The 56010-nt window shown below is 66.1% G+C and carries 53 protein-coding genes and 3 tRNA genes (1 of these 56 only partly in view); 26 read left to right on the top strand and 30 right to left on the bottom strand.

Annotation, left to right across the window (positions count from 1 at the left end; genetic code table 11):
• Window positions 1-570 carry the 5' portion of a hypothetical protein gene (locus tag L2D01_06655; protein ID WBQ11455.1) on the bottom strand. It extends 402 nt beyond the left edge of the window, so the window shows 570 of its 972 coding nt (coding positions 1-570); the start codon lies at window positions 568-570; its stop codon lies off the left edge, out of view.
• 227 nt (window positions 571-797) lie between these two features.
• Here L2D01_06655 and aqpZ point away from each other — a divergent pair, with 227 nt between their 5' ends.
• Window positions 798-1502, top strand: a complete 705-nt coding sequence (gene aqpZ, locus L2D01_06650; protein ID WBQ11454.1) for an aquaporin Z — start codon at window positions 798-800, stop codon at window positions 1500-1502.
• 30 nt (window positions 1503-1532) lie between these two features.
• Here aqpZ and L2D01_06645 read toward each other — a convergent pair whose 3' ends face one another.
• Window positions 1533-2384: a squalene/phytoene synthase family protein gene (locus L2D01_06645; protein ID WBQ11453.1), complete on the bottom strand. Its 852-nt coding sequence runs from the start codon at window positions 2382-2384 to the stop codon at window positions 1533-1535.
• A gap of 106 nt (window positions 2385-2490) precedes the next feature.
• Between L2D01_06645 and L2D01_06640 the strand changes: the two genes are divergently transcribed.
• Together L2D01_06640 and L2D01_06635 are read left to right on the top strand one after the other, a co-directional pair.
• A complete protein-coding gene (locus L2D01_06640) occupies window positions 2491-3090 on the top strand; it encodes a superoxide dismutase (GenBank protein WBQ11452.1) in 600 nt (199 codons plus the stop codon).
• A gap of 90 nt (window positions 3091-3180) precedes the next feature.
• Window positions 3181-4524 (top strand): beta-lactamase family protein, encoded by a 1344-nt coding sequence (locus tag L2D01_06635; protein WBQ11451.1) that lies wholly within the window; start codon window positions 3181-3183, stop codon window positions 4522-4524.
• 78 nt (window positions 4525-4602) lie between these two features.
• Here L2D01_06635 and L2D01_06630 read toward each other — a convergent pair whose 3' ends face one another.
• Both L2D01_06630 and L2D01_06625 read right to left on the bottom strand, forming a co-directional pair.
• Window positions 4603-5211: a urate hydroxylase PuuD gene (locus tag L2D01_06630; protein WBQ11450.1), complete on the bottom strand. Its 609-nt coding sequence runs from the start codon at window positions 5209-5211 to the stop codon at window positions 4603-4605.
• Between the two features lie 122 nt (window positions 5212-5333).
• Window positions 5334-5410: transfer RNA gene (locus L2D01_06625), tRNA-Asp, on the bottom strand.
• A 177-nt stretch (window positions 5411-5587) separates the two neighbouring features.
• On the opposite strand from L2D01_06625, the gene L2D01_06620 reads away from it, so the two are divergent.
• On the top strand, window positions 5588-6910 hold the full coding sequence (locus L2D01_06620; protein ID WBQ11449.1) for a hypothetical protein: 1323 nt from the start codon (window positions 5588-5590) through the stop codon (window positions 6908-6910).
• 72 nt (window positions 6911-6982) lie between these two features.
• Here L2D01_06620 and L2D01_06615 read toward each other — a convergent pair whose 3' ends face one another.
• From L2D01_06615 to L2D01_06605, 3 genes are read right to left on the bottom strand one after another with little or no spacing between them, the layout of a single operon-like run.
• Window positions 6983-8128: a succinylglutamate desuccinylase/aspartoacylase family protein gene (locus tag L2D01_06615; GenBank protein ID WBQ11448.1), complete on the bottom strand. Its 1146-nt coding sequence runs from the start codon at window positions 8126-8128 to the stop codon at window positions 6983-6985.
• Window positions 8125-9555: a hypothetical protein gene (locus L2D01_06610; GenBank protein ID WBQ11447.1), complete on the bottom strand. Its 1431-nt coding sequence runs from the start codon at window positions 9553-9555 to the stop codon at window positions 8125-8127. The genes L2D01_06615 and L2D01_06610 overlap by 4 nt, the downstream gene beginning before the upstream one ends.
• Complete coding sequence (locus L2D01_06605) at window positions 9552-10865, bottom strand: TetR/AcrR family transcriptional regulator (GenBank protein ID WBQ11446.1); 1314 nt, start codon at window positions 10863-10865, stop codon at window positions 9552-9554. Before L2D01_06605 ends, L2D01_06610 begins: the two co-directional genes overlap by 4 nt.
• A gap of 171 nt (window positions 10866-11036) precedes the next feature.
• Here L2D01_06605 and L2D01_06600 point away from each other — a divergent pair, with 171 nt between their 5' ends.
• The 9 genes from L2D01_06600 to L2D01_06560 all read left to right on the top strand — a co-directional run bounded on the left by L2D01_06600 (window position 11037) and on the right by L2D01_06560 (window position 21937).
• Window positions 11037-14144 (top strand): TonB-dependent receptor, encoded by a 3108-nt coding sequence (locus L2D01_06600; GenBank protein ID WBQ11445.1) that lies wholly within the window; start codon window positions 11037-11039, stop codon window positions 14142-14144.
• A gap of 51 nt (window positions 14145-14195) precedes the next feature.
• Window positions 14196-15062 carry a hypothetical protein gene (locus L2D01_06595; protein WBQ11444.1) on the top strand — a complete coding sequence of 289 codons (867 nt, stop codon included), beginning with the start codon at window positions 14196-14198 and terminating at the stop codon, window positions 15060-15062.
• 18 nt (window positions 15063-15080) lie between these two features.
• Complete coding sequence (locus tag L2D01_06590; GenBank protein WBQ11443.1) at window positions 15081-16544, top strand: DASS family sodium-coupled anion symporter; 1464 nt, start codon at window positions 15081-15083, stop codon at window positions 16542-16544.
• Between the two features lie 326 nt (window positions 16545-16870).
• Window positions 16871-18097 (top strand): site-specific integrase, encoded by a 1227-nt coding sequence (locus L2D01_06585; protein ID WBQ11624.1) that lies wholly within the window; start codon window positions 16871-16873, stop codon window positions 18095-18097.
• Complete coding sequence (locus L2D01_06580) at window positions 18094-18528, top strand: hypothetical protein (GenBank protein ID WBQ11442.1); 435 nt, start codon at window positions 18094-18096, stop codon at window positions 18526-18528. Before L2D01_06585 ends, L2D01_06580 begins: the two co-directional genes overlap by 4 nt.
• A gap of 86 nt (window positions 18529-18614) precedes the next feature.
• Window positions 18615-18821, top strand: coding sequence for an AlpA family phage regulatory protein (locus L2D01_06575; protein WBQ11441.1), 207 nt, complete (start codon window positions 18615-18617; stop codon window positions 18819-18821).
• Between the two features lie 429 nt (window positions 18822-19250).
• On the top strand, window positions 19251-19889 hold the full coding sequence (locus L2D01_06570; GenBank protein ID WBQ11440.1) for a hypothetical protein: 639 nt from the start codon (window positions 19251-19253) through the stop codon (window positions 19887-19889).
• Between the two features lie 76 nt (window positions 19890-19965).
• Complete coding sequence (locus L2D01_06565) at window positions 19966-20337, top strand: hypothetical protein (GenBank protein WBQ11439.1); 372 nt, start codon at window positions 19966-19968, stop codon at window positions 20335-20337.
• 82 nt (window positions 20338-20419) lie between these two features.
• Window positions 20420-21937 (top strand): terminase large subunit, encoded by a 1518-nt coding sequence (locus L2D01_06560; protein WBQ11438.1) that lies wholly within the window; start codon window positions 20420-20422, stop codon window positions 21935-21937.
• Here L2D01_06560 and L2D01_06555 read toward each other — a convergent pair.
• The gene (locus L2D01_06555; GenBank protein ID WBQ11437.1) at window positions 21934-22173 is read right to left on the bottom strand and encodes a hypothetical protein; all 240 of its coding nucleotides are present in this window, start codon (window positions 22171-22173) and stop codon (window positions 21934-21936) included. The two genes, L2D01_06560 and L2D01_06555, sit on opposite strands and share 4 nt — an antisense overlap.
• Window positions 22174-22232: 59 nt before the next feature.
• Here L2D01_06555 and L2D01_06550 point away from each other — a divergent pair, with 59 nt between their 5' ends.
• Genes L2D01_06550 through L2D01_06535 form a run of 4 tightly spaced genes read left to right on the top strand, consistent with a single transcriptional unit; the run spans window position 22233 to window position 25721 of the window.
• Complete coding sequence (locus L2D01_06550; GenBank protein ID WBQ11436.1) at window positions 22233-23501, top strand: phage major capsid protein; 1269 nt, start codon at window positions 22233-22235, stop codon at window positions 23499-23501.
• Window positions 23501-24106: an HK97 family phage prohead protease gene (locus tag L2D01_06545; GenBank protein WBQ11435.1), complete on the top strand. Its 606-nt coding sequence runs from the start codon at window positions 23501-23503 to the stop codon at window positions 24104-24106. Before L2D01_06550 ends, L2D01_06545 begins: the two co-directional genes overlap by 1 nt.
• Before the next feature lies 1 nt (window position 24107).
• Complete coding sequence (locus L2D01_06540; protein ID WBQ11434.1) at window positions 24108-24656, top strand: hypothetical protein; 549 nt, start codon at window positions 24108-24110, stop codon at window positions 24654-24656.
• A 3-nt stretch (window positions 24657-24659) separates the two neighbouring features.
• On the top strand, window positions 24660-25721 hold the full coding sequence (locus L2D01_06535) for a phage portal protein (GenBank protein WBQ11433.1): 1062 nt from the start codon (window positions 24660-24662) through the stop codon (window positions 25719-25721).
• Between the two features lie 636 nt (window positions 25722-26357).
• Here the strand turns inward: L2D01_06535 and L2D01_06530 are convergent.
• Together L2D01_06530 and L2D01_06525 are read right to left on the bottom strand one after the other, a co-directional pair.
• A tRNA-Val gene (locus tag L2D01_06530) sits at window positions 26358-26433 on the bottom strand.
• Between the two features lie 11 nt (window positions 26434-26444).
• The gene (locus L2D01_06525; GenBank protein ID WBQ11432.1) at window positions 26445-27611 is read right to left on the bottom strand and encodes a chorismate mutase; all 1167 of its coding nucleotides are present in this window, start codon (window positions 27609-27611) and stop codon (window positions 26445-26447) included.
• 261 nt (window positions 27612-27872) lie between these two features.
• On the opposite strand from L2D01_06525, the gene L2D01_06520 reads away from it, so the two are divergent.
• Window positions 27873-28526 carry a peptidylprolyl isomerase gene (locus L2D01_06520; protein WBQ11431.1) on the top strand — a complete coding sequence of 218 codons (654 nt, stop codon included), beginning with the start codon at window positions 27873-27875 and terminating at the stop codon, window positions 28524-28526.
• A 151-nt stretch (window positions 28527-28677) separates the two neighbouring features.
• Here the strand turns inward: L2D01_06520 and L2D01_06515 are convergent, their stop codons facing one another.
• The 7 genes from L2D01_06515 to fliN form a co-directional block, all read right to left on the bottom strand.
• Entirely contained in the window at window positions 28678-29475 is a 798-nt protein-coding gene (locus L2D01_06515) for a fumarylacetoacetate hydrolase family protein (protein WBQ11430.1), read from the bottom strand.
• Window positions 29476-29601: 126 nt separating this feature from the next.
• On the bottom strand, window positions 29602-30774 hold the full coding sequence (locus tag L2D01_06510; GenBank protein WBQ11429.1) for an isovaleryl-CoA dehydrogenase: 1173 nt from the start codon (window positions 30772-30774) through the stop codon (window positions 29602-29604).
• Window positions 30775-30827: 53 nt separating this feature from the next.
• On the bottom strand, window positions 30828-31514 hold the full coding sequence (locus L2D01_06505; GenBank protein WBQ11428.1) for a hypothetical protein: 687 nt from the start codon (window positions 31512-31514) through the stop codon (window positions 30828-30830).
• Between the two features lie 87 nt (window positions 31515-31601).
• The gene (locus L2D01_06500) at window positions 31602-33134 is read right to left on the bottom strand and encodes a glycoside hydrolase family protein (GenBank protein ID WBQ11427.1); all 1533 of its coding nucleotides are present in this window, start codon (window positions 33132-33134) and stop codon (window positions 31602-31604) included.
• A gap of 60 nt (window positions 33135-33194) precedes the next feature.
• Window positions 33195-34202 (bottom strand): hypothetical protein, encoded by a 1008-nt coding sequence (locus L2D01_06495; GenBank protein WBQ11426.1) that lies wholly within the window; start codon window positions 34200-34202, stop codon window positions 33195-33197.
• 173 nt (window positions 34203-34375) lie between these two features.
• Window positions 34376-34462 (bottom strand) — tRNA-Leu (locus L2D01_06490).
• A gap of 70 nt (window positions 34463-34532) precedes the next feature.
• Window positions 34533-34778, bottom strand: a complete 246-nt coding sequence (fliN, locus tag L2D01_06485; protein ID WBQ11425.1) for a flagellar motor switch protein FliN — start codon at window positions 34776-34778, stop codon at window positions 34533-34535.
• 115 nt (window positions 34779-34893) lie between these two features.
• Here fliN and lipB point away from each other — a divergent pair, with 115 nt between their 5' ends.
• On the top strand, window positions 34894-35565 hold the full coding sequence (gene lipB, locus L2D01_06480) for a lipoyl(octanoyl) transferase LipB (GenBank protein WBQ11424.1): 672 nt from the start codon (window positions 34894-34896) through the stop codon (window positions 35563-35565).
• On the opposite strand, the gene L2D01_06475 is transcribed toward lipB, so the two are convergent.
• From L2D01_06475 to L2D01_06460, 4 genes are all read right to left on the bottom strand, one after another.
• On the bottom strand, window positions 35540-36085 hold the full coding sequence (locus L2D01_06475; protein WBQ11423.1) for a hypothetical protein: 546 nt from the start codon (window positions 36083-36085) through the stop codon (window positions 35540-35542). The genes lipB and L2D01_06475 overlap by 26 nt on opposite strands.
• A gap of 149 nt (window positions 36086-36234) precedes the next feature.
• The gene (locus tag L2D01_06470; protein ID WBQ11422.1) at window positions 36235-36597 is read right to left on the bottom strand and encodes a TM2 domain-containing protein; all 363 of its coding nucleotides are present in this window, start codon (window positions 36595-36597) and stop codon (window positions 36235-36237) included.
• 166 nt (window positions 36598-36763) lie between these two features.
• Entirely contained in the window at window positions 36764-37264 is a 501-nt protein-coding gene (locus tag L2D01_06465) for a DUF805 domain-containing protein (GenBank protein ID WBQ11421.1), read from the bottom strand.
• A gap of 81 nt (window positions 37265-37345) precedes the next feature.
• Window positions 37346-39376 carry an acetyl/propionyl/methylcrotonyl-CoA carboxylase subunit alpha gene (locus L2D01_06460; protein WBQ11420.1) on the bottom strand — a complete coding sequence of 677 codons (2031 nt, stop codon included), beginning with the start codon at window positions 39374-39376 and terminating at the stop codon, window positions 37346-37348.
• A gap of 166 nt (window positions 39377-39542) precedes the next feature.
• Between L2D01_06460 and L2D01_06455 the strand changes: the two genes are divergently transcribed.
• Window positions 39543-40385: a TauD/TfdA family dioxygenase gene (locus L2D01_06455; GenBank protein WBQ11419.1), complete on the top strand. Its 843-nt coding sequence runs from the start codon at window positions 39543-39545 to the stop codon at window positions 40383-40385.
• Window positions 40386-40483: 98 nt separating this feature from the next.
• On the opposite strand, the gene L2D01_06450 is transcribed toward L2D01_06455, so the two are convergent.
• Together L2D01_06450 and L2D01_06445 are read right to left on the bottom strand one after the other, a co-directional pair.
• Complete coding sequence (locus L2D01_06450; protein ID WBQ11418.1) at window positions 40484-41152, bottom strand: hypothetical protein; 669 nt, start codon at window positions 41150-41152, stop codon at window positions 40484-40486.
• A 70-nt stretch (window positions 41153-41222) separates the two neighbouring features.
• Window positions 41223-42650, bottom strand: a complete 1428-nt coding sequence (locus tag L2D01_06445; GenBank protein WBQ11417.1) for an FAD-dependent oxidoreductase — start codon at window positions 42648-42650, stop codon at window positions 41223-41225.
• 141 nt (window positions 42651-42791) lie between these two features.
• Between L2D01_06445 and dctP the strand changes: the two genes are divergently transcribed.
• From dctP to L2D01_06430, 3 genes are read left to right on the top strand one after another with little or no spacing between them, the layout of a single operon-like run.
• On the top strand, window positions 42792-43892 hold the full coding sequence (dctP, locus tag L2D01_06440; GenBank protein ID WBQ11416.1) for a TRAP transporter substrate-binding protein DctP: 1101 nt from the start codon (window positions 42792-42794) through the stop codon (window positions 43890-43892).
• Window positions 43889-44428, top strand: a complete 540-nt coding sequence (locus L2D01_06435) for a TRAP transporter small permease (GenBank protein ID WBQ11415.1) — start codon at window positions 43889-43891, stop codon at window positions 44426-44428. Before dctP ends, L2D01_06435 begins: the two co-directional genes overlap by 4 nt.
• On the top strand, window positions 44428-45687 hold the full coding sequence (locus L2D01_06430; GenBank protein ID WBQ11414.1) for a TRAP transporter large permease: 1260 nt from the start codon (window positions 44428-44430) through the stop codon (window positions 45685-45687). The genes L2D01_06435 and L2D01_06430 overlap by 1 nt, the downstream gene beginning before the upstream one ends.
• A 15-nt stretch (window positions 45688-45702) precedes the next feature.
• On the opposite strand, the gene L2D01_06425 is transcribed toward L2D01_06430, so the two are convergent.
• Window positions 45703-46485, bottom strand: a complete 783-nt coding sequence (locus L2D01_06425) for an enoyl-CoA hydratase-related protein (GenBank protein ID WBQ11413.1) — start codon at window positions 46483-46485, stop codon at window positions 45703-45705.
• Window positions 46486-46606: 121 nt separating this feature from the next.
• Here L2D01_06425 and L2D01_06420 point away from each other — a divergent pair, with 121 nt between their 5' ends.
• The 3 genes from L2D01_06420 to L2D01_06410 all read left to right on the top strand — a co-directional run bounded on the left by L2D01_06420 (window position 46607) and on the right by L2D01_06410 (window position 48182).
• Window positions 46607-47053 (top strand): DUF3598 domain-containing protein, encoded by a 447-nt coding sequence (locus L2D01_06420; protein ID WBQ11412.1) that lies wholly within the window; start codon window positions 46607-46609, stop codon window positions 47051-47053.
• Between the two features lie 125 nt (window positions 47054-47178).
• A complete protein-coding gene (locus L2D01_06415; GenBank protein WBQ11411.1) occupies window positions 47179-47874 on the top strand; it encodes a pirin family protein in 696 nt (231 codons plus the stop codon).
• An 86-nt stretch (window positions 47875-47960) separates the two neighbouring features.
• Entirely contained in the window at window positions 47961-48182 is a 222-nt protein-coding gene (locus L2D01_06410; protein WBQ11410.1) for a hypothetical protein, read from the top strand.
• On the opposite strand, the gene queA is transcribed toward L2D01_06410, so the two are convergent.
• From queA to L2D01_06380, 6 genes are all read right to left on the bottom strand, one after another.
• A complete protein-coding gene (queA, locus tag L2D01_06405) occupies window positions 48179-49243 on the bottom strand; it encodes a tRNA preQ1(34) S-adenosylmethionine ribosyltransferase-isomerase QueA (GenBank protein WBQ11409.1) in 1065 nt (354 codons plus the stop codon). The genes L2D01_06410 and queA overlap by 4 nt on opposite strands.
• Before the next feature lie 169 nt (window positions 49244-49412).
• Window positions 49413-49862, bottom strand: coding sequence for a peptidylprolyl isomerase (locus tag L2D01_06400; protein WBQ11408.1), 450 nt, complete (start codon window positions 49860-49862; stop codon window positions 49413-49415).
• Window positions 49863-49877: 15 nt separating this feature from the next.
• Entirely contained in the window at window positions 49878-50918 is a 1041-nt protein-coding gene (locus L2D01_06395; GenBank protein WBQ11407.1) for a peptidylprolyl isomerase, read from the bottom strand.
• Window positions 50915-51409, bottom strand: a complete 495-nt coding sequence (gene coaD, locus L2D01_06390; GenBank protein ID WBQ11406.1) for a pantetheine-phosphate adenylyltransferase — start codon at window positions 51407-51409, stop codon at window positions 50915-50917. The genes L2D01_06395 and coaD overlap by 4 nt, the downstream gene beginning before the upstream one ends.
• Window positions 51409-54213, bottom strand: a complete 2805-nt coding sequence (gene gyrA / locus L2D01_06385) for a DNA gyrase subunit A (GenBank protein ID WBQ11405.1) — start codon at window positions 54211-54213, stop codon at window positions 51409-51411. The genes coaD and gyrA overlap by 1 nt, the downstream gene beginning before the upstream one ends.
• Window positions 54214-54404: 191 nt before the next feature.
• Window positions 54405-55937, bottom strand: coding sequence for a DegQ family serine endoprotease (locus L2D01_06380; GenBank protein ID WBQ11404.1), 1533 nt, complete (start codon window positions 55935-55937; stop codon window positions 54405-54407).
• Window positions 55938-56010 lie beyond the last annotated feature (73 nt).

Raw genomic sequence — 56010 nt, 5'->3', positions numbered from 1 at the left:
CGCGAAGCGCACGGCCAGGATCATGAGGCCAAGATAAATTACCAATATCAGGAGTGTGGTCACGTTGGCCCAGTCCGGCGTATCGCCCGCCGCAATACCGCCGCCCGTAGTTGCAGGCAGGATGAAGGCGAGCGGGATCATGGCGGCGAACATGATCACGAACAGCACCACATACATCAGCGCGAACAGCACCGCGTACACCACAAACACCCGACCCTCGTCAGCCCAAAGCCGATACGGCGGCAGGAAATGGGGCTTGCGATCAGTCATCAGCCTGTACCAGGCAGCCTCACTGGCGACTCCCCACGCGATCAAAACCGGGACAATGGCGAAGAAGGTGGCAGCGGCCTGAATCTCCGCCCGGATCGCCTCGGGCGAGCCTTGCTCTGCGGCGGCTGGGTCTTCAAGCCCGGCGAATACCGGGCCAAACACCAGACTGACCCCCGCAATCAGCGCCAGCTCGAACACGACAAGCGCCGTGAACGCCCCGGTCCGGCTGCGCGCAATGCGAAATGGCCGCGACAGCGCGGCGCGCACGCTGAAACGCTCCGGCGCGTAAAGATCAACCATGCCCCCTCCCCTTGCAAAGATGAAGATGCAAGCTTCAGGGGAACGCTCCAGCGCGTAAAGCGCAAAGTGGCGCCAGGCCTTCCCATCGGATTTGGTGCGCACGCTGAAGGATGCGCCCCACCCTCGCCTATACAATACACCCCCAAATCCAGATCGTTTTTCCATCTAGGCGCGCGCGTTAACCAGTGCCATAGTCCCGCCGGAACAAGGGCAGAGGGGGATACGCGATGCCGATTGCAAAACGTGGGCTTGCCGAGTTTTTGGGGACGTTCTGGCTGGTGTTCGGCGGGTGCGGCAGCGCGATCTACGCCGCCGCCTTTGGCGAAATCGGGATCGGGCTGCTGGGCGTGTCGCTCGCGTTCGGCCTGACGGTGCTGACCATGGCCTATGCCATCGGGCATATCTCCGGCTGCCATCTCAACCCGGCCGTGACGCTGGGCCTGTGGGCCGGCGGGCGGTTTGAGGCGCGCGACGTGCCGGCCTATGTCATCGCCCAAGTGCTGGGCGCGCTTGTGGCGGCCGCCGCCCTCCTGCTCATCGCGCAAGGCGCGCCAGGCGAGGTGACGGGGCTGGCCTCCAACGGGTTTGGCGAGCGCTCCCCGGGCGGCTTCTCCCTGATCTCCGGTTTCTCGATCGAGCTGATCCTGACCCTGGGCTTCCTGATGGTGATCATCGGCGCCACGGACAGCCGCGCCCCGGCCGGGTTCGCCCCCGTCGCCATCGGGCTGTGCCTCACCCTCATTCACCTGATCAGCATTCCGGTCACCAACACCTCGGTGAACCCGGCGCGCAGCACCGGTCCGGCGCTGCTGGAATGGCTGGCGCTGGGCGATGGCGGGGCGGTGGGGCAGCTCTGGCTGTTCTGGGCCGCGCCCATCGCCGGCGCGCTGATCGCGGGCTTCGCCTACCGGGCGGTCTTCAAGGCCGATTGACCAGCTGCTACAGCCCTGGCCTGATGAGGATTAGATCCGCCCCGTCAGCGAGGCCCAAATCAGGCGCAGCTGGCGGGCGATAAGCAGCGGGTCCACCTGTTCGCGGAACGGGTCAGCGACGCTGCGCGCGCGGCGCAGGTAGACGCGCGCCAGGCTGGCATAGCCCACGGCCGGGAACACGGCTGCAGGAAGGGCTTTGGACAGGCCTGACAGCGCCTGCGCCGACGTCTCGGCTTCAGTGATCAGGCCCGCCAGCGCTGCACGCGCCGCGTCCGGCTTGCGCCCGGCCAGCCAGTCGGATTCGGTCAGGCCCGCGCCAGCGGCTTCGTCGGCGGCGAGTGGCGGACGTCCTGCGGCGCACAAGGGCGCGAAGGCGCGGATCAGGCCGGTGAGCCCCCACAGCCGCCCCGCCTCGGTCAGCGCCGCCTGCGCCGCTTCATTCAAGACAGACTCCGGCGCGGCCAGGCGCGCGGCGGCGGTCATCAGCGCACCGGCGGTGCGGTCGACATAGTCGCGCCGGTCCTGCCGGGTCGGGAACGGCCCCTGGCCCAGATCGGCGGCGCGCGCCTCGATCAGCTGGTCGAGCATGTCCGCATCCGGCGCGCCGGGCGCGCTCGTGAGCCCGGCCAGCGCCTCGTACACGTCATGGCGGCGCACTTTGGGCGGGGAGGCGTAGAGATCGCGCACGGCGTCACGCGCCCAGCTCAGCCGCATCTCGCCGATCACCGGCTCGCTGACCGCGTCGGGCACCCGCGCGATCTCATGATAGAAGGCGTACAGCGTGATCAGGCGCGCGCGCGCGTCAGCGGGCGCGAACAGCGCCGCCATCCAGCGGTCAGGATCATCGCGCTGCAGCGCCGCCTCGAAACTTCTTTCAGTCAATGCGCGTTCCTCATGTGGACCTTAGCGTGACAGGCGCCATATGGCGCACGGGGGGCGCCGCTAAAGGCGCCGATTCGACCGTAGCGACCCAAAAGGATTACCAACCATGGCCTTCACCCTCCCCGACCTGCCCTATGCCCGCGACGCGCTGGCCCCTCATATCAGCGGTGAGACGCTGGATTTCCACCACGGCAAGCACCACAAGGCCTATGTGGACAAAGCCAATGATCTGGTGAAGGGGACCGATCTGGAGAGCGCGGACCTTGAAACCGCGATCCGCGCCGCCTGGAAGGACAAGAACACCGCCCTGTTCAACAACGCCGCCCAAATCTGGAACCACACATTTTACTGGAACTCCATGTCGCCCAAGGGCGGCGGAAAGCCGTCCGGCAAGCTGGCTGAAGCCATCGACCGGGATTTCGGCTCGTTTGAAAAATTCGCCGACGCCTTTAAGACGGCCGGCGCGGGCCAGTTCGGCTCTGGCTGGGCCTGGCTGGTGGTCAAGGACGGCAAGCTGGAAGTGCGCAAGACCCCCAACGCCGAAACCCCAATCACCGAGGCTGGCGTGACGCCGCTTCTGACCATGGATGTGTGGGAGCACGCCTATTATCTCGATTTCCAGAACCGGCGTCCCGATTATATGGGCGCTTTCCTCGGGCATCTGGTGAATTGGGACTTCGCGGCGGAGAATTTCGCGAACGCCTGAGCACCAGCGTCATCAATCCGCGATTGACGAACAGACCGGCCGCGGCGAGGCTCGCTGCGGTCGTTTTGTTTTGGCTGGAGAGGGGATTTCATGAGCCGGACTGATCACGCGCCCTGGCGCATATGGATAGGCGCTGGCGCGCTGGCGGCCCTGTTGGCGCTGGGCGCATGTGGTGATCGCAGTCAACGCTCAGCTGAACCCGCGCCCGCCGCCGCGCCAGCGGAGCAATCGGCAGATACCGTTCCGTCCGCGCGCGGGCTTGATGCATCGGCAGTTGCGCGGCTCGACGAGACGCTGGCCGCGCTGGCGGCAAGCCAGGACCGGTCAGGCTATGTCGCTGTCATCGCCCGCGACGGCGTGATCCAGCATGTCAGTGAGGCGGGCTATGCCGATGTCGGGGCCGGCGCGCCCATGCGCGCCGACACGGTCGTGCGCATCGCCTCCATGAGCAAGCCGGTGACGGCGGCCGCGATCCTGATCCTGGCCGAGGACGGGGTCTTGTCGGTGACCGATCCGGTGTCGGATTACATCCCCGCCTTCGCCAATGCCCGCGTCGCCACCCAGCTGATGCATGACGAGAATTTCGAGATTCCCACCGAGCCGCTGGCGCGCCCGATCACCATCGAGGATTTGCTCACCCACACCTCGGGCGTGGGGTATATCTTCGACTACCAGACCCATCTGGGCGCGCTCTATATCGACCGCGACATCTACCGCGCCGGTGAGCAATCGCTGGAAGAACGCATCAACACGCTGGCCGGCCTGCCGCTTTACTTTCAACCGGGCGAGCGCTGGTTCTACTCCTATTCCAACGACATTCTGGGCCAGGTCATCGCCGCAGCGTCCGGTCAGAGCGTGGAAGACTTCATGCAGGCGCGCCTGTTTCAGCCCTTGGGCATGAGCGACAGCAGCTTCTTCCCGGGCGAGGTCCAGCGAGAACGCCTGGCGGCGCTCTACACCCACGACGAAGACGGGACGCTGGTCCGGGTGGCGGGCGAGCGCGATGTCGCCGTATCGGCGCCGGTTGAAGCCGGCGGCGCGGGCCTGTTTTCGACTGCCAATGATTATCTTCGCTTCGCCCAGATGCTGGCCAATGGCGGCGAGCTCGACGGCGTGCGGGTGATGAGCGCGGACAGCGTCGCCGCCATGGTCACGCCCCATGTGGGCCTGGACCGTATGGGCGAAGGCCAGCGCCGCATCGGGCTGGCGTTCGGCTATTCAGTGGGCGTGTCGGTGAACGAAGATGGCGGGCGGCGCATCGGCGATTTCGGCTGGGGCGGCTATTTCGACACGGCCTTTGTAGTGAGCCCGGCCACAGGCGTGGTCGCCGTGATCATGGCCCAGGAAGAGCCCGGCCCCGGCACACGCGACACCACCAGCGCCGGCGAGGTGTTGCAAAGCCAGCTGGCCGGTCTGATCCCGGTCGAGAGCTGAGGCGTGCGATATCGGCAAACGAAACCGGCCCCCGGATCGCCTCCGGGGGCCGTTCTTCATCCAGGGAACGCCCGAGTATCAGCCCAGCGTCTGGAAGCCCGCCATCGCCACCAGCATGGGCAGGGACAGCAGTGTATTGGTGCGCGAGAACAGCATCGCCGTGCGCGCCGCCTTCGGCTTGGCCTCGGCTTCGGCCTCCACCAGTCCCAGCGCGATTTTCTGGTTCGGCCAGATCACGAACCAGACATTGAACGCCATGATCAGAGCGAGCCACATGCCGATGCCCATGAACACAAAGCCCGGCGCAAAGCCCGCCAGCGCGCCCAGGGTCAGCGTCTCGACCAGATAACCTTTCACCAGCGCCAACAGCACGCCGGTCAGCACGGTGAAGGCCGCGCCCCAGCGGAACCAGAACAGGGCGGCGGGGGCGATATGCTTGCCGATGGCGGGCTTGAGCGCATCCGGGATGGACGGCATGGTCGGGATCTGGACAAAGTTGAAATACCAGAGCAGGCCGATCCACATCACCCCAGCGACCACGTGGGTCCAGCGCAGCAGCGCCTCGAGCACTTGCGGCTCGCCCAGTCCCACGCCTTGTCCGACGATCACGTAGATGAAGAAGAAGGCCAGCGCCAACAGCACCGAAATCAGCACCGTCGTGCGCAGATTGGTCAGCACATTCGCCATGTCGAGCCCCTTTGTCTGCTGCGAATCACGAGTGCAAGCATAAGGCGATGAGCGGTGTGTGCGCCAGCGGGGACGGAGCGGCGGTCCGGCTGGTCGGCCACGATGGTCCATTATGAGGAAAATGGCGCGAGTGACGGGGCTCGAACCCGCGACCTCCGGCGTGACAGGCCGGCGCTCTAACCAACTGAGCTACACCCGCATTGCTGCGTACCCGGCGGTGTGTCTGGCCGGGAGGCGTTGTCCTAATAGGGCGCCGGGCGCCGGTCAAGCCGGTTTAGCCGCCATCTGCACAGGCGGCGGGGGCGCCCGCCGGGGCGCCCTCGCCAGATGCGCGCCGCTGATGGCTGCGCACGCGCCGCGGCGCTAATGTAAGCCGATGACGCCACGCCTGCGCCCCCTCATCCTGACCCTCGCCATCGTGTCGCTGGCGGCCGGTTTCGCCGCCTATCTCAGCGCCTGCACGCCCGTGCGCCACCTGGTGATGACCGTAGACATGACGGCGCGCGGGCCTGCCGCATCCCCGCCTTTGCTGGCGCCGGGTTTCGGGCACGACGCTGTGACCTCGCGCGACGACTGGCAAGCGCGTCGCCCGGCCCTGCTCGCGGCGCTGGATGAGCACGTATACGGCGCTGCCCCGCCGCCCGCCCAGGCGCGCCTCGTCGCCTCGACCCTGATCGATTCGGCCGCGTATGGCGGCGCCGGACGGATTGAACGCCACGCGCTGGAATTTGACTTCGAGAACGGGCGCGCGGTCACTCAGACGCTGGCCCTGGTCCTGCCGACAAACATGCCGGGGCCTTTTCCGGTTATCCTGATCGCAAGCGATTGCGGCATCGCATCCGCGCTTGAGGCTGAGGCTTTGGGCGAACCCGACGCTTTCCGACATAGCTATTGCGAGCCGGGCGGGTTCTTGAGCCCGGTGGCCGGCCTCATTTTCGGCGAGCATGTGCTCACCCCGCCGGTCGCGGACATTCTGGCGCGCGGCTACGCGCTGGCGGTCTGGCATGAAAGCGAGACCGGGCCAGACTCAGAATCACTGCACGCCGAGGCGCTGGCGCGCCTGGGGCTTGATCCCGACACGGACGACCGGCCCGGACTGATGTCCCTTTGGGCGTGGACCATGAGCCGCGTCGCGGACCACCTCGGCGCTGATGACCGCCTGTTGCCCAATGGCCTTATCCTGTACGGCCATTCGCGGCGCGCCAAGGCGGTGCTGCTGGCCGCCGCACGCGATTCGCGATTCGCCATGGTGCTGTCGCTGCAATCGGGCACCGGCGGCGCTTCGCTGCATGGCGATGGGGTGGGCGAGCCGGCCGCGTCCATCTCGCAGAGCTATCCACACTGGTTCGCCCGGCGCTACGCGGACTATGCCCACGACGAGAACGCGCTGCCGGTGGACGCCCATCACCTGCTGGCTTTGATCGCGCCGCGCCCGGTCCTGCTGGGCGGCGCCATGCGCGACACCTGGTCGGACCCGGCGGGCGCCTTCCGCGCGGCTCAGGCTGCACGGCCCGCCTGGCGGCTCCATGAGGCGGACGAGCCCTGGCAAACGGATTTGGACACATTTGAGCCCGGCTCACGCCTAGCCACCCACATGCGCGGCGGGCTGCATGGCGTGCGCGCCAGCGACTGGCGCGCGATGCTGGATTTCGCCGACGCCCATCGCGCGCTGTTAGAGGATGGTAATCGCCAGCCTTGACAGGCTGAGCTCACTCGCCCTCCCCGGCCCGCTGCGTCATTGCGGTGATGCCGGGCGCTTCAACGGCGAGCCTCAGGGCCCATTTCGGCTCAAAGCCCAATGATGCGCTGCCCGCCGCGCGTGATCGCGCACCAGGTCCGGCGCAGTTTCGTCGCCGGCCTCCCAGGTGACCGCGACCGTGCGCCAGTCATCGGTGAACACGGCCTTTGCGCTGACCCGCCGGCGCGGATTGGTGCGCATGGGCTCGAGCGTCTCGAACACGCCGTCCGCCTCCATGGCGGCCAGCCACGCGTCGAGCCGGGCATTGGCCTCGGCCGGCAATTCTTCTGGCTGGGGCAGGTAGAGCCGCTCGGCCACGGTGGCGTGGAAATCCACCATCAGCGCAAGATCGCTTTGGGCCAGGGACAGTGCGTCCAGCAGAGCGAACACCGCCAGGACTTCCGGCTGGGTGCGCGCGCGCCAGTCACGATTGAGGTCCACCCGGTTCTCGTTGAGCCGCCAATAGCCCGCTTCCACGCCGTCCGGGTTGAGAACCGGGATGACAATCAGCCCGGACCGCAACAGCCCGGCTTCCCGCAGGCGCAAGGCTTCATCGACGAACGCGTCCAGCGCCCAGGCGCCGGGAACTTCCGGGGGGTGCTGGCGGCCGAGCACGAGCACCCATCCGTCCACGTCTGCGAGCGGCTCGAGGATCAGCGCGCGCAGGTCGCGGCCTTCGACGCTGTGACCGATCGTGCGCCACGGGCCGGGCCAGCGTCGCTCAAGAGAGGCATAGTCAGCCAGAGTGTAGGGCGGCTGCGCGGCGACTTGCAGCGGGGCCGCGCCCAGGGTGACATCCAGAACGGCCCGGCGTCCTTCATCCGCCAAAACCACCCGGTCCTCACCCAGCCGGATCCAGTGCCCGTCCCCGCTACGGATCCACGGGGCGTAGCGATGGGCGGCGGCCGCATAGATCAGTTCGACCTGATAGCGCCCCGGGGCGCCGTCCAGCGTGAAGGCGTACCAGGGGCTGGGATTGATGGGTTCGGCCTCCGGCGCGATCACCAGGCTGAAATGCGCCGCGCCGGCGTCGCCCCGGCGGCACACACTGTCCGCAGCGCTGTCATACCCGGTGACCAGCCGTACGGCGCCGGCTCCACAATCAGCACCGGCCGGCGCGATTGCCAGGCCGGCGAGCAGGCTCAGGCTGAGGGCGAAAAGCGCAAGGGATGGCTTCATGGGCGCCGGTCGCTGGCACGCGCGCTCAAGGCGGCGGCGATCACGGCGTCGGTCTGCTCTGCGGCCAGGCCGATATAGCCCGCCGGGTCCAGCAAGGCGGCGCGGGCTTCGGCAGACAGCACAGCGGTGATCGCGTCGCTCTCAGCCATGGCCTCGGACAGGCTCGCCCCGCTTTCGCGCGCGCCGTCGGCCAGGGCGCGCATCAAGGCCTCGGCCTGCTCGCGGGGCATGTGATCGGACAGGGCGAACACCACACGCTGGGACAGGATCCAGCCCTGGCTGCGATCGAGATTGGCCCGCATGCGCGCGGGGAAAACATCAAGCCGGTCAATCAGACGGCTGGCGTCGCGCAATTGCAGTTCGATTTCCATGGACAGCTCTTCCACCTGGGTTATGGGGCGGGAGGTGTTGTCGCGCTCGAAAAAATTGATCACGTCGTCGGCCACGATTTCGGCCTGGCGGGGTATGACCCGGCCACGGTGGATCAGCGCTTCGGACAGGGAGGGGTTGGACTTGTGCGGCATGGCGCTGGAGCCCACCGCCTCGGCCGGGCGGCGCTCCACCAGCTCGCCGATATCGGTGGACTGCAGAAGGAAGATCTCCTGGCCAAACCGGCTCCAGGACCGGGAAATCAGACCACACACCATTGCGTACTCGGCGATGACGTCGCGCGCGCTGTGCCAGTCATCCTCATAAGGTGCCTCAAAACCGAGATGGCCGGCCAGGCGGGTCTCCACCGCCATGGCCCGGGGCCCGAGCCCCAGATAACTGCCCACCGCGCCCTTCATGATCGCCGAGCGCTCGATACGCGCCAGCAAGTCGTGGAGCCTCTCCACGTGGCGCCGGTTCTCCCCGATCCACACGCTCATCTTCTTTCCGAAGGTAATGGGCAGGGCGTGCTGGCCCAGCGTGCGCCCGATCATGGGCGTCGCGCGGTGTTCTTCGGCCGCGGCGATTAGCTGAAGCTCAATGGTGCGAAGGTCGCCGATCAGCGCCAGCACCGCGTCGCGCAGCTGCAGCATCAGCGCGGTGTCGTAAATGTCCACCGTGGTCGCCCCGTAATGCAGGTAGGAGGCGCTCTCCTCGTCGATCGACCGGCGCAGCACATTAAGCAAGGCCACCATGCGATGGCGCACGACAGCATTTTCCGCCTCGATCTCGGCCAGCGGGATGTTCCCGGGCACGGCGGCGCGGACGATGGCCTCCGCCGCGACCTGCGGGATCACGCCCTCCTCGGCCTGGGCGCGGGCCAGCGCCGCCTCCACGAGAAGCACCCGTGCATTCAGCTGGTCAGCCGAGAAGATCGCCGCGATCTCAAGTGTGGAGAGCGGGCGCGGGGCGTCCTGGGCGGCGGCAGGCGCGCTCAGCCCTGGCAGGAGCAGCGCAGCGGCGGCCGCTGCGGTGAGGGTGCGCAGGACGGTGATCATGCCGGTCCCTTAAGGCCATAAAGGATCAGGTGGAGGTAATCATTGCTCGCAGAGCGCGGATCTTCGGCCAGGCTCCAGCCGGAAATCCGGGTCGCAGCGGCCAGGGTGTAACCGCCGTTCAGGAAAACGGCGCCGGCCAGAATCTCCTCGATCAGCCCTGTGTCGAGGGCGCGAATCTCCCCGGTTTCCACACCCTCGGCCAACGCATCGCCCAGGCGCAGGGCGATGTTGCGCATGCGGCTCTGGTAGCGCCGCCGCCGCGGCGGCGGCAGCACAGCGGCCATGCCTGGCCGGATCAGCGGCTCCACCCCGGCGGCCTGGCGGTAGACCAGCTCCACCAGGACGCTGCGCACCCGGCCCAGCGCCGACAATTCGGCGGCCTCGGCCAGGCTCAGGGCGCGCTCCACGATGTGCAGCGAGCGGTCAAGGCACTGGTCCAGGAACTGCTCCTTGTCCTGGATATGATAATAGAACGCCCCTCTCGACACACCCAGCGCCGACGCGACCTCAGCCAGAGATGCGCCGCCAAAGCCCTTCTGATTGAACAGGCGCGAGCCGGCCTTGAGAAAAGCCTCGCGCTTCATCCGGTTGCGCGCGTCGCGGTCGAAGATCGCCAGGGTCTCATCGCTGGTCAGATCAAGTGGCGCAGCCGCACCGGCGGCGGCGGCGCCGGCGGCAGTGAGCCCATGGTCAAGCAAATCGGCCAGAGCCGTGCCAGCCGCGCTGATATCACCGCCCTTGCCCGCGCCGCCCTGACGTTCGGCCAGCCAGTCCAGCAGCTCCAGAATCAGTACGGTCACAGGCTCAGGCCGACGCACAGGAGCGCGCGCATGGCCGATCCAGTCGGTGACCAGCGCGTTGATCAGCGCCACCGCCTCGGACATGCGCCCGGCGATCTGGTCGCGCACGCCGTCGGGCAGAGCCTCGAGGTCGCGCAACGCGGCCAGATGCGCTCGCCGCCCGCGGGCGGCCTCTCCAAGCTGGGCGGCATAGGCTGAGACCAGCGCCTGTATGCGGTCGGCCGGATCGCCCGGCGCGGCGCGCGCGGAGTTGACAGCGTCATGCAGAAACTCGGCGGCGGCGCGGAACACCGCCTCGGCGAGGTCTTCCTTGCTGGCGAAATAATAGGAGATGCTGGTCTTGGTCAGGCCCAGATCCGCGGCCACATCCTCCAACCGGGTGTGGGCGAAGCCCTGCTCGTTGAAGCGCTGTGCAGCCGCGGACACGATCGCGTCGAGTTTCCGCCTCCGCTCCTGCTTGCGGGAGAAGGGCGAGCTATGGTCGGGAAATTCCGGCCGGAGAACCGACATGTCGGGCAACGCTCCCTTGCGATCTGGCGCCGATGCGCCCCTTACGACGTGGCCGGAATGACACAAAAAGGCAACCCCTGCCGCTTTAAATTTGAACCGTGTGTATATTTTTCGTTGACACTGTTCAGTCGCATTGCTCTCTTCCGCAAAACACATAACCGGGAGGAAGTCATGTCGGTTCGGGGAATTTTGAAATCGGGTGCGGCGCTCGGGGTGCTTGCGCTGTGTGGAACAGCGCTGGCGCAGGAGCCTGTGACAACGCCACAGCCTCAGCCTCAACCGCCTGCTGCGCGCCAGGCCAATGACGTAGTCGTCGTCACCGGCACCAATATCCGGGGTGCGCGCATCAATGAGGCGCTGCCGGTCACCATCCTGACCGAAGCCGACATCGCCGCCATCGGCGGGGTTGACGGCGAAGACCTGATCCGATCGCTGCCATCCCAGGGCAGCGTTCAGTTCCGCAACGACAACAACACGACCAACAACAACGCGCGCGGCGACATCGCCTCCATTAACCTGCGCTCCATCGGGTCCAGCGGCACTCTTGTGCTGCTCAACGGACGCCGGGTGGTCAATCGCCCGTCGACGCAGGCCGAATTGTCCACCCCGGTCACCACGGTGAACGTGAACGCATTGCCGGTATCGGGCATCTCGCGCGTGGAAGTGCTCAATGACGGCGCGTCAGCCATCTATGGCAGCGACGCGGTGGCGGGTGTTTTCAACACCATTCTCACGGACAACTTCACAGGATTTAATGTTCAGGGCCGCCATCTCTGGGCGACCGGCAACGGACTCAACGAACAGAGCCTGACCGTACGCGCGGGCGAGGATTTCAATGGCGGACGCACAAATGTGTCCTTCTCCGCCCAGTATTCGCGCCGCGAAGGCCTGTTCGCGAACGAAATCCCGGTGGCCTCGAGCGAGGACCGGCGTCCCTTCCTGATCGGCACCAGCTTTGAAGGCGACTTGTCCTTTGACAATCGCGCCACCCAGACCCCCTGGGGTCAGTGGACGCTGAGAACCACCACATCAACTCGCGTACGGCAGAACGGTCAAATCCTGACGACGCCATCGGGGGTCTTCCACTTTCAGCCGGATACCTTCGCGGGTTGCCGCGCAGACAGCCTGTCTACCGCGGGACTATGCATCGATGACAGCTCCCAGGATCGCAATCTGCGCTATGACGGGGCAACCGAGCGCTCGATCATTTCCGACCGCGACCGGTTCAACGCCTTCGCCTTCGTGAACCATGATCTCGATAATGGCATGGAGCTGTATGGTGAGTTCGGCTTCTACAGGGCTGAGACCCGTTCCACCAACGAGCCGCGCAATGGTATCGGCGCGACCAACATCTCGGTTCCGGCGCAGTATTACTATAACCCGTTCGGTCCGGTGACGTTCTCTGACGGTCGGCCGAACCCCAACCGCCTGTCGGGGCTGAGCAATGTGCCAGCCGGCGGCTTGCCGGTCTTCACCGACGCTGGCCGCTACCGCTTCGTCGATGTGGGCTTCCGCGACATCGTCGTGGTCAACTCCCAGTTCCGGGCCCTGGGCGGGGCGCGCGGCACGTTCGGCCAGTCCGGCTGGGACTGGGATTCGGCAGTGCTTTACAACCGGTCCCACGCCGAGGACACGGAGAACAACTCGATCTCGCGCACCCTGCTCCAGCGTGAGCTCATGAAGGAAACCCCGGACGTCTACAACCTGTTCAACGGGGGCGATCCGGCTAACCCGTCAGTGGGCGACGCCACGGCGAACCCGCGCAGTCTGATCGAACCTTTCCTGGTGGACGTGGTGCGCGACAGCACCGCCGAGCTGGCGCTGGCCGACTTCCGGGTCACCAATGGCGCGCTGTTTAATGTGCCTGGCGGATCGGTCGGCTTCGCCGCCGGCGTGGAGGCGCGATACGAGGCCTATGACGAGGACCGCGACGCGCGCGTGGACGGCACCATCACCTTCACCGACGCGGTGACGGGCGAATTCAGCGAAACCGATATCTACGGCACCAGCCCGACGCCGGACTCCAGCGGTTCGCGCGAGGTGCTGGCGGCGTTCGCCGAAGCCTCGATCCCGCTGGTCAGCCCGGACATGAACGTCCCGCTGGTGGATACGTTCGATATCCAGATCGCCGCGCGCTACGAGGAGTATTCCGACTTTGGCGGCAGCGGGATCAAGCCGCGTATCGCGGCGGCCTGGGTTCCGTTTGCGGGCCTGAAATTCCGCGGCGCCTACTCTGAAGGTTTCCGCGCGCCCAACCTGATTGTCATCAATGAAGGCGTGGACCGGTCCAACGCCCGCGAGGACAGCTATGCCTGCGAAGCGGGCGTGCGCAACGGCACCTTCGCCAATTTTGGCGCCTGCACCGGCTTCAGTGAAGGGCGGATTGAGCGCCGCGCAGTGGCCGACGATATCGGTCCGGAGGATGCGACCAACATCACCTATGGCGTTGTGTTCGAGCCGAGCGGCATCCAGGGGCCGCTGAGCTTCCTCAACGGACTGACCGTCACCGTGGATCGCTGGGAGATCCAGCGTCAGAACGTGGTCGGCGTGTTCGGCGCCGAGAACCATATCAGTCTGGACTATCTGCTGCGCCTGCAGGGCAGTTCCAACCCCAACGTGGTGCGCGCGGCGCCGAACGCAGACCAGATCGCCTACTTCGCCGCCGCCGGTCTTGATCCGGCCGGGGACATCCTGTTCATCCAGGACACCTACGACAACAACGAGAATATCGACGTCGAAGGGTGGGATTTCGGGGTCTACTATAACATTGACGACACCCCGATCGGCGATTTCAACATCAAGGTGAACGCGTCTTACCTGGACACCTACTTCATCGCCCTGTCTCCGGGCGCCCAGCAAATCCGCGACGCGGTGGACAGCGGGCTGATCTCAAACGAGATCACGGTATCCCAGGAAGGCGAGATCATCCGTCAGGATGGCCAGCCAGAATGGCGCATCTCCGGCGGGGTGACCTGGCGCCATGACAGCGGTTTCGGGGCGGGTGTGCGCGCCGATTATACCAGCGACTTCATCGACACCGGCGCTGGTCTGAACCCGGCCGGGGAGCCGTTCATCGTGGAGTCCTGGACCCAGACCAATGCCTACCTCCAGTATGATGTGGACAGCCCGGGTCCGCTCGACGGCCTCCGGGTGCGAGTGGGCGCCAACAACATCTTCGATGTGGACCCGCCCCTGGCCGACGAGACCAACGGCTATGACGCGGCCTATCACAGCGTTCGCGGACGTCAGATCTACTTCGACCTGCGCATGCAGTTCTGATCGAGCGAGATCAGGGGCGCCGTCTGTTTCAGACGGCGCCCCGATTGCGCCATGCGTGCTGCCCTCACACTCATCCTGACCGTGTTCGCAGTGCTGACTGGGCCAGCCTCTGGCCAGGCATTGCGCACGGGCAGCTTCATGTTTTCCGATTGGCCGGGACCGCCGCTGCGCGTGTTCTTCGCTGAGCCGGCAGCCGAAGCGATGGCCGGCGCGCCCGTGGTGATCGTGCTGCACGGCGTGGACCGCAACGCCGATGACTATGCCCGCAACTGGGAAGCGCTGGCGGCTGTCTACGGGCTCAGGGTCTACGCCCCGGAATTCACCGCCGAGGCCTTTCCCGGCGCGGCGATGTACAATCTGGGCGGTCTGGGCACCGACGGACCTTTCGCCTACGCCGCCTTTGAGCCCTTGTTCGACGCGATCGCCGCGCGCGGCGGCGATGTAGCCGGTTATCATCTGTTCGGTCATTCAGCCGGCGCACAGGTGGCGCACCGCGCGATGCTGCTCGAGCCTCTGCCGCGCCTCATCACCGCCTACGCCGCCAATGCCGGCTGGTATACCCTGCCCCATGACGGCGCCGCCTGGCCCTATGGCCTGGGCGGGACCGGCATTGCGCAGGCGGCGGTGCGCAACTGGCTGGAGGCGCCGCTGATGATTCTGCTGGGCGATCAGGACACCGATCCGCGCCACCGTCACCTGCGGCGTACGCCCGAGGCCACCGCCCAAGGGCCTCACCGGTATGCGAGGGGCGCCTATTTCGCCGCCGTGGGCCGGGCGCAGGCTGAGGCGCTGGGGGCGGACTTCAACTGGAAGGTCGGGTCTGTGCCAGGCATCGCCCACGACAATGCCGGCATGGCGCAGGCGGCCGCCGCCATCATCGCACGCTATCCCGGCGGCTTCGCCGCGCAGACCGAATAATCGAGATCAGGACACGCCATGACCGCATCTGAACCTGCCAGCGGGCCTGCCCTGTATCAGCGCATCGGCCTTGTTTTGGGGCCTCTAGCGGCTGTGCTCATGGCCACCACCTTCGCCCCGGAAGGGCTGCCGCGAGAGGCTACGCTGGTCGCGGCCATCGGCGTGCTGATGGCGATCTGGTGGGCGACCGAGGCCATCCCCGTCGCGATCACCGCCTTCCTGCCCCTGGTGGCTCTGCCCATTCTGGACGTGGCGCCGCTGAGCAGTATGGCCGCGCCCTACGCCAATCCGATCATTTACTTGTTCTTTGGCGGCTTCGTGATCGCCCTGGCTATCGAGCGCTGCGGCCTCCACCGGCGCATCGCGCTGAGCGTGTTCGCCCTGTCCGGCGCCGATGCGCGCGGCCTGGTCGCCGGGTTCATGATCGCCGCAGCATTCGTGAGCATGTGGATCTCCAACACCTCCACGACGCTGATGCTCCTGCCCATCGCGGTTTCGGTGGTCACGGTGATCGCCGAAACCATGCCGACGCTTTCCTTGCGCCAGCGCAACAATTTCGGGATCTCTCTGCTGCTGGGCCTGGCCTATGGCGCGACGCTGGGCGGGATGGCCACGCTGGTGGGTACGCCGCCCAACGCCTTCATGGCCGGCTTCATGGTCGACAACTATGGCGTGGAGATCGATTTTGCGCGCTGGATGCTGGTGGGCCTGCCGGTCACGCTGGTGCTGCTGCCGCTGGCCTGGCTGCTGATGACCCGGATCATGTTCCCGATCGACTTCAAGGCTTCGTCCGAGACGCTGCGCTACATCAAGTCCATGCGCACGAGCCTGGGCGCCATGAGCAAGGCCGAGGTGCGAACCGCCGGCCTGTTCCTTTTTCTGGTCGCCGGCTGGCTCGGGCGCGGCTGGCTGGAAGGTCTGCCCTTCGTGGGCGAACTCAGCGACACCGGCGTGGCGATGATTGCCGCAATGGCGGCCTTCCTCATCCCGTCAGGCAAGAAGGGCGAGGCGCTGATGACCTGGGACACCATGTCCCGCCTGCCTTGGGGCGTGCTGATCCTGTTCGGCGGCGGCCTCGCCCTGGCCGCGGCGGTGAGCGGCTCGGGCCTCGCCTTGTGGCTGGGCCAGCAGCTATCGGGAATCGGGACCGTCAATGCCGTGCTGCTGGTGGTCGCGGCCACGGCGCTGGTGATCTTCCTGACCGAGCTGACCAGCAATCTGGCCACCACCGCCACCTTCCTGCCAGTGATCGCGGCCATCGGGGTGGAGACCGGACAGGACCCGCTCATCTATGTCATCCCCGTCACCCTGGCGGCGAGCTGCGCCTTCATGCTGCCGGTGGCCACGCCGCCCAACGCGGTCGTGTTCAGCTCCGGGCTCGTGGCGATCCCGACCATGGCCCGGGTGGGCCTGGTGCTGAACATCATCGCCGTGGCCGTGCTCAGTGTCGTAGCGCTGGTGATCGCCCCGGCGGTGTTCTGAGCGGCAGCGGATGCCAGCGCACAAAAGGCCCTGCGTCGTGTTTTGACGATCAGGCTGAATGGATTTTATTGGTGGGCGGTGACGGGCTCGAACCGCCGACCCTCTCGGTGTAAACTATTTTATCCCCCCTTTCAGTGCCTATCAGACCCGAACGCCAGAGCGCTCGCAAACGCCTGTCTAGACACATATTTCGGGCTTGTGATAGCTTCCGATATATCGAAGCAAAACGACGCCTATTACCCCGCCGATTTACCCCTAGAGCCTCCGGGTAACAGAGCCTCGTGAATCGAAAGGTGCTCCGCGTGAAGCGTTTCACAGACCTGACTGTGCGAAACTTGGCTCCAGACCCGTCAAAGCGGCTGGAGATACCAGACCCAGGACAGAGCGCGCTTTATTTGATCGTTCAGCCGAGCGGGCGGAAAAGCTGGGCAGTACGATACCGCCAGAATGATCGCAGCCGGAAGCTGACCCTTGGCCGGTTTCCTGATCTGGGCTTGGCAGAGGCCCGCGAGATGACCGTGAAGGCGCTGGAGCGGATCGAGCGCGGCGCAGACCCGGCACAAGAGAAAGCGCAGCGCAGGCGCGAGACCGGCGCAGCCGGACACAAACGCGGGGACACGGTGAGCGCCCTTGTGGCGGAGTATCTGAAGCTCCGACCTCGCCAAAAGGCCATCCGCTCAATCGGAGAGGTGAAGCGGATATTCGACGTGTATGTGTTGCCGGTGATCGGATCGCGCCCGGTGGCCAAGCTGACAAAGCGGGACGTGCTGGACGTGCTGGACATTCTCGCTGACCGCCCGGCGATGGCGAACCGGACGTTTGAGGCCCTGCGCGCTCTTTTGAACTGGGCTATTCAACGCGACTGGATCGCCGCCTCCCCGATGGCTGGAATGGAAAAGCCCTTTGAAAGCAAGAGCCGTGATCGCGTCCTGTCCGCCGATGAAGTCCGGTGGTTCTGGCAGGCAACCGGGGCGATGGGATACCCGTTTGGCGATGCGCTGCGCGTGTGCCTCTTAACCGGCCAGCGCGTGGGCGAGGTGACCGGCATGACCCGGCGCGAGATTGATGGCGACACATGGGTGATACCGCCAGAGCGCGCCAAGAATGGCGAGGCGCACGCAATCCCTCTGGCGCCAGCCGTGGCGGCGATAATCGAGGCCGCACCCGTGATCGGGGATCGCGCCCTCGTTTTCACCACGACCGGCGACACGCCTATATCGGGCCGCTCGAAGGCCAAGGCCCGGCTTGACCGGCTCATGGCAGAGGCGGCGGCAAAGGAACGCGGCTCGCCGGTGGAGATTGCGCCCTTCCGCATTCACGATTTGCGCCGCACCGCCGCTTCCGGGATGGCTGAAATTCGCATCCCGCCTCACTTTATCGAGGCCGTCCTGAATCACCGGACGGGGATCATTAAGGGAATTGCGCGCGTCTATAATCGCTTTGATTATGCGACAGAAAAGCGCGAGGCGCTGGAGGCTTGGGAGCGCCGGGTGGGCGCCATCGTGAGCGGCGAGGCCCCGGCCAATGTGATCGAGCTGGAGGCGCGGCGATGACAGAAAAGACTGACACGCCGGACCTTCACGCGCTCATGGAAACCGCCTTGCGCGAGCAGTGGCAGAACGGTGACGGCAAGGCGCTACTGTATGCGGTGCGCGATGCGCTCGCGTGGAATCGCCCGGTTCCGGACTGGGCGCGAGAGGCGTTTATCACGTCAGTTGATGACGTGGTGCAAGAGCGTGTTCGCTCATGGGATCAGGCGTTCGGCGCGCCGTTTGAGAAAGGAAAGCACCTAAAAGAGGGGCGGACCCATGATGAAATAGCCTGCTACCTGACAGGCCAGCGCATCCTTTCAGAAGACAAAAAAATGAAAACAGACAAAGGTTTGTTCGAGGCTATTGCGGAATTTCTTAATGTGAGTCCTTCCTATGCCGAGAGGCGATATTATGATGGTAAGCGGCGACTAGAGCCTTATCTCAATATATAGTCTCCGCAGAAATCTCAAAATCGTGCGGATTACATCAAGCTAACGCTGCGTCACTGTGTATCCCGTGTTCAACATGGAGCGACACAATGACACTCTCTGATACCGAAAACGACCGCCTGATCACCGCCAATCCAGTCAAGGAATTGCTTGGCGGGAAAAGCGATATGACAATATGGCGGATGCTCGCTGATCCTGAGCTGGACTTTCCGAAGCCAATCTACATCGGCAAACGCCGACATTGGTGGCTGTCAGAAATATTGGCATGGATTGAACGGCAGCGTAACAGCGCTTGATTGGCCACGCTCGGCGCGAAGGGGCGGCCATGACAGCACACCCATTCCCCCAGGCTGACCGTGCGGCGCTGATTCATGCGCTCGTGTGCGCGGACATTCCGCCGCTGGCGGCGCGTGTCGGCGTGCTGATGGCCCTTCACGCAAACGCTGAAACCGGTGCGACATATCCGGGTGCGGATCGCCTCGCCTCACAGCTGGGCAGTAACGAGCGGACGGTGCGGCGGATGATCCGCCAGCATATCGAAGGCGCGTTCTTTATCGCTGATCGCGGTTCATCCGGCGGGCGCAGCCGGAAAACCATCTTCTATCCCAAACACGGGCCACACGGCCCCCCCGAAGAAACACGGGCCAGACGGTGCCACAAACACGGGCCAGACGGTGCCACAAACACGGGCCACACGGCCCCCCGAACTACTGAAGGAAATGCTTATGGAAACGCTGAGCAAAAGCGCACTCGCGCGAGCAGATTTAATCGAAGCCCCGAATCTGGAAACGCTGGCGCGCGGCCTGGACCGCAGTCTGGCCAGCCACGCAAACCCGGACGCGCCGGTGTCTCTATGGCTGAAATCGCGATGGAATATTTCAACGCGGATGGCCAGTAGCTGCGACGCCAACTCTATGCCCCGGATCGACGGTGAAGAAGTCGCAATCGGATGGCGGCGTTATTCAGGCTCGGCAGCAAACATGGCTGAAGCGGCTCAAGAGCTTCGCAGCAATGCCCCTCCAGCCAGCCGCGCGAAGCTGGCCGGAATGCTCGCCACGATGAACGCCGCTCTTGTTCAATCGCGCCAGCAATCGGAAACGGAAGCGCGCCTGCGCATGGCGGCGTATGTGGACCGGCTCTCCGACTATCCCGCAGACGTGGTTGCGAAGGTGCTGCACGCATGGCCGGACAACAACAAATGGTGGCCCGCGTGGTGCGAGCTGCGCGAGGAGCTGGAGCGTGTCGCCCGGCCACGGCGTGAGCTGATCCGTGACCTGGAGATGGCAGCCGTCGCCCTCGAACCAGAGCGCCGCAAAACAATGGCGGCCTTCGCGCTGAAGCGCATTCCTGATGTTTTCGAGTGAAGGGCGCGCTTTCTGATAGGCTATGTTATAGAATGAGATTATTCTACTGTATATTGCCCCGTGCTATATTTGAAGCATGGGCGCGAATTACCCAAATGCACGGCACCGCAAGGCTGCTGACCGGCTGACCCTCCAGTTTGGCGGGGCGGCAACGCTGACCCGTATCGAGGACGGCGGGACCGATGGCTGGGGAAACCCGGTCCAGACCGAAGTCAGCCATGCAGTGCGCGCTATCGACACCGGCAGCAAGTCAGCCTTTGGCGTCACGCCCGGCCTGGACGCTGGCGAGCGGCATGGCCTGATCAATACGCTGGCGACTGGCGCGGTCCCCGCCATTGGCGACACCCTCACGATTGGCGGCGAAACCGTCACGCTTTTGGAAGTCGAACCCGTCCGGCCAGACCCGGACCAAACGGCGATCCTGTACCGGTGGAAGGGCAAGCTATGAGCTGGTCCCAATGCCTGCGAATCAATGTGCGCCGGGGGACCGGGGAGGGGAGTTTTCCGCTCTCGCTACACGGGGGGCGGCCATGAAGCCCTCGACCGCGTGCGCGCGCTTCCTGCAAAGCCTCAAGATTCCTGAAGGCCCCTTGGCGGGCAAGCCGGTTTCGCTGGCGCCTTTCCAGCGCCAATTCGTCACCGGGGCGCTGGACACCGCGATCAACACCGCCGTGCTTTCCATTGGCCGGGGCAACGCAAAAACCGCTCTGGCCGGTGGCATCGCCCTGGGCGCCCTTTTGGGACGCTGGGATGATCAGCCGCGCCGGGAAATCCTGATCGCCGCCCGCACGCGTGATCAAGCCTCTATCGCATGGCAGTTTGTGGCGGGCTTTGCCCGGTCCCTGCCCGAAGACGAACAAGCCCGGCTGACCTTCAAGCGGTCCCCCCGGCTGGAGATCATTTACGAGGACGCGACCGGCGGCGAACACTCGTTGCGAGCCATCGCGGCGGACGGCAAGAGCGCTCTTGGCAGCGCTCCAAACCTTGTGCTGATGGATGAGCGCGGACACTGGCAGCGCGACCGGGGCGACGAGCTGGAGCACGCTCTTTTGTCCGGTTTGGGGAAGCGCGGCGGCAAGGCCCTGATCATCTCGACAAGCGCCCCGGATGACGCGCATCCGTTCTCACAGTGGTGCGACACCGAACAAGCGGGCGTCTATGTGCAAGAGCACCGCCCCGCCCCCGGCCTTCCGGTTGATGACATGCCGTCACTGATCGAGGCAAACCCCGGCGCAAAGCATGGCATCGGCGGTTCGCTGGAATGGCTCGAAGCGCAGGCCAAGCGCGCCGCCGCCCGTGGCGGTTCGACCCTGACAAGTTTCAGACTTTATAATCGCAATGAGCGAGTTTCGGGCGAGACCCGCGACCTGCTTTTGACCGTGGACGAATGGCTGGGCTGCGAGACCGTGGACCTGCCCCCGCGCGAGGGCGAATTGATCCTCGGAATCGACCTTGGCGGTTCCGCCAGCATGTCAGCGGCGGCATTGTATTGGCCAGCAACTGGCCGCTTGGAAACCGTTGCGACCTTCCCCTCTAGCCCGCCCCTTGGCGAGCGCGGCGCCAGCGATGGCGTTGGCGGGCGCTATCTGGAGATGGCCGAACGCGGCGAGCTGAACACGCTAGGGGATCGAACCGTCCCCCCGGCGGCATGGCTGACCGAAATCATGGCGCTGGCCGAAGGCGAGACCATCGCCGCCGTTGTGGCCGACCGTTTCAAACAAGCCGAGTTTGGCGAGGCCCTGGACCGCGCGGGCGTGCGGGCTCCGGTTGTCTGGCGAGGCGCGGGCTTCCGCGATGGCGGCGAAGATTGCGAGCGGTTCCGCCGCGCAGCGTATGACGGGAAGGTGAAATCCCGCCCGTCCCTGCTGCTGCGCAGCGCCTTCGCGGACGCGGTATGCCTGCGCGACCCCGCCAACAATCTGAAGCTGGCCAAGGCCCGCTCTAATGGCCGGATCGACGCGGTAAGCGCCTCCGTTCTGGCCGTGGCCGAAGGTGCGCGCCGCATGGGCCGCCCGGCGCAGCGAGCGAGGGTGGCGATATGGGCTTAGACCGCTTTCCCCGCTACTCGCGCGCGGTCCTGAAAACGCGCCGCTGGCAGGCCGTCCGCCTGGAGGCGCTGCGCCGCGATGGCTGGGCTTGTGTCCAGTGCGGCGCCCGGACCCGGCTCGAGATTGATCACGTCCAGCCGGTGCGGACGCACCCCGAACGCGCCTTCGACCTCGAAAATCTCCAGACGATTTGCGCGTCCTGTCACACGGCGAAAACGCGCATCGAGTGCGGCCACAAACCGCTCAACCCCAAGCGCCAAGCGTGGCGCGACCTCATGAATAAGGAAACCTCCCCATGCTTGAATCAGTGAAAATCCAGCGGCGTCAAAGCGAGGTGCGCGAGCGCCTGGCCGCACTGGCCGCGAACGAAACCCCCAACGACACCGAAACCCGCGAACTCGATTCGCTGGATACGGAATACCGCGTGAACGAAAAGCGCTATCGCGCCGCTCTGATCGCGGAGGCCGCCGAACGCCGCGAGGCTGGCGAGGAGATCGAAGGCCGCTCTGAGCGCGAATGGTCGGACGTGCTCGCCAATTTCGAGCTGCGCCAGATCGCACTGCATCTCGATGAAGGCGCGGCCCTGAGCGGCCAGACCGCCGAGATTGTCCAAGAGATGCGCGCGCAGGGCGGCTATCGCGGGACGCCTGTCCCGTGGCAGGCCCTTGAAGTGCGCAACACTGTGGCTGCTGGCGTCCCTGATCCGATGCGCACTGCGCCGATTATCGACAGGTTGTTTCCGCAGTCTGTGGCCAGCCGCATGGGCGCGAGCCTGATCAACATTGCGTCCGGTGGCGTCGAATATCCGGTGACCTCCAGCGCCGTGTCCGCAGGCTGGCAGGATGGCGAAAACGCCAACGTTTCAGGCCCTACCGCCTTCACGACCGTGGACCGTCCGATGAAACCGGATCACACCCTCGGCGTTCAGATGCGTGTCAGCCGGCGCGCTCTGAAACAGGCTGGCGACGGTCTGGAGCAAGCTATCCGCCGCGACCTGAACGGCGCGATCAGCGCCAAGCTGGACGAAGCTGCATTCCTCGGAACCGGCGCCAATGGCCAGCCGCTCGGCGTCATCACCGGCGCGGCGACCTATGGCGTCAACGTCGAGGCCGAAGACGCGCTGGCGTCCTGGGCTTTGCTGCGCGCCGCCGTGACCCGCTTCATGGTTCGCAATGCAGCGTCCTCGCCCGCTGACGTGCGCGCACTGATCCGGCCAGAGCTGTGGGACTTCCTCGACGGTGAACTGATCACCGGGACGTCCGTCAGCGAATGGGACCGGGTGACGCGGGCAATCCCGGCGGCGAACTTCGCCATGTCCTCGAATGCCCTTGGCGCACCGGCTGGCGATCCGCTCGCAACGTCCGTCCTGCTGACCACTTCCGCAGGCGGCCAAGCGCCCATGTATCTGGCGACGTGGGGCGGGATCGACCTTGTGCGCGATCCGTACACCGATGCGCAGTCCGGCGGGCTTCGCCTTACCGGGCTGGTGACCGCAGACGTCACGATCAGCCGGGCGCAACAGCTTGAAGTCCTGACCGGCGTCGAACTGGCCGGGGGCGCCTAATGGCAAACGGTGAACTCCAGCTTGGCGCGGCCCTAGCTTCCCGGCTGGAGCTTCGCCGCGAAGGTGACGGGAGCGTTCGCATTAGCGGGCGCTTCCCTTACCGCTCCCCTGCAATTCTGGTCGAACGTGGACGCAATGGCGGTGAAGTGCGCGAGGTTATCGAACCGGGCGCATTCGCAGACGCTATCGCGGCGGATTCGGAGATCCATTTTCTGGCCGCCCATAGCTTTGACAAGCCGCTGGCGTCCAAGCGTTCCGGCACCCTGACTTTCAGGGACACACCCGACGCGCTGGAGGTGGAAGCGCACATAACCCCCGCCATCTTGCGCGCGTCCTACGCCGCAGACGCCATCGCCGCCGCAGAGGCTGGATTGATCACCGGCCTGTCCCCCGGCTTCCGCCTTCCCCCTGACAGGGAAAGCGCCGAAAGCTGGAGCGAGGCCCCGGACGGCGCCCGCGTGCGCATGATCAAGCGCGCCATGCTGGCCGAAATGAGCCTTGTGACCCGCCCCGCCTATGCCGCCGCGCGCGCAAGCGTAACCCGCCAATGCAGCGAGGCCCCGGACGCGGGCTTGCGCCGCACCCTGTACCGCTGGAGGCGCTGACATGATCGAGATTATGAGCTTTGAGGAAGGCCGCCCGGACACCTACCCGGCCAAGCCGTCCGGCCTATCGAGCGCAGCGGACGCTTACCCCGCCGCTTTCATTTGGCACATGCTGGAACGGCGCATTGCGTGGCGCTGGGCTTCACGCTCGGCGGAGGTGATTCTGGAGGGCGGCCCCGGCCCGTTTGAACTGCCTTTGCGCCCGGCTGAAATCACGCTGACGGAGGCATGGAACGGGGAAAGCTGGGAAGCCGTCACGCTCGCCACGGCCCCGCGCGGCGGCGTGTATCTCTCCAGCCGCGCACCCTATCGCATCACGTTCACCGCAGGCGACACCGAAACCCCGCCGGACATCATGCTGGAGGCTTACCGCCGCTTGGCCGAGTATCTGGGCGAGGTGGAAAACGAGCCGGTTCCGGCTGGCGCTTACTCCCATTCCATCGACCTTGGCGGCGTGAAGGAATCGACGCGGTTCGACCCGTGGCGGCGTGCGCGCGCTCTGGACATGTCCGGGGCTGGCGACCTCCTGCGCATTTACAGGAAGGCTTAATCCATGTTCGGACTTTTCAAACGCGCAGAGCCGAAACAGGAAACCCGCGCCAGCGCGTCCGGCTTCACCGCCGAATTGATCGCGGCCCGTGAGGGCTGGATTAGCGGATCGCGCGGCGTTGGCGAGCTGACCGCCACGGCGCAAAGCTGCGTGTCTCTGTGGGAGCACGGATTAAGCCTTGCTGACGTGTCCGGCTTCGACCTTGACCGCCAGACCCTCGCACTGGCCGGGCGCGCTCTGGCGCTGCGCGGCGAGGCGGTATTCCTGATCCGTGAGGACCGGCTTATCCCGGCGGCGGATTGGGACTTGGCGACCCGTGACGGCATCCCCCGCGCCTATCGTGTCAGCGTGTCAGAAGCCGGGGGCGGCGTAAGCATGACCGCCCTGGCAGGCGAGGTTTTGCATTTTCGCATCGGTTCGGACGTGGCCGCCCCTTGGTCTGGCACTGCCCCGCTCAAACGCTCCAGCCTGACCGCTGGCCTTCTGCACACGCTGGAGTCTGCACTGTCTGACGTGTACCAGAATGCCCCGCTAGGCTCGCAGATTGTCCCATTCCCCGAAGCGCCGGACACCGACCTGGAGGCCCTTGGACGCGGCTTCCGTGGCCGCCGTGGCCGCGTGCTCTTGCGTGAGTCGGTTCACGTCACCGCAGCCGGTGGCGCGGCCCCGGCGCAGGACTGGCGCCCGCAGGACGTGACCCCGGACCTTCAGCGCGCGATGACCAAAGAAACGCTTGAGGCGGCGCGCAGCGCGATCCTGACGGCGTTTGGCGTCCTGCCCTCATGGTTTTCCAGCACGGCGCAAGGCACGCTTGTGCGCGAGGCTCAACGTCATCTGGCGCAATGGACCCTCCAGCCAATAGCAGGCGGGATCGCAGAGGAAATCGAGCGCAAGACCGGCCAGCCGGTGAGCCTCGACGTGATGGCGCCGCTCCAAGCCTATGACGCGGGAGGCCGCGCCCGCGCGCTCAACGCCATTCTAAACGCGCTGGCCGATGCGAAGGCCGCAGACGTGTCACCGGACGCCATCGCCAATGCAGGCCGCCTGGTGAACTGGGAGCTTTGACCGAATCGGCGGCGGGATTTCGTCTCCTCTGGCCCGCCGCTGATCCGCCGCGCCCGGCTCCATTGAGACGCGCGCGGCAATGCGGGCTGACATGACCCGCACGCGCCCCCGGTGGTTTCGCGCCCGCCGGGGGCGCATTCATGTTTCAGGCAGGGGGCGCGGAAACGGGATGCCTCTGGCGATACCCCGTTGCGCAGCGATCAACGGGACGGCGCCGGCCCATTGATAACCCGCACGGGACGGCGGCGGCCCAAGCAGTAGGTCTAGCGCCGCTTATGAAGCGGGAATGTCGGACCGCATCCGTGCTAGGGCGATCAGGCGAGCGGGCGAATTGCTGAAGCAGATAGAGCCAAAAGCCGGAGCGCGCACTGATCTAGAACCTAGTGCCGCTGGCGACACTAGGTCAGACGCCGCCCGTGACGCTGGCATGTCCAAGCGCCAGCAAATGACCGCAACGCGCGTTGCCAATATCCCGGAAGCAGATTTTGAGGCGCAGGTCGATAGCGACCAACCGCCTACACTCAATTAACCCGCACCGAAAAGTACCGGCGCCGATACTTTTACCCCGCGCGTTACCCGGAAGACACACATTGTCCGAACCCGGATTAATTTATATGCTTATGTGTTTGATTTTTATGGTGGGCGGTGACGGGCTCGAACCGCCGACCCTCTCGGTGTAAACGAGATGCTCTACCAACTGAGCTAACCGCCCTTGGCCTTTATCTACTCCGCCCGGCCCGCCGGCTTCAACCGGTCTGATCCGTAGCAGCCGAGCTGACGCACGGTTTTGGCATGCTTGGCCAGATGCGCCAGGGCGCGCGCCACGGCCGGATCGTCCTCATGGCCCTCCAGATCGAGGAAGAAAAGCTGTTCCCACGGCGCGCCCGGCACGGGCCGGCTTTCCAGCTTGGTGAGGTTGACGCCCTCGGTGCGGAAACCCTCCAGCGCGCTGATCAGCGAGCCGGCCTCGTCGCTGGTGACCACCACCAGCGAGGTCTTGCATGGCAGAAGCGGCGAGGCCGGAGCCGGGTCTAGCGCCAGCGAGACAAAGCGCGTCTCGTTGCCGGCAAAGTCGGAGATATTGGGCTCGATCACATTCAGCCCGAACAGGCGCGCGGCATCCGGGCTCGCCACGGCGGCGACGCCTGCGCCTTCGTCCAGCGCCCGCTCCAGCGCGCGGGTGGTGGACGAGACCGAGACCTTCTGCAGGTCAGGGCGGGCATTGAGCCAGCGCTGGGCCTGGCGCAGCGCCTGGGGGTGGCCGTAGACGGTGCGCACGACGCCCACATCGCTGGCCTTGCCGATCAGGGCATGAACGATGCGCTGATGGTGCTCGCCGGCGATTTTCAGGCGGGTTTCACGCAACAGGTCATAGACTTCCACAATGCCGCCGGTGGCTGTGTTCTCGATGGGCAGGAAGCCGTATTCGGCCTCGCCCGCCTCCACGGTGGCGAAGATCGCGGCGTAATCACGCTTGATCACCGGCGCGACGCCGGAATAGCGCCCGGAGTAATGGGCGTAGACGCCAAAGTGGGAATAGCTGCCCGGCCCGCCCAGATACGCCACGCGCGCCTCGGTCAGCAGCCGGTCGCCAGCGCGGGCGTCCAGCCCGGCGCGCTGGCGGCGCAAAGAGTCGTCTATGATCGCCTGGAACAGCGTCTCGATGAAGCGCGCGTCCAGCCCCGCCTCTTCGCCCATCTTCACGGCGCGGGCGATCACGTCCTGCTCGCGCTCCACATCACGCACCGGGGTCTGCTCGCCGGCTTTCAGCGCCCCCAGCGCCTCACCAAGACGCCGGCGCTCGGCCAGGAGGCGGATCAGCTCGGCGTCCGCCCGGTCGATGGCGGCGCGCAGCACGGCGCGTTCATTGCGCGGTTCGGACGGGGTCATAATCGTCTCCTGACAAACAAAAACCCCCGCTGGGCGGCGGGGGCGGACTGGTCTTCATCTTCAAACAGACGAGCTCAGCCGGTCCCCTCCGGGCCGCTGGTATAGCCGATAAACAGATAGGTGGCCGAGCGCGTGATCATGCAGCGCAGCATGGCGCAGCGGCGTTTGTCCGGTCAAGCGGGAAAACCGATCACGTTGACTCCTGCGCCCCGGCGCGCTCCGATCACGCCAAGACATCCGTTCAGGGGACAGGAGACCGCCATGCCCATCCGCTTCACCGCCATCGCCGCCGCTGCGGTGTCAGCCGCCTTGCTCGCCGCCTGCAACGGACCGGCAGAGCAGCCTGCTGAACCGGCGCCGGCCGGGCAGCCACATGCCGTGATCGAAACCTCGCTGGGCGATATCCGCATCATGCTTCATGCCGACCGCGCGCCGGTGAGCGTGAGCAATTTCCTGGCCCATGTGGAGGCTGGCACATTCGATGACGGTGAATTCTACCGCGTGGTGCGCGACGATAATGACCGGCCTGATATCGAGAACCCGATGAACCTCATCCAGGGCGGCTGGGGGTTTGAAGGCCCGCCGGAGGCGGACGGCATCGCCCATGAAGGCACGGACATCACCGGCCTGTCCCATGTGCGCGGCGCGGTATCGATGGCGCGCTATGACGTGGGCACGGCGACCACCGAGTTTTTCATCATGCTCAACGACACGCCGGGCCTGGACGCCGGTCCGGACGGGCGCAATCCGGGCGATGAGGCGGGCTATGCCGTATTCGGCCAGGTGGTGGAGGGCATCGAGATCGCCGAGGCGATCATGAACCGACCGGCGGGCGGCCGGGAGGGCGCCCCCGAGGGCTTCGCCCACCAGTTCCTGACCGAGCCGGTGACCATCCGCGCGACCCGGGCGGAGTGAGAGAGCTAACAGCGAAGGATTGCCCCGCCCGATTGCCGATAATGCGAAGGCTGGGCGGACGCGTCCGGTTTCGGCATCATTGAGGTCAATTTGCTTCACCCGCCATGGTGAAACCGAGCTCGGTGCATTCACCTCCGCGAGTTCTGGCTGATCAGTGAACCTTGAAAGCAAGCGGCTCAAAGCCCTCGATTTCGTGGCGCACATAATCGCCCGGCTGAACGAGGCAATTTGTTGAATTAGCTGGCGTGCCGCAAAGAATGACGTCGCCTTCATCCAATGTGAAGGAATCGGCGAGATAACGATAGCAAGCGCGCCAGTCGAAAATCATGTCCGCCACGCGCCCATCCTGAAACAGTCTGTTATTGATCCAAGTGCGCATATATGACGCTTTTTCAGGCGGATGCTTTCTGACGACTGGGTTTATTGGACAGAAGCCCGGCCGCGCCTTGCTGATAGCAAGATGGTTGTCCCGGCCATAGTCACCGCGCCGGGTCACGTCACAGGCGGTTGTAAACCCGAAAATCGCTTCGTCACCCTCAAGATCGTCACCCGGTCTGGAACTCTGGCCTACAACCAGGGCCAGCTCCACTTCTACCCAGATATCCGCCGCTTCTCTTGGCCTGAGAAAGCCCTGATCGGGCAAAACCAATGAGTGAGGTGACTTCAGAAATGCGATCGGGGTTTCATAGTTTTCACGATCACCCACCATGCATTTGAAGTTGATGGCCATTCCGAAAACATGTGTCCCGTAAAAGGGTGCCTTCACAATCACATTATCGGCCCTAACTCCCTCAAGTGGACCGTCAGTTACAAGGAACTGCCCGGGCCCGATCTGCTCTGCCCATCCTTCATAGCCCGCAGACTGTATTCGGACCATACTACGACCAATCACGGATTGAGAACCTTGGCCGCTCATTTCACGCTGCTCCTCGCGGCCCAGACCATTCATGTCCGCCAAACAGTGTCTAAACGGCCGGTTCTGTCAATGTGATGAAAGCTGGAAGTTGAGCAAAGCACAAGGAAGCACGCTTTGGTGCACCTGCTCAGTCCAGTGTCCAACGCCGCCTGGAAGACGCTACCTTGTCGCGTTGAAAAGCTCGCGGCCGATCAGCATGCGGCGGATTTCGCTGGTGCCCGCGCCGATCTCGTAGAGCTTGGCGTCGCGCAAGAGGCGGCCCGTCGGGTATTCGTTGATATAGCCATTGCCGCCCAGGATCTGGATGGCGTCCAGCGCGCACTGGGTGGCGGCTTCTGCCGCGAACAATATGGCGCCCGCCGCGTCCTGGCGCGTGGTCCGGCCCCGGTCGCAGGCTTGCGCCACGGCGTAGACATAGGCGCGCGCGGCCGTCATGCGGGTGTACATGTCGGCGATCTTGCCCTGGATCAGCTGGAACTCGCCGATGGCCTGGCCGAATTGTTTGCGCTCGTGGACATAGGGCATGACCACATCCATGCAGGCCTGCATGATCCCGATGGGACCCGAGGCCAGTACGGCGCGCTCATAATCGAGCCCGCTCATCAACACGCGCACGCCGCCGCCGATAGAGCCCAGCACGTTCTCTTCGGGCACGTCGCAGTTTTCAAACACCAGCTCGCCGGTCTCAGACCCGCGCATGCCCAGCTTGTCGAGCTTCTGGGCCACAGAGAAGCCCTTCATCCCCTTCTCGATCAGGAAGGCGGTGATGCCCTTGGAGCCGCCCTGCGGGTCGGTCTTGGCGTAAACCACCAGCACATCGGCGCTGGGTCCGTTGGTGATCCACATCTTTGAGCCGTTGAGGAGGTAATGATCGCCCTTCTTCTCAGCTTTCAGGCGCATGGACACCACGTCAGACCCGGCGCCCGTCTCGCTCATGGCCAGCGCGCCCACATGCTCGCCGCTGATCAGCCTGGGCAGATAGCGCGCGCGCTGATCGTCATTGCCGTTGAGCCGGATCTGGTTGACACACAGGTTTGAGTGCGCGCCGTAGGACAATCCCACCGAGGCGGACGCCCGGCTGATCTCTTCCATGGCGATGCAGTGTTCAAGATAGCCGAGCCCGGACCCGCCCAGCTCCTCTTCCACCGTGATGCCCAGAAGGCCCAGCGCGCCCATCTCCTGCCAGAGATCGGCCGGGAAGGTGTCCGTGGCGTCAATCTCGGCGGCGCGCGGCGCAATTTTGTCGGACGCGAAGGAGCGCACGGTGTCGCGCAGCATCTCCGCCGTGTCGCCGAGGTCAAACTCGAGCGGGGGGTACTGATTGGCTGTCATGCGGAGCGAGATACCACGCTGGGGGACCCGGTCAAGCGGCGGCGCAGCCCGGATCAGGCGTACACCACGGCGCCCATCAGCGCAGCGATCCCGGCGGCTGCGCTCAGCGCGGCGCCGAAGCGCCGCCAGGCCGCATCATCAGGGCCCGACAGCGCCCGCACATGGAAATAGCTCATCCACAGAACGATGGCGACCAGCACCACCGCCTCATAGACCCGGTTGTCCCCACCCGGCCCGGCCAGCACCGAGACCGGCTCGGCCGCGCTGATCACAGCCAGAAAACCGAACAGGCCATACTGCGCGGCCCGCACGCACGCGGTCAGCCCCCGGCGCTTCAGCCGCCAGAGCTGGGCCGAGACGAACAGCAAGACGCCAAAGGCCAGGGCGGCGAGAAACAGCGGCAGAGCGACCGAGGCGGCTCGCCAGAACTGGCCCTCTCCGGCGGCGGTGCGCACGCCCTCGCCCATGGCGACGACAGCCCCGCCCGCCTGCGGCGCCGCGAGGGATATGCCGATCAATCCGGCGAACAGGCCCAGCACCAGAAACGGCCCGGGCGCCAGGCGCCATGAGCGCCGGCCGTCATCCTCGATGGCATCCAGCTGGGGCGTCAGGAGGCGCGGATTGAGCAGCACCGCCAGCAAGGTCGGAAGGATCAATATGAGGCCCAGCGACAGCTGCGTCAGCGCGCCGTCGATCACGCCCAGCGTCCGCCGGCCTTCGGTGACAGCCTCATCCGCCATGCACGCCCCTCCCGGACGGACTTTGGCGCCCTGAGCGGGCGCGGTCCAGCGGCAAGACGAACAGGAGATGAGACGTTTCTGTTGTGATCAGGCGCGCCTGGCGCGGCGCTCCTTCAGACGGCCGGCCAGGGTGAGGCCAGAGGCGACCACCATCAACACGCCGCCCACGAACAGCGCTGGCGCAGGCCAGTCGTCGCTGAGGCGAATGCCTTCGGCCATGTAAGTCTCGAAATTGGCGGCCAGCATCGATGCGCCCAGTCCGGCCATGAGCACGCCGAGGACCAGATTGGCGATGAAAATCTTGACGCCGCCGCCATGCGGCTCGCTTGCCGCCGCTTCCGGCGTATGCGCCATGGCTTCGGCGCCGGCCACATGGGCCGGTTCGAGGGCGGCGTCGTCTTCGTGGGCGGTGTCGGCGTATTCGCCTTCGGGGCGCTCCGGGCCCTCCACCTCGCCCGACAGACCGGCGGCGCGGGCGGGAGCCTCGCCGGGGTGCGGCGGGGCCGGATGGGCGCGCAGTACGGGCGACGCCGCTTTCGCCTCCACGACGGCGGGTTCAGGCGCGGGTTGATGCACCGGCTCGGGCGCAGTCGTGGCCGCTTTGCGCGCAACCGGCGCCGTGACGATCGCGGGCGTCAGGAAGCTGAAGCCGAGCACCGGATTGGGACTGGCGGGCGCACCAGATGAATCCAGCGCAGCCTCGCTCAGCGCTGCGGGTTCGTTGTGAGGCTCCACCTCAACCACCGGCTCAGGCTCCAAGACAGCCTCCGGCGCGCGCGCGGCATCGCCCGCCATGGAGGCGGCCATGCGCGCCAGCACGGCTTGAACCGCGCCGACCTGCTCGGTGCGGGCGGCCATCGGGGATAGTTGCGGCTCGGGCGCCGGCTCAAGCACAGGCGCGGCTTCAGCTTCCGCTTCAGGCTCGGCCTCAGCGTCCGGGGCAATCTCAGCCACGGCCTCTGTTTCGGGGTCCGCCTCGGCGACCGGCTCCGGTTCGGCCGCCGGCTCGTCGGCGGATGCAGGCGCATCCATGGCGGCGGCAGCTTCAGACCAGTCTTCAAAAGCAATATCCACCTCGACCAGCGGGCCGAGGCGCGGTGCGGGTTCGGGTTGGTCCTGAGGCGCTGGCGCAGGCGCAGACGCCGGTGCGGCGGCTTCAGCCGGGGCGTCCAGCGCCGTCAGGAACAGCGCCTTCTCTGCGGCGCGGCGGCGCACCAGACGCTCGGACACCACTAGGCGCCCGCCCTCTTCAGCGCGCACCCACGTCTCCAGGGCTGCCGCAGCCTCGCGGTGCTTGCCAGCGCGCGTCAGGCGCGCCACGTCGGACACCTTGAAGGCATTGGCGCCCACGGACGCCGCGAAAGACACCAGCGCATCGCGCATGGGCGCGGGCAGATCGGCGCCCACAGCCGCCTCGACCGCCTGTTCGGCCAGCAGCACGTCATAAATGAGGAGAAGCTCGGCATTCTCGCGGCTGAGGATCACGCCCTCTTTCGCGGCGGCGCTGTGCCCGTACCCGACCAGCCAGCGGCGCCCACGGCGCTGCGCCTCGCCCAGAAAGGGTTCATGGGTCTTGATCAGGTCGCGCGCAGCGCGGGTGGATTTCAAACGCGGTTTCATCGCTGTCCCGTTCCGAAACGGCAGTGCTCAGGCCGTACAGGCATTGCAAGCTCGAGGCCGTCAGCGGGCCGGACGGTCCAGCACGTCCACCGAATCCACTGCCGTGAAAGGCGCAAAGAAGCCGGCGCCGGCGCCGCCGCCGATCACCCAGATCTCGGCCCCCAGCGCCACCGCCGCCGCTTCGGTGCGGGTGGCGGGCAGCGCTGCGCCCTCACGCCAGCCCGATGCCCCCGCGTCCAGGATCAGATGATCGCGCAGGGTCTGGCGCATGTCGGAGCTGCGCCCGCCCAGAATGTGAATGGCGCCGTCCAGCGCCGTCATGGCATGCCCGGCGCGCGGCTGGGGCAGGTCCGGACCGCGCCGCCACTCGCCCGCTTCGATATCATAGATATCGACGCGCGCGCTGGTCTCGCCATCGCGCGACCCGCCCGCCAGCCAAATCTGAGACCCGATGCGCACCGCCGCCGAGCCGCGCCGGCCGGTCTCCAGCGGCGCCGCCAGCGTGGTCCACTCGCGCGCCGCCAGATCAAAGACATACATGTCCGTGGAGCCATCCTCGCCGCCGACCGCATAGAGCATGCCGTCCGCTTCGATCAGGGAGAAGGAGGCCTTGGCGCCCGGCATGGCCGGTTCGCCCTGCCAGATATCGCTTTCAGGATCATAAGACCAGACTTCCGCGATAGGCTCGCCGCCGGATTCCGAGGAGTATCCCCCCGCCACCCAGATTCGCCCGTCCGCCGACGCCATGCCGAAACGCTCCAGCCCCAGCGGCAGCGGCGCCCGGGCGCGCCAGGCGCCATCTTCCGGCTCCAGCGCCTCGAAATCATTGCGCGGCTCCACCAGCCCGGCGCCGCCGGCCGCGTATATCACGCCATCATGGACAACACCCGCCAGCCCGGCGCGCGCGCTTTCAAGCCGGGGGCCGGGACGCCACGGTCCGTTGATCGAATAGGCCGACACCGGCCCGCGCTCGCTCCACTCGGGCGCGTCCGCCTGAGCCAGAGCCGTCGAAGGGGCGAGCCCGGCCAGCGAGCTTACCATTGCGATGAAGCAGAGTGTGCGGAGCATGGATCAATCCTGTCAGTGCCGCCCCTTATGTCGAGGCCCCATTGTCTGGCGCCAAAGGCGGCGGAACAAGGGCCAGCGCGCGGGTCATGCGTGGCGCTGACAGATGCTGGATGCAAAAAGGCCCGGCGATGGAGCCGGGCCTTGTTACCAAGGCTCATTGAGAGAGCCAGTTCTGGTGCGGTCGAGAAGACTCGAACTTCCACGGGTTTTACCCCACAGCGACCTCAACGCTGCGCGTCTACCAATTCCGCCACGACCGCAAAACCGGAGCGCGCGTGTACCAAGACCGCAGGGGCTTGTGAAGTCCCCCGGTGTACAGGGCCGTGGCGCTTACGCTGCGAAATAATCGTGAACGTCCGCCGGACCGGTGATCGACACAGCGACCCGGTCGCCCTGGATGACGATCTCACCTCGGGCGATGGGGTGGTTGTTCGCCAGAATCCACACTTCCTCGTGCTCGGCCGTGGCGAGCGGAATCACCGCGCCGCGGCCCATGCGCAGGAATTGCTGGATCGGCAGGCGGGACCTGCCCAGCAAAACGGAGATTTCGACCTGGACTTCGCCCAGCTGGCTCATGGTGATACGGACCGGTTGGACCCAAATGATGCGAGGCCTTGCCTCGCGGCGTGGGAGTCACGATGTTCCGCACCGGTTTCGGAGCCGTTAAGGCCCTGAGCAAGGACAGCGAAAAATGCCGATCAGCTGGGCGGTTTCAGCAGCGCGCGTGCCCTACCCCGACGCCGTCTCGGCCATGGAGGCGCGGGTGGAGGCGATCGCCCGTGGCGAGGCCAGTGAGCTGGTCTGGCTGCTCGAGCATGACCCGATCTACACCGCCGGGACCAGCGCCGACCCGAAAGATCTGCGCGATCCGGAACGCTTCACCGTGCACCGCACCGGGCGCGGCGGCGAATACACCTATCACGGACCGGGCCAGCGCGTGGCCTATGTGATGCTGGATTTGCGCGAGCGCGGACGGGATGCGCGCCAATTCGTGCGCGATCTGGAGCAATGGCTCATCGAGACGCTTGGGACATTCAACGTGACCGGCGAACGGCGCTGCGGGCGGGTCGGGGTCTGGGTGGGCCGCACTCAGCCGGGCGGGCCCGAGCGCGAAGACAAGATCGCCGCCATCGGCATCCGCCTGCGCCGCTGGGTGTCGTTTCACGGCATCGCGCTGAATGTGGAGCCGGACCTGTCGCATTTTTCCGGCATCACGCCGTGCGGCATCACCGATCCGCGCTATGGCGTGACAAGCCTGGTCGATCTGGGACTTCCCGTCACGATGGAGGATGCTGACCTGGCGCTCAAACAGGCGTTCGAAGCGGTGTTCGGCCCGGTCACTCGCGAGGCGGCGCCCGCCTGATCGCCGGTCGCAGACGCGCATACCACAGCGCAAACAGCGCAATGACGATCCAGAACGCCCAGGTGGATGGCCAAATGCCGGCCTCGGCGATCTGGCGCGCCAGTTCCCCGTCAGTGGACAAACGCTCGGACAGGGCCTGCTGCAGAGCCGGGTCATAGGCGGCCGCGTTCACCGCCTGGGGATCATCCAGGTCCACCCCGGCCTCGCGCATCATGTCCAAGAACACCGGCAGCACCGCCACGGTCATGGCCAGCACCCCGGCGGCGAATTTAACCAGCCACGCGACCAGCAGCGGGACCACCGCCATGTCCACCCGGCGCCCGGCATGGCGCAGGCGGTTGATGTGGGCAGCCAGCACGAAGAAAGCGATCAGGGGCCAGAAAATGGAGCCGCCCACGCCCAGAAGGCTCAGCCGCACAAAATCCACCGCCGCAATCAGACCCAGCGCGATCCAGTACTGGTCCGCGTCGGCGCGCTGATTGGGCAGGAAGGCGGCGGCAAAAGGCAGGCGGGAGATCACAGGTCGGACACCGGGTTCAGCGCGGAGCGCGCCCGCGACGCTCGCGGGTTTGACACCACAGGGTATGGGGCGCGCCCGCCCGCTGTTCAAGACACACCGGCGCCCGGAGGAGGCCTCCGGGCGCCGGGTTCATGCGTTTGCGGACAGGATCAGGCCGGGTTGTCCGTCGCGGCGGGAGTCGGAGCCGGGCTGGACGAGCCGCCAGCAAAAGACGCCCTGAGTTGGCGCGCCAGCTCAATATTCTTCGCCCGCGCCCGGCTGCCGATCAGGAAATAATCGATCAGCACCCACAGGCCGAATCCTCCGAGCGTGATCAGCTTGAGGATGCCGGCGACAATGTCGCCGACCAGGAAGCGGTCAATGCCCAACCATCCAAGCCAGGTATTAAATCCATACAACAAGGTCGGGTTCTTCTCCGACGCCTGAAACGCGCTCAGAAACGATTGCCGATTCGCCTCGGGAACTGACGAGACAATGGATGCCAATTCAACTGTATAGCCTTTGAGATTCATGGTCCCCCCCTGATCAAACTTCAGGCGGTCAGACTAGCGCCGATCCGGGCGCTACTCCACTGAAATGCGATGGGTGTGGACGATCAATAGCTGCTGTCCGGCAGGCCCCGCGTGGTCATCGTGGATGCCGCCGCCATCTCACCGCGTCAGTCAGATGACCAGCGGGTCAAAGCGCCGTGTCAGGAGACGCCTGCGCCTCCGGGCTGAGCGGCACGGGCCCATACTGGTTTTCACTTGCGTCGCCCTTCAGCAGGCCGACCCAGATGGTGTAGCCAGCCCAGACCAGCATCGCCACGGAGAACAGGAGTAAGGAAAATCCCCCGGCGGCGATCATCGCAGCGATGCTGGCCGTGCTCGGGCGATCATTTTGTGCAGCGTCCAAAACCAGTTGAACCACGCCGACGCCGACGATAGACAGCGCCGAAATCGCCAGAACGCTGGTAATCGCCCAGGGAATGACGTGCAGCCAGGCCGTCTTGCCGCCATCATGAAGGCGCTTTCCGAACACCGCGATGCCAACCCAGACAAGTCCAAGCCAGAGCAGGCCTCCTATGCTGGGCACAATGCCGGTGACGACATTGCCTGCGATCAGTATCAGGACGCCAATCCAATATTCCTGCTGACCGATCCGCCCATTCGGGCTGAAGAGCACATGGGAGAGGTTCATGGCGGCATCCTTCCCTTTTTGGAGTCCATCCATAGAGTCTCCGCGCCGGCGCGCAAAGTCAACGAAAGGCGCACTGGCCGCCTACTCAAACTCGACCAGCAGATCATCCGCCGCGACGCTGGCGCCCGGGGTGCAATTGACCGCCTTGACCACACCGTCGCGTTCGGCGCGCAGGACGTTTTCCATCTTCATGGCTTCGACCACCAGCAGCGGCTCGCCCGCCTTGACGTCCTGACCGGCCTTCACCGCGACCGAAACCACCAGGCCCGGCATCGGGCTGAGCACCTGTCTGGCCGTGTCAGCGGCTTCCTTCTCGGGCAGGCGCGCATAGAGCTCGGCCACGCGCGGGGCGCACACGATCACCTTGGCGCCATAGCCGCGATGGCGCAGGGCGTAGCCCTCCAGCGTCTCGGTCAGGAAGACCGCGAAAGGTTCGTCATCGAGATGCGCGTCGAACACGGGCTGGCCCGGCAACCAGGACGTGGTCAGGCGCATGCGCTCAGCCTTGAGGGCCGGAACCCAGATCTCCGCCGTGGTGGGCTGCGCCTCCAGCGCGCCGGCGCCCAGCGTGATCTCCACATCAAAGCGTTGTCCGTCGAGCAGCACGGACCACTCATGCACGCGTCCCGGCGCGGGCGACGGGGTCAGGCGTCCGCTCACCCCGGCGGCGCGTTCGGTGAAGACCGTGTGCACATAGGCCGCCGCCGCCGTCATCCAGCGCAATTGCGCCTCGCGCGGCGCGGCGCCTTTGAAGCCTTCGGGGAAGTGCTGCTCGATATAGCCAGTGTGAATGCGTCCGGCGCGGAAGTCCGGCTCCTCCAGCACGGCTGACAGGAAGGGCGCATTGGACTGCAGCCCTTCGACATGCAGACGGTCCATCGACACGCTCAGCGCCTCGATGGCAGTCTCGCGGGTTTTGCCATAGCCGATCACCTTGGCGATCATGGGATCGTAAAACAGCGAGATTTCATCGCCCTCGCGCACCCCGGCGTCGATGCGCAAACGCCCCGGCCCGGCCTCGCCCTCTTCTGGCTGGATATAGCGCTTGAGCCGTCCGATAGAGGGCAGGAAGCCGCGATACGGGTCCTCGGCATAGAGGCGCGCCTCCACCGCCCAGCCCTTGATGCGCATGTCGGCTTGGGTGAATCCCAGCTCTTCGCCGGCGGCGACGCGGATCATCTGCTCGACCAGATCAATATCGTGGGTGAGCTCGGTGACCGGGTGCTCCACCTGCAAACGGGTGTTCATTTCGAGGAAATAGAAGCTCTTGTCGGGCGCGACGATGAATTCCACCGTGCCCGCACTGTCGTAATCGACGGCCTTGGACAGGGCGACGGCCTGTTCGCCCATCTTGCGCCGGGTGGCCGCATCCAGAAACGGCGACGGCGCCTCTTCCAGGACTTTCTGATTGCGGCGCTGGATCGAGCATTCGCGTTCATTGAGGTGGATGACGTGGCCGTGCTTGTCGCCCAGGACCTGTATCTCGATATGGCGCGGGCGCTCGATGAATTTCTCGATCAGGATGCGGTCATCGCCAAACGAGGATTTGGCCTCGTTGCGCGCCGCCTGAAAGCCCTCGCGCACCTCGCCTTCGGACCGGGCGATGCGCATGCCTTTTCCGCCGCCGCCCGCCGAGGCCTTGATCATCACCGGATAGCCGATGTCATTGGCCACTTCGACGGCCTGCTGGTCGTCCATGATCTCGCCCTTGAAGCCGGGCACGGTGCTGACGCCGGCCTGGGCCGCGAGCTTTTTGGATTCAAGCTTGTCGCCCATGGCCGCGATGGCGTCCGGGTTCGGCCCGATCCAGGCGATATTCTTCTCGGCCAGCGCGCGCGGGAAGGCGGCGTTCTCGGACAGAAAGCCGAATCCGGGATGCACCGCATCAGCGCCCGTCTCAACGCAGGCGGCAATGATCTTGGTCATGTCCAGATAGGACTGGCCCGGCGCAGGCGGGCCGATGAACACAGCCTCGTCAGCCATCTGCACGGCCAGCGTATCGGCGTCGGCTTCCGAATAGACAGCAACGGTGGGTATGCCCAGCCGCTTGCAGGTCTTGATGATCCGGACAGCAATCTCGCCGCGGTTGGCGATCAGGATTTTCTTGAACATGAATTGCGCCAGCCACGCTTGAAGGAAATGAGCACGGAAGCCGGTTTAGCGCGCCTGCGCACAAGGCGGCAAGCTGGGGCGCGCCGGACCGGCAGCTTGACGCGTGCCCGCGCCATGGCCGAGCATCCGCCCAGCCAAGCCGGAACACGGCTGCGGGAGGTCATGAATGAGCACCATCACCGTCACCCCCAGCGGCGCCGCGCTCGGCGCATCGGTGACCGGCATCGACCTGACACAGCCGCTGGACCCCGGCGCGGTCGCCGCGATTCGCGCCGCCTGGCTGGAGCATCTGGTGCTGGCCTTTCCCGGTCAGCCCATGAGCCATGACGATCTGGAGCGTTTCACGCTCTATTTCGGGCCGTTCGGGGATGATCCCTTCATCGCCCCCCTGCCCGACCGGCCGCGCATCATCGAGGTGAAACGCGAGGCGCATGAAAAAGCCTCTGTGTTCGCCGCCGCCTGGCATTCCGACTGGAGCTTTCAGGACACGCCGCCTGCGGCCACCATCCTGCACTCCAAGATCACTCCGCCCGTCGGCGGCGACACGCTGTTCTGCAATGGCTATGCGGCCTATGAGGCGCTGTCAGATGCGACCAGGGCCCGGATCGAGGGCTTGCAGGCGGTGCATTCGGCGGCGCTGGCTTACGCGCCTGACGGCGTCTACGGCGCCATGGATGGGCCGGACCGGTCCATGACCATCCGCCCCGACGAGCGCGCCCGCGCCGCCCGCCTGCATCCGGTGGTGAAAACCCACCCCGAAACCGGGCGCAAGACGCTGTTCGTCAATCCTGGCTATGTGCGCACCATTGACGGCCTAAGCGAGGAAGAGGCCTTCTTCCTGCTCATCGAGCTCTATCAGGCCGCCCATGACGAGCGCGTCGTCTACCGCCATGTGTGGGAGCCGGACATGCTCTTGATGTGGGATAATCGGTGCACCCAGCACATGGCCACGGGCGGCTATGACGGTCATGCCCGGCTCCTGCACCGCACCACGGTGGCGGGACCCTAGAGCGCAATCCGAAAAGTGGGTACCGGTTTTCGGATAAATTGCGCTCCAGATCAAAAGGCTAGAGCGTGCGGCCTGACGCAGTCAGGTCGGACCACGCTCTAGTCGAGCAGGCGATCAAATTCATAGGCGCCGGCGCCCGGCACCTTGAAGGCGTAGGCGCCGCCGTCGAGGCGTCCCGATTCGCTGTAGCGGACCTGCATCAGGCTGAGCTCGATACGGGCGTTGATCCCCATCTGCCGGCCTGATTGCGCCGTGATCACACAGGCGCTCTCATCGACTTCCAGCACCGTCACGCCATCCTCGCGCGAGACCGGCGTCAGGCGGCAGTCTTCTGGATAACCGATCAGATCATCGAGGGTGAGATCGGTGAAATCATGCTCGCCGGTGCTTCCCTCAAAGGCGTCGGGATTGCGGAAGGCATAGAAATCCATGCCGGTGAGCGGGCTGTCATGCTCGCGGATTTCGGAGTGAAACACCCACAGGCGCTGGCGGCTCACCGGCCCGTCCGGCCCGCCCGAGCGCCATTCGAGATATATCGCGTCTCCGGGAATGTGGGGCGTCTCCACCGGCACAAAGCGCGCGTGCTGCAAATCCAGCCAGTCATAGGGATGCCCCGGCGCAGGCGGGCGCTTAAGGCTCTCATCCGCCGCTTCGTACTGGGCGGCGTTGGACCAGCGCCCGTCGAGGAGCGCGGCGAGGGCCGCCCCTTCGCGCTCGATCTCGCCTGCGGCGAATGCGGCGCTAGCCAGTATCAAGCTCATCATCATGGACCTGCCTCCCTCAGCTACTCACGTCGAAAGTCTCGCCCGGCAAGGCGCCGGACGCGAATCGCACCGCCTAAACCCCCGCCGCATCCAGAATGGCGATTGCGGCGCGTTCGCCCGATTCCATGGCCGCCTCCATGCCGGTGTGGAGATCGCCGGTGTGCTCCCCGGCAAAGTGGAGCCTCCCCGCCGGCTGAAGGCGCGCATCGGCCCAGCGGTGGGCCTCGCCCGGGCGCCAGTGCATGTAGGCGCCGCCCGCCAGCGGGTTGGACGCCGTCCAGCGCTGCACATGGGCCAGCCGCACCCTGCCTTCGCTGGCCGGGCGGATAGCGGACAGGGTGTCCCGCGCCAGCGCCTCCAGGCCCGCGTCATCCAGCTCATCGGCGGCCAGCGCGCCGCGCCCGTCAATCCAGGCTGTGAGCATGCCCGTAGGCGCGCCATCGGCGTGGCGCTGGGCGAAAATCCGGTTGAGGGGGGAGTCCGTCCACATGTCCGGCGCCAGCCCGTCATCCTCCCACCAGCTGTGTTCCGCCTCCAGATGCAGCTGCACGATGGGAGTGTAGGCCATCTCCTCCACCGCCTCGCGGGTGACCGGGTCGAGCGGCGCGTCGAGATCAAGGTTGCGCAGGGCGGCGAAGGGGATGGTGCATACGGCAAAGTCCGCGCGCAGCTCCGCTCCGTCGCTGAGACGCACGCGCGCGCCGGTCTCGTCAGCGTGGATCGCGCGCACCGCCTGGTTCAGGCGCACCTCGCGTCCCAGCTGCGCGGCCATGCTTTCGGGCACGCGCTGGGCGCCGCCGACCACTTGCTGCGACCCGCCCAGCGGACGCTCCTGTTCGTAGATCGCCAGCGAGCGCCAGACATTGAGCATGGAATAGCTCGCCAGATCGCGCCCGTTCAGGGTGGTGTCCATGAGGCGCAGCGCCTCGTCATTGGCGCCCTGGCTGACGAGCCATTCGGCCGCCGCGATGTCATGGGCCGCCGAGCCCGGATCGCGCCAGGCATAGATGTCCTCAAGCGGATTGGCGCGGGCGGCGAGCCCCATGAACAGGCGGCTCGGCGGGATGGCGCGCCAGGAATCGGGCAGGCCGTTATGCTCAGACGCCGCCCAGTCGCTGGCGCGGATCAGCGCGCCATTGACGCTGAGCACCTCGCCGAACCGGCTGGGCGGGAAGCCCGCGAACTCCAGTCCCGCCTCCCCGGCCCGGGCGCGGAAACGGGCATAGGTGGCGCCCACCTGCTGGCCGCCGGCCTCGGGCGCGCCGGGCAGATGGTCCAGCGTCATCAGCCGCCCACCGATGCGGCCCGAGGCTTCGAGCACAATGACGCTCAACCCCGCCTCCTCAAGCATCAGCGCGGCGTGGAGGCCGGACAGCCCGGCGCCAATGACGATGACATCGGCGTCCTTGCGGCCCCGGTCGCCGCGCGGCCCGCAGCCGCCCAGCGCGAAGACCCCTGCACTCAAAAGTCCCGATAAGGCGCTGCGCCGCGTCAGTTTCATCGCTATGCTCCCCGCACCTGCTCCTGGCGGCGGCGCGCAGTGCGCGCCTTGCCATCAGGGGCGAATTTAAATGTTATACCATTTGAAGCCGGAGCGAAGCGCAAGTCAAAAGCGCGCCCGGCCGCCAGGAGGGGAGCGGGGATGCGCCGCAGACAATTCATGGCCCTGGCCGGAGCGGCGGGCGCTGCGCCGTGGATCGCCGCCTGCGGCGACCGGCGCGATCCCGAACGACTCTATGGCCGCGCCGTGGCGCAGGCGCCGCCCCGTACGCCCTGGGACGCGCAATGGGCCAATTTCGAAGCCAATATCGCCGCCAACCCGTCGCTGAATTTCGAGTATTTCACCAAGGCGGAGCTCGGCGACGAGGAGCGCATGCTCCACGATCTGCGCCGCGGCCGCGCCCATGTGGGCGGCATGAGCCTGCAGGGCCTGTCCTCCTCCATCCCCGAACTCACCATCGCCATGGCTCCCTATCTGTTCGACAGCCAGGCCGAGGTGGATTTTGTCTATGACGAATACCTGTTCGACATTTCCGACGAGCTGGCGCGGGCGCAGAATCTGCGGCTGCTGCAGTGGGTGGAGGTGGGCTGGACCCATGTCTTCGCCAACCGGCCCCTGACCCATCCCGACATGGCGGCGGGCCTGCGCATGCGCACCAGCCCCAACGCGGCGGCGCGCTATTTCTGCGAAGCCGCCGGCATGGACGCGATCCCGCTGGGCATCGCCGATGTGATCCCGGCCCTGCAGACCGGCCTGGTCCAGGGCGGGCTGTCCAGCGCGGTGTTCCATTTCTTCTCCACGCTGGATCTGGCCGAGCATTTCACCCTGACGCGCCATTCCTACGACACCGGCGCGATCATCCTGAACAAGCCCTGGTACGAGACCGCCAGCGACAGCCAGCGCGCCACCATCGACACGGCCTGGGGCAGTCCGGCCTCGGCGCGGGCGGGCGTGCGGGTGTTGGATGATCTGGTGGTCGGCTGGATGCGTGACGGCGCCCAGCGCGGGCCGGACGGCCAGGTGGTGCGCGAGATCCGCACCACCAGCGGCGCGCCGATCAATATCCATGAACTGTCCGACGACGACCGCGCCGCCTGGCGCGCGGTGACCGGCAATGTGCTGGACCGCCTCATCAATTCCATTGGCGGGCGGGCGCGCGACTTCGCTGATCAGATTATGGCCGGCAAGGCCGCGTTCGCGCAGCGCACCGCCGATACAGCACAGCCGGAGGACCCGGCATGAGAGCGTTGTTGAACGTCATCGGCGCCGCCGAGCGCTGGCTGACCATCGCCGCCTTCGCGCTGATGGCGCTGGCCCTGCTGGCCGATGTCATCTCGCGCCGCGTGTTCCTCACCGGCCTCATTGGCGCCACGGAGATCGCCGTGATCGGCATGGTCGCCGTGGCCATGTTCGGCATCGGCGTCGCCACCGACACCGGGGCGCACTTGCGCCCGCGCCTGTTCGACTTCCTGATTCCGAAATCCTTTGAACCGGTTCTGGACCGCCTCGTCAGCGCCGTGACGGCGGCCTTCTTCGCGGTGTTCGCCGGCCTCGCCATCTGGATGGTCGTCGAAAGCATGATCCTGAGCGACCGCACCGAAATCCTGCGCCTGCCGATCTGGACGCTGCAGGTGATGATCGCCGGCGCCTTCATCACCAATTTCATCCGCTTCGCGGCCTACGCCCTCGACCCGGGCCTGAAGCCGAACGAGTTTATCGAAGAGATCAAGGACGTGGCCTCCGACGCCGTGGACCTGCCGGACGGGGACGCGCGCTGATGGAAATGTGGCTGCTGGTCGGACTGATCGTCGTCCTGATGGTGCTGCGCCAGCCGGTGCTGGTGCTGCTCGGGTGCGCGACCCTGTTTGTCTACTCGGTGTTCAATGACGGACGGCCCGAATACGCCGTCTATGACGTCTGGTTTGCGGTGAACCAGGAAGTGCTGCTGGCCATTCCCCTGTTTGTGCTGGCCGGCGCGGTGATGTCCAAGGGCTCCATCGCCGAACGCATCATTGATCTGATGCGCGAGATCACGCGGCCGATCCCCGGCGGTCTGGCGCTGGCGGCGGTGCTGTCGTGCGCGGGCTTCGCGGCCATCTCCGGCTCGGCGGCGGTGACGCTGCTGGCCGTCGGCGGCATTATGTACAAGGCGCTGACCGAGGCGGGCTATTCGAAAAGCTTCTCCATCGGCATGCTGTGTTCGGGCGGCGTGCTGGGCATCATCATCCCGCCCTCCATCCCGCTCATCCTGTACGGCTACATCACCCAGACCTCGATCGCGAAGCTGTTCCTGGCCGGCATCGGCCCGGCGCTGGTCATGGTGGCGGTGTTCGCGCTCTACGCCTTCATCGTCAATTTCCGCCGCCGCGAGGGCGCATGGCGCATCAGTGGCTTCGTGCGGGCGCTGGGCCGCTCCCTCTTCGCCATTCCCATCCCCATCGTGATCCTGGGCGGCATTTATGGCGGCTTCTTCACGGTGACCGAGGCTGCGGCCGTCGCCGTGATCCTGGCCGTGGGGGTTGAGGTGGTGCTGCACCGCGACCTGTCGCTGGCGGACCTGAAAGCCGTCACCGTGGAATCAGGCAAGCTCCTGGGCTCGCTCTATCCGGTGCTGGCGTTTGCCTTTGCGCTCAATGTCTTCCTCACCGCCGAGGGCGTGCCCCAGGCGCTGGTGGCTGAGCTCAACGAGATGATTTCCGGGCGTACCGAATTCATGCTGCTGGCCAATGTGCTGCTGCTGGGCGTGGGCATGGTGATCGATGTGGGTTCGGCTACGCTGGTGCTGGCGCCCCTGCTGCAGCCGCTGGCAGAGGCGCAGGGGGTGGACCCGGTGCATTTCGGCATCGTCATGATCGTCAATCTGGGGATCGGCTATCTGACCCCGCCGCTCGGCCTCAATCTGATTGTGGCCATGGCCGCCTTCAAGGAGAGCTTCTGGACGGTGACCAGGGCGGTGCTGCCCTTTATCGGGCTCATGCTGCTCGTGCTGAGCGTGGTCGCCTTCGTGCCGGAGATCGCGCTTTACTTCGTCAGGTGACAGGGACCGGCCGCGCTATTCCAGCGTGAATTTCGGCGCACGCTTTTCAAGGAAGGCGCTATAGCCTTCCTGAAAATCCGCGCTCTGGAAGGCTTTCAGGAACAGCTCGCGCGTGGCGGCGTCGTCGCTGGCCTGACCGGCCTGGATGCGGGCGATGATTTGCTTGGTGACGCGCGCCGATTGGGCGGAGGTCTTGGCCACCGCCCCGGCGAACCCCTCCACCGCCTCCGCCAGGGCCTCCCGCGTTACCAGCCGGTCGATCAGGCCTAGGGCCAGCGCCTCGTCCGCCTCCAGAATGCGCCCGGTGAACAATATGTCCTTGGCCGCGCTCACCCCCACCGCATCAATCAGGCGGCGCGTATCGTTGAGCGTATAGGCGAGCCCGAGCTTGCCCGGCGTGATACCGAATTTCGACCCCTGCGCCGCGAAGCGCAGGTCGCAGGCCAGCGCGAGGCCACAACCGCCACCCACACACGCGCCGTCAATCATGGCGAGCGTCGGCTTCGCGAACGCCGCCAGCGCGTCCAGCGCCTCGGCGATGGAGCGTGAATAGGCCGCCGCGCTGTCGGGGGTGGCGTAGACCTGTTCGAACTCGGAAATATCCGCGCCCGCCGCGAACGCGCCCCCTGCCCCGCGCAACACCAGCACCCGCACGCCGTCATCGGCGGCGGCGGCGCTAAGCAAGCCCGGGATCGCCGACCACATGGCGCCATTGAGGGCGTTGCGCTTCTCCGGCCGGTTGAGGACCAGATGCGCCGTGCATCCCTCACGTTGGAGATAAACCGGGTCGCGGCTCATGCAGTTCCTCCTTCAAACAGGGCTGGGCGCGGGCTGACATCGCCTTATGATTTGTCCGGACCAATGGCGTCAACTCAGGCGGCGCCATTCAAGCCCCAACTCTGACCCGAGGACGCGTGCAATGAAACTGATCAAATGGCGCATGCCGGTGCTGGCCCGACACGCCGGTGAATGGCGCGGCGTGTATTCCCATGTCGACGCCGCCGGCACGCTGATCGACGCGCACCGCTCCCACCTGGTCTGCCAGTTCCCGGACGAGGGTCCGTGGGATTACCACCAGACCAATCGATATTCCTGGGACGATGGGCGCGAGGAAACCCATGTCTTCCCCGCCACCTATGCCGAGGGGCGCATCTGGTGGGATACCGAGCGGATTGAGGGCTGCGCCTGGGAGATTGATGCGCGCACGGTGTGCCTGACCTGGAGCCGCAAGGACATGCCCGGCGAATATCTCTACGAGATGATCCAGCTCAGCGCCTGCTCAAACAAGCGTGGACGCACCTGGCACTGGTTCCGCGATGACGAGCTGTATCAGCGCACGCTGATCAAGGAGCAACGCGTCGCCTGAGCGGTCTTTCCGGCCCGGCAAAAGACTGCATCCGCGAGCCGTCTCAATGGCGCGGCCCTTCATGCCTATCTGGGCTGTCAACAGGCGCGCGCGCCTGCGCGCCGCAACACACGATGGAGGCCGTCATGATTGACGTGAGACCGTTTGACACCCTCGGCAAGGCTGACCATGGCTGGCTCAAAGCCAGCCACCACTTTTCCTTCGGGTCCCATTACGACCCGGCCCGCATGGGCTGGGGCGCGCTGCGGGTCTGGAATGACGACGCGATCGCGCCGCGTTCGGGCTTCCCGCCACATCCCCATGCGGACATGGAGATCATCACCTATGTGCGCGACGGCGCCATCAGCCACGAGGACTCCCTTGGCAATAAGGGCCGCACCGTGGCGGGCGATGTGCAGGTGATGAGCGCGGGGTCGGGCATCCGCCACGCGGAGTTCAATCTGGAAAACGAGCCCACCCGCATTTTCCAGATCTGGATCCTGCCCGATGAAAAAGGCGGCGAGCCCTACTGGAATGCGCGCGAATTCCCGAAGGACACGCGCGACGGCCAGTTCGCGATCCTCGCCTCTGGCCGCAAGGGTGATGACGCCCTGCCCATCCGCGCTGATGCGCGGGTTCTGGGCGCCACGCTGCAGCCCGGCGCACGCGCCGTTTATGAGCTGGAGCCGGGCCGCCACGCCTATCTGGCGCCGGCCAAGGGCCGCATCCGGGTCAATGGCGTGGACGTGAACCCGCGCGACGGCGCCGCCATCAAGGATGTGGCGCGCATCGAAGTGGAAGCACTCGATGAAGCCGAAGTCGTACTGGTCGACAGCCGGTAAGCCCGCCTTCATATCCAGCCGTTAAGCATGACGGGCGGCGCTCACTCTGCGCCGCCCGTCACTGCTTTAGCCATAGGGGCCGCCTCATGCCGCGTTTCATGCTTCTTGCCGCCGTGCTGGCCGCACCCTGCCTGACCTCGGGCTGCATCGCCGTCGCTGCTGCCGACCTCGCCGTGGGCGCTGCGGTGGGCACCGTGCGCGTCGCAGGCGATGTGGCCGAAGGCACGGTCAATCTGGTCACGCCGGACGGCAAGGATGAGGACGAAGAAGAAGAGCGTGAGCGCGACCGCGACCGCCGCCGCAACTAGGCCCGCCAGATCAGGCTGGAATCGCCATAGGAAAAGAAGCGATAGCGCTCACGGATCGCGTGGGCGTAAGCGCCTTGCATCACGTCCAGCCCCGCCAGCGCGCTGACCAGCATGAACAGCGTCGATTTGGGCAGGTGGAAATTGGTCATCAGCCCGTCCACGACGCGGAAGTCATAACCCGGCGTGATGAAGATGTCGGTCTCACGCGATCCTGCGCTGATACGGCCATCCTGATCGGCCGCGCTTTCCAGCGTGCGCAGGGCGGTGGTGCCCACCGCGATAATGCGCGCGCCTTCAGCCTTCGCGGTATTGATAGCGTCTGCCGCCGCCTCACTCACCTCAAACCATTCGCCATGCATGCGGTGCTCGGCCAGATTTTCAGTCTTCACCGGCAGGAAGGTGCCGGCCCCCACATGCAGCGTGACTTGCGTCCGGCGCACGCCGCGCGCATCCAGCGCCGCGAACAGGCGCTCGGTGAAATGCAGCCCCGCCGTAGGCGCCGCCACCGATCCGGTCTTGTCCGGCGCGGCGTAGAGCGTCTGGTAATCGCTGCGGTCGGCCTCATCGGCGGCGCGCTTGGACGCGATGTAGGGCGGCAAAGGCGGGGCGCCGGCGGCGTCTATGGCCGCATCCAGCGCGGCGCCCGCGCGGTCAAAGCGCAGCGCCGCCTCCCCGCCCTCGCCTTTCCAGCTCACCTCAGCGATGAGCCCGCCAGCAAAATCCAGCCGGTCGCCGAGCTTCAGGCGCTTGGCCGGACGCGCGAAGGCGCGCCAGACATCCGGCCCATCGCGGTGATGCAGATTGATCTCGATGCTCGCCGGCCCGCCCCCGCCATGGGCGCGCGCCGGGCGAATGCCCGTGAGGGCGGCGGGCAGGACGCGGGTGTCGTTGAACACCATCAGATCGCCCGGCTGCAGCAAGTCCGGCAGGTCCAGCACGCCCAGATCTTCGGGCCCCTGACCCGCGCGCACATGCAGCAGGCGCGCAGCATCACGCGGCCGCGCCGGACGCAGGGCGATCAGGTCTTCGGGCAGGTGGAAATCGAAATCGGAGAGTTTCATGGGGGTGCAACCATGCTTGTCCTCCCCCGCCTGCGGGGGAGGTGTCCGCGAAGCGGACGGAGGGGGGAAGAGGCTTCTGCAAAGCCTGGAGATGCCTGTTCTGCCAGCCCCCCTCGGCCCTTCGGGCCACTCCCCCCGCACGCGGGGGGAGACAAAGACGAAGCGCCTCCTACTGCACCACTGCCTTCACGATTTTGCCCGGCGACCGCGGCGGCTCGCCTTTGGGCAGGGCGTCCACATGCTCCATGCCGGAGGTCACTTCGCCCCAGACCGTGTACTGGCGGTCGAGGAAGCGCGCGTCGTCCAGGCAGATGAAGAACTGGCAATCGCCCGAGTTCGGATCCTGCGTGCGCGCCATGGAGGCGGCGCCGCGCACATGGGGCGCGTCATTGAATTCAGCCGGGATTTTCTCGCCCGTGCCGCCGGTGCCATTGCCGCGCGGGCAGCCGCCCTGGGCCATGAAGCCGTCAATCACCCGGTGGAAGGTCAGGCCGTCATAAAACCCTTCCTCCACCAGCGCGGAGATGCGCGCCACATGCTTGGGCGCCAGATCATCGCGCAGGCGGATGACCACATCCCCGCTATCAAGGGTCAGAACCAGAGTGCGTGCGTCAGCCAAGTCAGTCTCCCATGCTCATTCAATGATGCGCACCGGCACATCAATCTCGCAGATGTCCGGCAGGCGGTTATTGCGGCTCGAGGCGGCGAGCGCCTCGAGATAGCGGGCGAAGTCGGGGGTGTCGGTGTCGAACACCTGGACTGTGGGGCGTTCGTCCTCGGGCAGGTCGCTGGCGATGTGGAAGCCCATGATGAAGTCAGGCGAGAAGCCCGGCGTCTCGCCGACCGTGCCGACGCGGATGGCGCGCACGGCGTCCATGCCGGCGCGCACATGGCCCCACACGGTGTAGGTGGCGTTCAGATGCTCGGCCTGGCCGCGCACGATGTAGAACTGGGCGTTGGCCGAGTTGGGATCGGCGGTGCGCGCCATGGCGGCGGCGCCGTCGCAGTGCAGGAGCCAGCTATCTACTTGACCGTCCTCGCGAATAAAGGCCTGGGCGGCGGGCAGCGTGCCGGCGGGGAAGCCTTTCCAGAAGCCGGCCTGGGCCGCGGTGCGGTTTTCGCGCGGATTGATCACGCGTTCCTGCAGCTCGGAGATGTTCAGTTCATCGGGCGAGCGCTGGATGGAGAATTCAGCGCGCAGGGGCTGCGTCGGGGCCGACACATTGGGATTGTCCGGCGCGCCGCCGCCCTGGGCCATGAAGCCGTCAATGACGCGGTGGAACACCTTGAAATCGAAATAGCTTGAGCGCGCCAGCTCGCGAATGCGCTCGACATGGGCGGGCGCGAATTCCGGCGCCAGCTCGACCCAGACCATGCCTGTGCGGGTGCGGATACGCAGGAGGTTTTCCGGGTCCACCGTGCGCCAGGCGGCGTCGGGGGCAGCGTCGATCACCGCTTGGGGCGAGCCGGCTTCGGCCACGGCCGGGCCGTCGGCGTCCAGCTGGACGCCCGTCCCGCTGGTGACATCCGAGCCCTCGCCGGAGACATCCGCGCCTTCCATGGAGACGTCAGAGTCTTGCGTGGAGACATCGGCGCCATTGTCCGCGCTCTCGGCGCAGGCGGTGGCGGCGAACAGGGCGGCGCACAGGGCGGCGGACGCGAACAGACGGGTCATCGGGCAAATTTCTCCATCAGGCGCTGTTTGACGAGCGGCGGCACGAACGGCTCGATATTGCCGCCCAGCCGGGCGATTTCCTTGACCAGACGCGAGGCGATGGCCTGGTGGCGCGGGTCAGCCATCAGGAACACAGTCTCGATGTCCGCATTAAGGCGCTGGTTCATACCGACCATCTGAAACTCATACTCGAAATCAGACACGGCGCGCAGCCCGCGAATGATGGCGCTGGCGCCGACTTCCTCGGCGAAATGCATCAGGAGACCCTGAAACGGGCGCACCTCGATCACCGTATCGCCGGCAACAGACAGCGACAGCTCGCGCGCCATCTCCACCCGCTCGTCGAGGCCGAAGAGCGGGTTCTTGTCCGAATTGCGCGCCACGCCGATGACCAGCTTGTCATAGAGCTTCACCGCCCGGCCAATTATGTCGAGATGGCCGTTGGTCAGCGGATCAAACGTGCCGGGATAGAGGGCGGTGCGCGATTTCATCAGGCATCGCCCCCCGTTGGCGCCTCGGACTCTGCATCGCCCTCGCCGTCACCTTCGCCCGTCTCGGCGACGCGCACGATGGAGACCAGCTTCTCGCCCTCGCCGAGCCGGATCAGTCGCACGCCCTTGGTGGCGCGCGCGGCGATGCGCACCGAATCCACCGGGAAACGGATCAGCTGGCCGCCATCGGTGACGGCCATCACCGTGTCGCCCTCGGTCACCGGGAAGCAGCCTGCCAGCGGCTCGGGGAAGCGCTTGTCCTTGGTCCACACGCCCTGCCCGCCGCGCCCTTGCGTGAAGTATTCATAGGCGATGACGCGCTTGCCCATGCCCGAGGCCGCCACGGTCAGCAGCATCTCCTCATTGGCGTAGAGCTCCATATAGCGCACGTCCGACAGGGTGATGTCCTCGCCCGCGTCGTCTGCGCCCTCCTCGGCGGCGTCATCCACGATCTCTTCGACTTCCAGAGCCTCATCGCCCTCGGCGCGCATCTCGGCGCGGCGGCGCTTGATATAGGCGCGGGTCTCGGCGCGGCTGATCTCGATACCGTTGAGGATCGCCATGGAGATGAGGCTGTCGCCCTTGCCCATGCGGATGCCGCGCACGCCGGTGGAATTGCGGCTGGCGAACACGCGCACATCGCCCACCGGGAAGCGGATCGCCTTGCCGGACGCTGTGACCAGCAGCACGTCCTGGCCCTCGCGGCACAGGCGCACATCGAGAATGCGCGACCCGGCCTCTTCCAGCTTCATGGCGATCTTGCCATTGCGATTGACCTGCACGAAGTCGGACAGCTTGTTGCGCCGCACCGTGCCTTCGGTGGTGGCGAACATTACGTCGTACTGGTCCCAGCTCTCCTCGTCCTCGGGCAGCGCCATCACAGACGTGATCCAGGCGCCCTCATTGAGCGAGGGCAGGAGATTGGTCAGGTACTTGCCCCGGCTGTTGGGCGCGCCCAGCGGCAGGCGCCAAGTCTTGGTCTTGTAGACCATGCCGTCGGAGCTGAAGAACAGGAGCGGCGCATGGGTGGAGGCCACGAACAGGGTGGCGACGAAATCCTCGTCCTTCATGGCCATGCCGGCCCGGCCGCGTCCGCCCCGGTTCTGGGCGCGATAGGTGGACAGCGCCGTGCGCTTCACATAGCCGCCATGGGTCAGCGTCACGACCATCTCGTCGCGCGGGATCAGGTCTTCGTCCTCGATCTCAAGATCGCCTTCGGCGAAGACGGTCCGGCGCGGCACGCCGAACGCCTCGCGCACTTCGATCAGCTCGTCGCGGATGATCTCGCGGATGCGCACCGGGCTTTTGAGGATGTCCAGCAAGTCCGCGATAGCCACCGCCAGCTTTTCAGCCTCTTCGCTGATCTCGTCGCGGCCCAGCGCCGTGAGGCGGTTGAGGCGCAGATCCAGGATGGCTTTGGCCTGCTCTTCGGTCAGACGGATCGTCTCGTCTTCCAGAATGATCGAGCGCGGATCGGCCACCAGCGCCACCAGCGAGGCCACATCAGCCGCCGGCCAGGCGCGGTCGCGCAATTGCTCGCGCGCGGTGGCCGGGTCCGTCGCGGCGCGGATCAGGCGGATGATCTCGTCAATATTGGCCACCGCCACGGCCAGGCCGATCAGGATATGGGCCCGGTCGCGCGCCTTGCGCAGTTCAAACTTCGCCCGCCGCGCCGCCACGTCCTTGCGGAACGCGATAAATGTTTCCAGGAAGGTGCGCAGACCCGCCTGCTGCGGGCGCCCGCCGATCAGCGCCAGCATGTTCACCCCGAAGCTCGACTGCAGCGGGCTCCAGCGGAACATCTGGTTCAGGATCACGTCGGCATTGGCGTCTTTCTTCAGCTCGACGACCACGCGCATGCCCAGCCGGTCGGACTCGTCACGCAGATCGGAGATGCCCTCAATGCGCTTCTCGCGCACCAGCTCGGCGATCTTCTCGATCATGGTGGCCTTGTTCACCTGATAGGGAATCTCGTGAATGATGATCGCTTCACGATCCTTGCGGATGGTCTCGATCGAGGTCTTGCCGCGCACCAGCACCGAGCCGCGCCCTTCCATCAGGGCCTTGCGCGATCCGGACCGGCCGAGAATCTCGCCCCCGGTGGGGAAGTCGGGACCGGGCACGATGTCGAGCAGTTCGGTGTCGCTCAGCTGTGCGTTCTCGAGCAAGGCCAGCGTGGCGTTGACGATTTCGGTGAGGTTATGCGGCGGGATATTGGTGGCCATGCCCACCGCGATGCCGCCCGCGCCATTGACCAGCAGATTGGGATAGCGTGCGGGAAGGACGAGGGGCTCCTTCTCGCTGCCGTCATAATTGGGGCGGTAATCGACCGTGTCCTTGTCGATATCGGCCAGCAGCGCCTCGGCCGGCTTGTCCATGCGGATTTCGGTATAGCGCATCGCCGCGGGCGGATCGCCGTCCACCGAGCCGAAATTACCCTGACCATCCAGCAGCACCAGCCCCATGGAGAAGTCCTGGGCCATACGCGCCAGCGCGTCATACACCGCCGAGTCGCCATGGGGGTGGTATTTACCGATCACGTCGCCGACCACGCGGGCCGATTTGCGATAGGCCTTGTCGTTCGTATAGCCCTGCTCGTGCATGGACCACAAAATGCGCCGGTGCACCGGCTTCAGCCCGTCGCGCGCATCAGGAATGGCGCGGCTGACGATCACGCTCATGGCGTAGTCGAGATAGCTGCGCTTCATCTCGGCTTCGATGGCGATGGTCAGCCCGGCGGGGCCGGACGGGCCCTCGTGGTCCGGGCCCTCGTTCATCGGATCGTCGGACGGGGTGTCGCTCAAGGTGAAACTATCCTGGCTGGCGGAGGCGCGGGCGGCCGCGGTGATCGTGGCTGCTTGGCCTGTCCATAGACGGGCGGCGCCGGCGCGGAATCACGCCGGTCACCTGAATGTCATCTGTGTAGCAAGCCCCGCGCGGCGCAGCAAACCTGAGGGGCGGTTGGGGGCGCCGTCAGGCGGCCTGCTGAAGCCCCCTACAGCCGCACCTCGCGCCGGATCCGCTCGCCGCGCCGGTCGATCTCCACCGGCCAGCGGGCCGCGCCGTCATTCTGGCGCAGGATGCGTGCGAGCGTGGGCAGATCCTCCACCGGTTCGCCCATGAACGAGACAATGCGGTCGCCGGGCTGGAAGCCGATGAAACCGGCATTGGTGCGCGGCGATACGGCGAAGACCAGCACACCGCGCGCGAACGGGTCGATGCCGTTTTCTTCGTTGAAGGCGGGCGAAAGCTGGACCAGCTCGGCGCCGGCCAGCGGGTTGACGCCCTCAACGCTCAGCCGCTGGCCCTCCAGCACGCCAGGCGCGGCTTCGGCGGGCACGGTGAGGGTCAGCTCCTCGCCGTCGCGCAGCACCGTCAGGCGGGCGTCCTGGCCGATGGTGCGGGTGGCGAAGCGGAAGCGGGCGCCGTTCTCGTCATTGACCTGCTGACCATCCACGGCCAGCACCACGTCGCCGCGCTGCAGCCCGCCGCGCTCGGCGGCGCCGCCGGGCCAGAGCTCGGCCACCACCGCGCCCTGCGGGCGGTCGAGGCCAAACGATTGCGCCAGATCACTGGTCACCGCCTGCAGGCGCGCGCCCAGCCAGGGGCGGACCACGCGTCCGCCTTCGCTGGCGGCGGCCACCACGGTGCGCACCATCTCGGCGGGGATGGCGAAGCCGATGCCCTGGGAGCCGCCCGAGCGCGAGAAGATCGCCGTGTTCACCCCGATCAGCTCGCCGGCCATGTTCACCAGCGCGCCGCCGGAATTGCCCGGGTTCACCGCCGCATCAGTCTGAATGAAGAAGGCGTAGTCGGTGATGCCCACATCGGTGCGCGCCAGCGCCGAGACAATCCCTGAGGTGACCGTCTGGCCCACCCCGAACGGATTGCCGATGGCCAACACCAGATCGCCCACTTCGGCTGTGCCGCTGGCGTCCATGGTCATCACCGGCAGCGGCGCGTCCGCCTCGATCTTGAGCACGGCGAGATCGGTGCGCTCGTCGGCCAGCAAAAGCTCGGCGGCGAACTCGCGCCGGTCGGACAGCACCACGCGCAGATCCTGCGCGCCGGCCACCACATGGTTGTTGGTGACGATGACGCCCGACGCGTCCACGATCACGCCGGAACCCAGCGAGTTGACCTCGCGCTGGCGTGTCTGGGGCCCGCCGAAGAAGCGGTCAAAGAACGGGTCGCCGGTCATGCGCGCGCGCTGATTGATCACGCGGCGCGAATACACATTGACCACGGCCGGGGCGGCCTCGCGCACGACGGGCGCAAAGGAGAGCTGGACCTGCTCGCGGCTGTCCGGCGCGGCGCGCCGGGGTTCGGACATGGCCTCGGGGGCGAAGACGGGTGCGGGCCGGGAGGCGGCTTCGGGCTCTTCAGCCGAATCCTGAGCGCGCTGTTCAGCCGGTTCCTGAACAGATGGCGCCGCGGCATCCTCGGCCCGCTCGGTGCGGTCCTCGGCGCAGGCGGCGCCCAGCCCGGCGGCCAGCAACATGATCGCAGACATCAGCAGTCGCAGCATCAGCTCATCCCTCGTTCTTCCATCGCGGTCCGCGCCCGGTGAGGCGACGCCCCGATGTAGGCAATACAGGCGC

It is taken from the genome of Hyphomonadaceae bacterium ML37, assembly GCA_027627685.1.
Taxonomy (GTDB): Bacteria; Pseudomonadota; Alphaproteobacteria; order Caulobacterales; family Maricaulaceae; genus Oceanicaulis.
Note: the sequence above shows the minus strand (reverse complement) of the source record. Positions and strands in the feature narration are given on the sequence as shown.

Excerpts from the sequence above, each read along its gene's own strand:
- L2D01_06465 (WBQ11421.1), bottom strand. The coding sequence starts at position 37,264 with ATGAACCTCTCCCATGTGCTCTTCAGCCCGAATGGGCGGATCGGTCAG.
- L2D01_06630 (WBQ11450.1), bottom strand. The coding sequence starts at position 5,211 with ATGGCGAATGTGCTGACCAATCTGCGCACGACGGTGCTGATTTCGGTG.
- L2D01_06520 (WBQ11431.1), top strand. The coding sequence starts at position 27,873 with ATGCCCATCCGCTTCACCGCCATCGCCGCCGCTGCGGTGTCAGCCGCC.
- L2D01_06515 (WBQ11430.1), bottom strand. The coding sequence starts at position 29,475 with ATGAATGGTCTGGGCCGCGAGGAGCAGCGTGAAATGAGCGGCCAAGGT.
- L2D01_06580 (WBQ11442.1), top strand. The coding sequence starts at position 18,094 with ATGACAGAAAAGACTGACACGCCGGACCTTCACGCGCTCATGGAAACC.
- L2D01_06420 (WBQ11412.1), top strand. The coding sequence starts at position 46,607 with ATGAAACTGATCAAATGGCGCATGCCGGTGCTGGCCCGACACGCCGGT.
- L2D01_06620 (WBQ11449.1), top strand. The coding sequence starts at position 5,588 with ATGACGCCACGCCTGCGCCCCCTCATCCTGACCCTCGCCATCGTGTCG.
- coaD (WBQ11406.1), bottom strand. The coding sequence starts at position 51,409 with ATGAAATCGCGCACCGCCCTCTATCCCGGCACGTTTGATCCGCTGACC.
- L2D01_06525 (WBQ11432.1), bottom strand. The coding sequence starts at position 27,611 with ATGACCCCGTCCGAACCGCGCAATGAACGCGCCGTGCTGCGCGCCGCC.
- L2D01_06635 (WBQ11451.1), top strand. The coding sequence starts at position 3,181 with ATGAGCCGGACTGATCACGCGCCCTGGCGCATATGGATAGGCGCTGGC.
- L2D01_06500 (WBQ11427.1), bottom strand. The coding sequence starts at position 33,134 with ATGAAACCGCGTTTGAAATCCACCCGCGCTGCGCGCGACCTGATCAAG.
- L2D01_06495 (WBQ11426.1), bottom strand. The coding sequence starts at position 34,202 with ATGCTCCGCACACTCTGCTTCATCGCAATGGTAAGCTCGCTGGCCGGG.
- L2D01_06545 (WBQ11435.1), top strand. The coding sequence starts at position 23,501 with ATGGCAAACGGTGAACTCCAGCTTGGCGCGGCCCTAGCTTCCCGGCTG.
- L2D01_06455 (WBQ11419.1), top strand. The coding sequence starts at position 39,543 with ATGAGCACCATCACCGTCACCCCCAGCGGCGCCGCGCTCGGCGCATCG.
- dctP (WBQ11416.1), top strand. The coding sequence starts at position 42,792 with ATGCGCCGCAGACAATTCATGGCCCTGGCCGGAGCGGCGGGCGCTGCG.
- queA (WBQ11409.1), bottom strand. The coding sequence starts at position 49,243 with ATGAAACTCTCCGATTTCGATTTCCACCTGCCCGAAGACCTGATCGCC.
- L2D01_06425 (WBQ11413.1), bottom strand. The coding sequence starts at position 46,485 with ATGAGCCGCGACCCGGTTTATCTCCAACGTGAGGGATGCACGGCGCAT.
- L2D01_06550 (WBQ11436.1), top strand. The coding sequence starts at position 22,233 with ATGCTTGAATCAGTGAAAATCCAGCGGCGTCAAAGCGAGGTGCGCGAG.
- fliN (WBQ11425.1), bottom strand. The coding sequence starts at position 34,778 with ATGAGCCAGCTGGGCGAAGTCCAGGTCGAAATCTCCGTTTTGCTGGGC.
- L2D01_06460 (WBQ11420.1), bottom strand. The coding sequence starts at position 39,376 with ATGTTCAAGAAAATCCTGATCGCCAACCGCGGCGAGATTGCTGTCCGG.
- lipB (WBQ11424.1), top strand. The coding sequence starts at position 34,894 with ATGCCGATCAGCTGGGCGGTTTCAGCAGCGCGCGTGCCCTACCCCGAC.
- L2D01_06535 (WBQ11433.1), top strand. The coding sequence starts at position 24,660 with ATGTTCGGACTTTTCAAACGCGCAGAGCCGAAACAGGAAACCCGCGCC.
- L2D01_06505 (WBQ11428.1), bottom strand. The coding sequence starts at position 31,514 with ATGGCGGATGAGGCTGTCACCGAAGGCCGGCGGACGCTGGGCGTGATC.
- L2D01_06415 (WBQ11411.1), top strand. The coding sequence starts at position 47,179 with ATGATTGACGTGAGACCGTTTGACACCCTCGGCAAGGCTGACCATGGC.
- L2D01_06560 (WBQ11438.1), top strand. The coding sequence starts at position 20,420 with ATGAAGCCCTCGACCGCGTGCGCGCGCTTCCTGCAAAGCCTCAAGATT.
- L2D01_06430 (WBQ11414.1), top strand. The coding sequence starts at position 44,428 with ATGGAAATGTGGCTGCTGGTCGGACTGATCGTCGTCCTGATGGTGCTG.
- L2D01_06395 (WBQ11407.1), bottom strand. The coding sequence starts at position 50,918 with ATGACCCGTCTGTTCGCGTCCGCCGCCCTGTGCGCCGCCCTGTTCGCC.
- L2D01_06380 (WBQ11404.1), bottom strand. The coding sequence starts at position 55,937 with ATGCTGCGACTGCTGATGTCTGCGATCATGTTGCTGGCCGCCGGGCTG.
- L2D01_06615 (WBQ11448.1), bottom strand. The coding sequence starts at position 8,128 with ATGAAGCCATCCCTTGCGCTTTTCGCCCTCAGCCTGAGCCTGCTCGCC.
- L2D01_06510 (WBQ11429.1), bottom strand. The coding sequence starts at position 30,774 with ATGACAGCCAATCAGTACCCCCCGCTCGAGTTTGACCTCGGCGACACG.
- L2D01_06595 (WBQ11444.1), top strand. The coding sequence starts at position 14,196 with ATGCGTGCTGCCCTCACACTCATCCTGACCGTGTTCGCAGTGCTGACT.
- L2D01_06565 (WBQ11439.1), top strand. The coding sequence starts at position 19,966 with ATGGGCGCGAATTACCCAAATGCACGGCACCGCAAGGCTGCTGACCGG.
- L2D01_06640 (WBQ11452.1), top strand. The coding sequence starts at position 2,491 with ATGGCCTTCACCCTCCCCGACCTGCCCTATGCCCGCGACGCGCTGGCC.
- L2D01_06600 (WBQ11445.1), top strand. The coding sequence starts at position 11,037 with ATGTCGGTTCGGGGAATTTTGAAATCGGGTGCGGCGCTCGGGGTGCTT.
- L2D01_06445 (WBQ11417.1), bottom strand. The coding sequence starts at position 42,650 with ATGAAACTGACGCGGCGCAGCGCCTTATCGGGACTTTTGAGTGCAGGG.
- L2D01_06435 (WBQ11415.1), top strand. The coding sequence starts at position 43,889 with ATGAGAGCGTTGTTGAACGTCATCGGCGCCGCCGAGCGCTGGCTGACC.
- L2D01_06605 (WBQ11446.1), bottom strand. The coding sequence starts at position 10,865 with ATGTCGGTTCTCCGGCCGGAATTTCCCGACCATAGCTCGCCCTTCTCC.
- L2D01_06410 (WBQ11410.1), top strand. The coding sequence starts at position 47,961 with ATGCCGCGTTTCATGCTTCTTGCCGCCGTGCTGGCCGCACCCTGCCTG.
- L2D01_06590 (WBQ11443.1), top strand. The coding sequence starts at position 15,081 with ATGACCGCATCTGAACCTGCCAGCGGGCCTGCCCTGTATCAGCGCATC.
- aqpZ (WBQ11454.1), top strand. The coding sequence starts at position 798 with ATGCCGATTGCAAAACGTGGGCTTGCCGAGTTTTTGGGGACGTTCTGG.
- L2D01_06610 (WBQ11447.1), bottom strand. The coding sequence starts at position 9,555 with ATGATCACCGTCCTGCGCACCCTCACCGCAGCGGCCGCCGCTGCGCTG.
- L2D01_06470 (WBQ11422.1), bottom strand. The coding sequence starts at position 36,597 with ATGAATCTCAAAGGCTATACAGTTGAATTGGCATCCATTGTCTCGTCA.
- L2D01_06540 (WBQ11434.1), top strand. The coding sequence starts at position 24,108 with ATGATCGAGATTATGAGCTTTGAGGAAGGCCGCCCGGACACCTACCCG.
- L2D01_06575 (WBQ11441.1), top strand. The coding sequence starts at position 18,615 with ATGACACTCTCTGATACCGAAAACGACCGCCTGATCACCGCCAATCCA.
- L2D01_06450 (WBQ11418.1), bottom strand. The coding sequence starts at position 41,152 with ATGATGATGAGCTTGATACTGGCTAGCGCCGCATTCGCCGCAGGCGAG.
- L2D01_06570 (WBQ11440.1), top strand. The coding sequence starts at position 19,251 with ATGGAAACGCTGAGCAAAAGCGCACTCGCGCGAGCAGATTTAATCGAA.